The 57,671-nt window shown below is 72.2% G+C and carries 47 protein-coding genes (1 of these 47 running past the window's edge); 25 read left to right on the top strand and 22 right to left on the bottom strand.

Annotation, left to right across the window (positions count from 1 at the left end; genetic code table 11):
* Positions 1-1,920, bottom strand: partial view of a heavy metal translocating P-type ATPase gene (locus tag ACFWE2_RS02925; protein ID WP_377222707.1) — the 5' portion only. The gene continues 27 nt to the left of window position 1, outside the view; only the first 1,920 of its 1,947 coding nucleotides appear in the window; its start codon is at positions 1,918-1,920; its stop codon lies off the left edge, out of view.
* Between ACFWE2_RS02925 and ACFWE2_RS02920 the strand changes: the two genes are divergently transcribed.
* Positions 1,921-2,133, top strand: a complete 213-nt coding sequence (locus ACFWE2_RS02920) for a hypothetical protein (protein ID WP_377222706.1) — start codon at positions 1,921-1,923, stop codon at positions 2,131-2,133.
* A gap of 73 nt (positions 2,134-2,206) precedes the next feature.
* Here ACFWE2_RS02920 and ACFWE2_RS02915 read toward each other — a convergent pair whose 3' ends face one another.
* Positions 2,207-3,490: a hypothetical protein gene (locus ACFWE2_RS02915; protein WP_377222705.1), complete on the bottom strand. Its 1,284-nt coding sequence runs from the start codon at positions 3,488-3,490 to the stop codon at positions 2,207-2,209.
* Between the two features lie 63 nt (positions 3,491-3,553).
* Here ACFWE2_RS02915 and ACFWE2_RS02910 point away from each other — a divergent pair, with 63 nt between their 5' ends.
* Both ACFWE2_RS02910 and ACFWE2_RS02905 read left to right on the top strand, forming a co-directional pair.
* Complete coding sequence (locus tag ACFWE2_RS02910; protein WP_377222704.1) at positions 3,554-3,700, top strand: hypothetical protein; 147 nt, start codon at positions 3,554-3,556, stop codon at positions 3,698-3,700.
* 420 nt (positions 3,701-4,120) lie between these two features.
* On the top strand, positions 4,121-5,209 hold the full coding sequence (locus tag ACFWE2_RS02905; protein WP_377222703.1) for a hypothetical protein: 1,089 nt from the start codon (positions 4,121-4,123) through the stop codon (positions 5,207-5,209).
* Between the two features lie 804 nt (positions 5,210-6,013).
* Here ACFWE2_RS02905 and ACFWE2_RS02900 read toward each other — a convergent pair.
* Positions 6,014-6,568 carry a hypothetical protein gene (locus ACFWE2_RS02900; protein ID WP_377222702.1) on the bottom strand — a complete coding sequence of 185 codons (555 nt, stop codon included), beginning with the start codon at positions 6,566-6,568 and terminating at the stop codon, positions 6,014-6,016.
* Positions 6,565-7,824, bottom strand: a complete 1,260-nt coding sequence (locus ACFWE2_RS02895) for a hypothetical protein (protein WP_377222701.1) — start codon at positions 7,822-7,824, stop codon at positions 6,565-6,567. The genes ACFWE2_RS02900 and ACFWE2_RS02895 overlap by 4 nt, the downstream gene beginning before the upstream one ends.
* Positions 7,825-7,996: 172 nt before the next feature.
* Between ACFWE2_RS02895 and ACFWE2_RS02890 the strand changes: the two genes are divergently transcribed.
* Complete coding sequence (locus ACFWE2_RS02890; RefSeq protein ID WP_377222700.1) at positions 7,997-8,284, top strand: hypothetical protein; 288 nt, start codon at positions 7,997-7,999, stop codon at positions 8,282-8,284.
* Entirely contained in the window at positions 8,281-9,405 is a 1,125-nt protein-coding gene (locus ACFWE2_RS02885) for an HAD family hydrolase (RefSeq protein ID WP_377222699.1), read from the top strand. Before ACFWE2_RS02890 ends, ACFWE2_RS02885 begins: the two co-directional genes overlap by 4 nt.
* Positions 9,406-9,409: 4 nt before the next feature.
* Here the strand turns inward: ACFWE2_RS02885 and ACFWE2_RS02880 are convergent, their stop codons facing one another.
* The 4 genes from ACFWE2_RS02880 to ACFWE2_RS02865 all read right to left on the bottom strand — a co-directional run bounded on the left by ACFWE2_RS02880 (position 9,410) and on the right by ACFWE2_RS02865 (position 13,429).
* The gene (locus ACFWE2_RS02880; RefSeq protein ID WP_377222698.1) at positions 9,410-9,751 is read right to left on the bottom strand and encodes a metal-sensitive transcriptional regulator; all 342 of its coding nucleotides are present in this window, start codon (positions 9,749-9,751) and stop codon (positions 9,410-9,412) included.
* A 111-nt stretch (positions 9,752-9,862) separates the two neighbouring features.
* Entirely contained in the window at positions 9,863-10,081 is a 219-nt protein-coding gene (locus tag ACFWE2_RS02875; RefSeq protein WP_377222697.1) for a YHS domain-containing protein, read from the bottom strand.
* Entirely contained in the window at positions 10,078-12,417 is a 2,340-nt protein-coding gene (locus tag ACFWE2_RS02870) for a heavy metal translocating P-type ATPase (protein WP_377222696.1), read from the bottom strand. Before ACFWE2_RS02870 ends, ACFWE2_RS02875 begins: the two co-directional genes overlap by 4 nt.
* Positions 12,418-12,427: 10 nt before the next feature.
* Entirely contained in the window at positions 12,428-13,429 is a 1,002-nt protein-coding gene (locus tag ACFWE2_RS02865) for a heavy-metal-associated domain-containing protein (RefSeq protein ID WP_377222695.1), read from the bottom strand.
* Positions 13,430-13,627: 198 nt separating this feature from the next.
* Between ACFWE2_RS02865 and ACFWE2_RS02860 the strand changes: the two genes are divergently transcribed.
* The 4 genes from ACFWE2_RS02860 (at position 13,628) to ACFWE2_RS02845 (ending at position 21,788) form a co-directional block, all read left to right on the top strand.
* Positions 13,628-13,954, top strand: a complete 327-nt coding sequence (locus ACFWE2_RS02860) for a hypothetical protein (RefSeq protein ID WP_377222694.1) — start codon at positions 13,628-13,630, stop codon at positions 13,952-13,954.
* Positions 13,955-14,140: 186 nt separating this feature from the next.
* Positions 14,141-20,239 (top strand): Ig-like domain-containing protein, encoded by a 6,099-nt coding sequence (locus tag ACFWE2_RS02855; protein WP_377222693.1) that lies wholly within the window; start codon positions 14,141-14,143, stop codon positions 20,237-20,239.
* A gap of 56 nt (positions 20,240-20,295) precedes the next feature.
* A complete protein-coding gene (locus ACFWE2_RS02850; protein ID WP_377222692.1) occupies positions 20,296-21,186 on the top strand; it encodes a metalloregulator ArsR/SmtB family transcription factor in 891 nt (296 codons plus the stop codon).
* Positions 21,183-21,788, top strand: a complete 606-nt coding sequence (locus ACFWE2_RS02845; RefSeq protein ID WP_377222691.1) for a dihydrofolate reductase family protein — start codon at positions 21,183-21,185, stop codon at positions 21,786-21,788. The genes ACFWE2_RS02850 and ACFWE2_RS02845 overlap by 4 nt, the downstream gene beginning before the upstream one ends.
* 21 nt (positions 21,789-21,809) lie before the next feature.
* Here ACFWE2_RS02845 and ACFWE2_RS02840 read toward each other — a convergent pair whose 3' ends face one another.
* Positions 21,810-25,043: an efflux RND transporter permease subunit gene (locus ACFWE2_RS02840; RefSeq protein WP_377222690.1), complete on the bottom strand. Its 3,234-nt coding sequence runs from the start codon at positions 25,041-25,043 to the stop codon at positions 21,810-21,812.
* Between the two features lie 179 nt (positions 25,044-25,222).
* Here ACFWE2_RS02840 and ACFWE2_RS02835 point away from each other — a divergent pair, with 179 nt between their 5' ends.
* Entirely contained in the window at positions 25,223-25,672 is a 450-nt protein-coding gene (locus ACFWE2_RS02835; RefSeq protein ID WP_377222689.1) for a MarR family winged helix-turn-helix transcriptional regulator, read from the top strand.
* Between the two features lie 30 nt (positions 25,673-25,702).
* Here ACFWE2_RS02835 and ACFWE2_RS02830 read toward each other — a convergent pair whose 3' ends face one another.
* Complete coding sequence (locus ACFWE2_RS02830) at positions 25,703-26,353, bottom strand: LuxR C-terminal-related transcriptional regulator (RefSeq protein ID WP_377222710.1); 651 nt, start codon at positions 26,351-26,353, stop codon at positions 25,703-25,705.
* An 8-nt stretch (positions 26,354-26,361) separates the two neighbouring features.
* Positions 26,362-27,720 (bottom strand): sensor histidine kinase, encoded by a 1,359-nt coding sequence (locus tag ACFWE2_RS02825; RefSeq protein ID WP_377222688.1) that lies wholly within the window; start codon positions 27,718-27,720, stop codon positions 26,362-26,364.
* 115 nt (positions 27,721-27,835) lie between these two features.
* On the opposite strand from ACFWE2_RS02825, the gene ACFWE2_RS02820 reads away from it, so the two are divergent.
* The 4 genes from ACFWE2_RS02820 (at position 27,836) to ACFWE2_RS02805 (ending at position 32,574) form a co-directional block, all read left to right on the top strand.
* Positions 27,836-28,732: an ATP-binding cassette domain-containing protein gene (locus tag ACFWE2_RS02820; RefSeq protein ID WP_377222687.1), complete on the top strand. Its 897-nt coding sequence runs from the start codon at positions 27,836-27,838 to the stop codon at positions 28,730-28,732.
* Positions 28,729-30,342 carry a hypothetical protein gene (locus ACFWE2_RS02815; RefSeq protein ID WP_377222686.1) on the top strand — a complete coding sequence of 538 codons (1,614 nt, stop codon included), beginning with the start codon at positions 28,729-28,731 and terminating at the stop codon, positions 30,340-30,342. Before ACFWE2_RS02820 ends, ACFWE2_RS02815 begins: the two co-directional genes overlap by 4 nt.
* A gap of 67 nt (positions 30,343-30,409) precedes the next feature.
* Entirely contained in the window at positions 30,410-31,576 is a 1,167-nt protein-coding gene (locus tag ACFWE2_RS02810; RefSeq protein ID WP_377222685.1) for an epoxide hydrolase family protein, read from the top strand.
* On the top strand, positions 31,576-32,574 hold the full coding sequence (locus ACFWE2_RS02805; protein ID WP_377222684.1) for an aldo/keto reductase: 999 nt from the start codon (positions 31,576-31,578) through the stop codon (positions 32,572-32,574). The genes ACFWE2_RS02810 and ACFWE2_RS02805 overlap by 1 nt, the downstream gene beginning before the upstream one ends.
* 38 nt (positions 32,575-32,612) lie before the next feature.
* Here ACFWE2_RS02805 and ACFWE2_RS02800 read toward each other — a convergent pair whose 3' ends face one another.
* The 7 genes from ACFWE2_RS02800 to ACFWE2_RS02770 form a co-directional block, all read right to left on the bottom strand.
* The gene (locus tag ACFWE2_RS02800) at positions 32,613-34,106 is read right to left on the bottom strand and encodes an aldehyde dehydrogenase (NADP(+)) (protein ID WP_377222683.1); all 1,494 of its coding nucleotides are present in this window, start codon (positions 34,104-34,106) and stop codon (positions 32,613-32,615) included.
* Between the two features lie 56 nt (positions 34,107-34,162).
* Positions 34,163-35,164 (bottom strand): proline racemase family protein, encoded by a 1,002-nt coding sequence (locus tag ACFWE2_RS02795; RefSeq protein WP_377222682.1) that lies wholly within the window; start codon positions 35,162-35,164, stop codon positions 34,163-34,165.
* A gap of 73 nt (positions 35,165-35,237) precedes the next feature.
* The gene (locus ACFWE2_RS02790) at positions 35,238-36,155 is read right to left on the bottom strand and encodes a dihydrodipicolinate synthase family protein (RefSeq protein WP_377222681.1); all 918 of its coding nucleotides are present in this window, start codon (positions 36,153-36,155) and stop codon (positions 35,238-35,240) included.
* Positions 36,152-37,615 carry an FAD-dependent oxidoreductase gene (locus ACFWE2_RS02785; RefSeq protein WP_377222680.1) on the bottom strand — a complete coding sequence of 488 codons (1,464 nt, stop codon included), beginning with the start codon at positions 37,613-37,615 and terminating at the stop codon, positions 36,152-36,154. The genes ACFWE2_RS02790 and ACFWE2_RS02785 overlap by 4 nt, the downstream gene beginning before the upstream one ends.
* A complete protein-coding gene (locus tag ACFWE2_RS02780; RefSeq protein WP_377222679.1) occupies positions 37,612-37,926 on the bottom strand; it encodes a (2Fe-2S)-binding protein in 315 nt (104 codons plus the stop codon). The genes ACFWE2_RS02785 and ACFWE2_RS02780 overlap by 4 nt, the downstream gene beginning before the upstream one ends.
* Complete coding sequence (locus ACFWE2_RS02775; RefSeq protein WP_377222678.1) at positions 37,923-39,185, bottom strand: NAD(P)/FAD-dependent oxidoreductase; 1,263 nt, start codon at positions 39,183-39,185, stop codon at positions 37,923-37,925. Before ACFWE2_RS02775 ends, ACFWE2_RS02780 begins: the two co-directional genes overlap by 4 nt.
* A gap of 52 nt (positions 39,186-39,237) precedes the next feature.
* Positions 39,238-39,918, bottom strand: coding sequence for a GntR family transcriptional regulator (locus tag ACFWE2_RS02770; protein ID WP_357506185.1), 681 nt, complete (start codon positions 39,916-39,918; stop codon positions 39,238-39,240).
* 217 nt (positions 39,919-40,135) lie between these two features.
* Here ACFWE2_RS02770 and ACFWE2_RS02765 point away from each other — a divergent pair, with 217 nt between their 5' ends.
* The 9 genes from ACFWE2_RS02765 to ACFWE2_RS02725 all read left to right on the top strand — a co-directional run bounded on the left by ACFWE2_RS02765 (position 40,136) and on the right by ACFWE2_RS02725 (position 53,068).
* Positions 40,136-42,058 carry a glycoside hydrolase family 127 protein gene (locus tag ACFWE2_RS02765; RefSeq protein ID WP_377222677.1) on the top strand — a complete coding sequence of 641 codons (1,923 nt, stop codon included), beginning with the start codon at positions 40,136-40,138 and terminating at the stop codon, positions 42,056-42,058.
* A 91-nt stretch (positions 42,059-42,149) separates the two neighbouring features.
* Positions 42,150-43,856 carry an ABC transporter substrate-binding protein gene (locus tag ACFWE2_RS02760; RefSeq protein WP_377222676.1) on the top strand — a complete coding sequence of 569 codons (1,707 nt, stop codon included), beginning with the start codon at positions 42,150-42,152 and terminating at the stop codon, positions 43,854-43,856.
* A gap of 5 nt (positions 43,857-43,861) precedes the next feature.
* Positions 43,862-44,806, top strand: coding sequence for an ABC transporter permease (locus ACFWE2_RS02755; protein WP_377222675.1), 945 nt, complete (start codon positions 43,862-43,864; stop codon positions 44,804-44,806).
* On the top strand, positions 44,806-45,798 hold the full coding sequence (locus tag ACFWE2_RS02750; protein WP_377222674.1) for an ABC transporter permease: 993 nt from the start codon (positions 44,806-44,808) through the stop codon (positions 45,796-45,798). The genes ACFWE2_RS02755 and ACFWE2_RS02750 overlap by 1 nt, the downstream gene beginning before the upstream one ends.
* Positions 45,795-46,685: an ABC transporter ATP-binding protein gene (locus tag ACFWE2_RS02745; RefSeq protein ID WP_377222673.1), complete on the top strand. Its 891-nt coding sequence runs from the start codon at positions 45,795-45,797 to the stop codon at positions 46,683-46,685. Before ACFWE2_RS02750 ends, ACFWE2_RS02745 begins: the two co-directional genes overlap by 4 nt.
* A complete protein-coding gene (locus ACFWE2_RS02740; protein ID WP_377222672.1) occupies positions 46,682-47,533 on the top strand; it encodes an ATP-binding cassette domain-containing protein in 852 nt (283 codons plus the stop codon). The genes ACFWE2_RS02745 and ACFWE2_RS02740 overlap by 4 nt, the downstream gene beginning before the upstream one ends.
* Positions 47,534-47,702: 169 nt before the next feature.
* Positions 47,703-49,163 carry an aminopeptidase P family protein gene (locus ACFWE2_RS02735; RefSeq protein WP_377222671.1) on the top strand — a complete coding sequence of 487 codons (1,461 nt, stop codon included), beginning with the start codon at positions 47,703-47,705 and terminating at the stop codon, positions 49,161-49,163.
* Positions 49,156-51,858 carry a beta-L-arabinofuranosidase domain-containing protein gene (locus tag ACFWE2_RS02730; protein ID WP_377222670.1) on the top strand — a complete coding sequence of 901 codons (2,703 nt, stop codon included), beginning with the start codon at positions 49,156-49,158 and terminating at the stop codon, positions 51,856-51,858. The genes ACFWE2_RS02735 and ACFWE2_RS02730 overlap by 8 nt, the downstream gene beginning before the upstream one ends.
* An 88-nt stretch (positions 51,859-51,946) precedes the next feature.
* A complete protein-coding gene (locus ACFWE2_RS02725) occupies positions 51,947-53,068 on the top strand; it encodes an epoxide hydrolase family protein (protein ID WP_377222669.1) in 1,122 nt (373 codons plus the stop codon).
* Between the two features lie 8 nt (positions 53,069-53,076).
* On the opposite strand, the gene ACFWE2_RS02720 is transcribed toward ACFWE2_RS02725, so the two are convergent.
* Positions 53,077-53,508, bottom strand: a complete 432-nt coding sequence (locus ACFWE2_RS02720; RefSeq protein ID WP_377222668.1) for a nitroreductase/quinone reductase family protein — start codon at positions 53,506-53,508, stop codon at positions 53,077-53,079.
* A gap of 84 nt (positions 53,509-53,592) precedes the next feature.
* Between ACFWE2_RS02720 and ACFWE2_RS02715 the strand changes: the two genes are divergently transcribed.
* The gene (locus tag ACFWE2_RS02715) at positions 53,593-54,201 is read left to right on the top strand and encodes a TetR/AcrR family transcriptional regulator (protein ID WP_377222667.1); all 609 of its coding nucleotides are present in this window, start codon (positions 53,593-53,595) and stop codon (positions 54,199-54,201) included.
* Between the two features lie 55 nt (positions 54,202-54,256).
* Here the strand turns inward: ACFWE2_RS02715 and ACFWE2_RS02710 are convergent, their stop codons facing one another.
* The 3 genes from ACFWE2_RS02710 to ACFWE2_RS02700 are packed head-to-tail and all read right to left on the bottom strand — an operon-like array spanning position 54,257 to position 56,332.
* Positions 54,257-55,189 carry a cation diffusion facilitator family transporter gene (locus ACFWE2_RS02710; RefSeq protein ID WP_377222666.1) on the bottom strand — a complete coding sequence of 311 codons (933 nt, stop codon included), beginning with the start codon at positions 55,187-55,189 and terminating at the stop codon, positions 54,257-54,259.
* Complete coding sequence (locus tag ACFWE2_RS02705; protein ID WP_377222665.1) at positions 55,182-55,931, bottom strand: cation transporter; 750 nt, start codon at positions 55,929-55,931, stop codon at positions 55,182-55,184. The genes ACFWE2_RS02710 and ACFWE2_RS02705 overlap by 8 nt, the downstream gene beginning before the upstream one ends.
* Positions 55,928-56,332, bottom strand: a complete 405-nt coding sequence (locus ACFWE2_RS02700; RefSeq protein ID WP_377222664.1) for an ArsR/SmtB family transcription factor — start codon at positions 56,330-56,332, stop codon at positions 55,928-55,930. The genes ACFWE2_RS02705 and ACFWE2_RS02700 overlap by 4 nt, the downstream gene beginning before the upstream one ends.
* A 128-nt stretch (positions 56,333-56,460) precedes the next feature.
* Here ACFWE2_RS02700 and ACFWE2_RS02695 point away from each other — a divergent pair, with 128 nt between their 5' ends.
* A complete protein-coding gene (locus tag ACFWE2_RS02695) occupies positions 56,461-57,594 on the top strand; it encodes a mandelate racemase/muconate lactonizing enzyme family protein (RefSeq protein ID WP_377222663.1) in 1,134 nt (377 codons plus the stop codon).
* Positions 57,595-57,671: the final 77 nt, after the last annotated feature.

Here is a 57,671-nt window from a genome sequence, read left to right as displayed (position 1 = left end):
GCGCAGGAGCTGGGCGTTGAGCGCGACCACGACCGTCGAGAGCGACATCAGGACCGCCCCCACCGACATCGGCAGCACGAACCCGGCCGGCGCGAGGACCCCGGCGGCGAGCGGCACCGAGATCAGGTTGTACCCGGCCGCCCACCAGAGGTTCTGCTTCATCTTGCGGTAGCTGGCCCGGGAGAGCTCGATCACCGACAGGACCGAGCGGGGGTCGTCGCTCGCGAGGATGACGCCGGCCGACGCGATGGCCACGTCGGTCCCCGCGCCGATGGCGATGCCGACGTCGGCCTGCGCCAGCGCCGGGGCGTCGTTGACGCCGTCGCCCACCATCGCGACCTTGCGGCCCTCGCCCTGGAGCTGCTGCACCTTGGCGGACTTGTCCTCCGGCCGCACACCGGCGAAGTACCGGTCGACGCCGATCTCCTCGGCCACGGACCGCGCGACCGCCTCGGCGTCGCCGGTGATCATGACCACCTGGACCCCCAGGTCGTGCAGCCGCCGGACGGCGTCCGCGGACTCCGAGCGGACCTCGTCCGCGAGCTTGATGCCGCCGACGACCGCGCCGTCGCGCAGGACGTGCAGGATGATCGCGCCGTCACCGCGCCAGGCGTCCGCGACCGGCAGCTCGCCCTGGCCGCTCTCCTCGAGCAGGCGCGGACCGCCCACCCGGATCTCGTGGCCGTCGACCGTCGCGGTCACGCCGACGGCGGGCGAGGACGCGAAGCCGGACGCCCGCGGGACGGTGAGCCCGCGCCCGTGCGCCGCGCGCACCACCGCCTTGGCCAGGGGGTGCTCACTGTCCGACTCGGCGGCGGCGGCGAGCGCCAGCAGGGCGTCCGCGTCGAGGTCGCCGGCGGGCTCGACGCCTGCGACGGTCGGCTCACCCTTGGTGAGGGTGCCCGTCTTGTCGAACAGCACGGTGTCGACGGTGCGCATGCTCTCGAGCGCGAGGCGGTCCTTGACGAGCACGCCGCCACGGGCGGCCCGTTCGGTCGCGATGGACACGACGAGCGGGATGGCGAGGCCGAGCGCGTGGGGGCACGCGATCACGAGGACGGTGACGGTGCGGACGACCGCGTCGTCGGGCATCCCGGCGAGCGACCAGACGACGGCGGTGACCGCGGCGGCGGCCAGCGCGAACCAGAACAGCCAGCCCGCCGCGACGTCGGCCAGGCGCTGCGCGCGCGACGACGAGCTCTGCGCCTCGGTGACGAGCCGCTGGATGCCCGCGAGCGCGGTGTCGTCGCCGGTGGCGGTGACCTCGACGCGCAGGCCGGAGTCCGTGGCGACGGTTCCTGCGGTCACGGGCTCGCCCGGACCGCGCGGGACGGTGCGCGACTCCCCCGTCACCATGGACTCGTCCATCTCGGCGCGCCCGTCGACGACGCGGCCGTCGGCCGGGACGCTGCCACCCGGCCGGACCACCACGACGTCGCCCACCACGAGCTCGGCCGGCGAGACCTTGACGATCTGGTCGCCGTCCACGCGCTCCGCCTCGTCGGGCAGCAGCGCGGCAAGGGAGTCGAGGGCGGACGTCGTCTGCGCGAGCGAGCGCATCTCGATCCAGTGGCCGAGCAGCATGATCACGATGAGGAGCGCGAGCTCCCACCAGAAGTCGAGCTGGTGGTCGAGCAGGCCGAGGCTCGCGCCGAGCGAGGCGACGAACGCGACGGTGATCGCGAGCCCGATCAGCAGCATCATGCCCGGCTTGCGGGAGCGCAGCTCGCCGACGGCGCCCGTGAGGAACGGCGAGCCGCCCCACGCGTACATGACGGTGCCGAGCAGGGGCGAGATCGCGTTCACCAGGGTCGTGTCGGGCAGCATGTAGCCGAGCAGCATCGCGAACATGTCCGAGAACACGACCACCGGCACGGCCAGGACGAGCATGATCCAGAACAGCCGGCGGAACTGGCCCACGTGGTCGCCGTGGCCGGCGTGGCCTGCGTGGCCGCTGTGCCCACCGTGACCGGCGTGACCGGCGTGACCGGCGTGACCGGCGTGCTCGTCATGACCGGCGTGGGCCGCGTGGCCGCCGTGCATCTCGTGACCGCCGTGCATCTCGTGGCCGGCGTGCTCGTGCGGCGCGGCCACGCCCGTCGCACCGTGGTGCTCGGTGGGGTGCTGGTGTGACTCGTTCATGCCACCAGGTATACCCCTAGGGGGTACCGGCGTCAAGGCGTCGGACCGTCCGCCCACTGCGCCCCTACCAGACGGAGACCTCGCTCAGGCCGCTGACATTGCCGTACGCGTCCCGGAGGCAGACCAGGCCGGCCTCCACCGGCCTCTTGATCCGGACCGGATAGACCTCCTCGAACGCGTCTCCGGCGACGGCGCTGGTGCGCACGACACGCCGCTCGGCGTCGAGCAGCTCGACGGTCAGCTCGCTCGGGCTGAACGGCGTCCGCAGCACGACCAGGCTGACCTCCCGTGGTTCCGGGAGGACCACGCAGACCCGTGGGTGCTCCGGCGCGCAGGAGGTGCTCGGCTCGGGGCTCGACGCGTCGTCGGGCGGCCCCACCGAGGCCTCAGCCGCCCCGGGGTCGCAGTCGGTGGGGAGCCGGACACCACTCGTGTCCCACTCGACGTCGCCGTCCGTGATCGGACACGGCGACTCGGCCTGCGCGAGCCGCCCGGAGGCCTTGTCCTCGGCCAGGCACTCCGCACCCCTGGACAGCGGCGTCAGGTCGGCGGGCGGTGGCACGCCGGCGCTGCGATACGTGGCGTCAACACGCTCGCCGTCGATCCGCGTGCTGGTCTGCGCGACGACCATCAGCTCGGAACCCGCGTCGGCGTACACCCGGGCGTCCACCCTGGCGGTCGTGCCGGTCGTCGGCCGGGAGAGCGGGCGCGGCTCGGCGGTGGTGCCCTCGACGGTGCTGGCGGACACCACGGTGTAGGTGATCTTCTTGCCGGCCGGCACGTCCGTCGCCGCCGGCCAGCTCACCCGCAGCAGGCCCGCCTTGCCTGCCTCGTTCCCGGTCACCGTGAGCTCGGGCTCCCAGTACACGAGGTCCGGGACGCGCCGCGGCCCCGCTGTGCCCGACGCGGGGTCCGACGCCGGGAGCGTGAGCGTGGTGCTCGGGCCGAAGACGGCGTCGTCCACATGGAGCGTCGCCGTGGCCTGCAGCCCGGCAGCGGCGTCACCCAGCTCGTCGTCCGGCAGCGACCAGAGCCCGCGCTCGTCGGGCTCCGCGTTGACCGCTCGCGGGCAGAACGGCCCGGGGAGCACGCAGAAGAACCCGAGCGACATGGTCGCCGTCACGGCCTTGATGTCGTTCGCGGTGTCGTACAGGTACACCGAGACGGACGAACGCGGGGCGGAGTCCCCGTCCGAGTGCATGACCCGGCTGTAGAGCGCGCCGGTGGGCTCCGGTTCCGGGGCCGGCTCGCCCCGGACCGGGGCGTCCTGGTCGTAGAACGTGCACGCGGTCACGGTCAGGAGAGCGACCAGCGTCAGGACCAGGGCACCACACCACTGTCGGAGCACCCGCGGAGGCTACCAGCCCGGTTTCACCCTGGACACGGATACGAGGTGACGCGCTGACCGCCATTGCGCGAGGACCGCATTCTCGCTGAGGTCCACGCCACCGGCGGCGACGCGCGCCGCATCAGCGACCTGTTCGGTCTGCAGATCGGCAGCACCGACCGCTACCTCGGCACTCTCGAGCAGCCCGACCTCACCACAGAGGGACGGTGAAGCCCCGACGCGTGATCGTCTTCCGCTCTCCGACTGCATCAGGCGAGGTTGAGACGGAGAGCGAGCGGGTGAAATAGGGGCCTAAGTGTCCTTTTATCATGCTAAACACGTATCGAACGCAGATCCATCGATCCTCCCTGCACGAGAGAACCTCGACCGAAGGGAACATCCATGGCACGTCAAAGACACCGCACGTTCGCAGGCATCGCGTCCTGTGCCCTACTCTCCACGGCCTTCGTCAGCTCGGCAGAAGCCGCCGAGTGGGCAGAACCCACGACCTTGTCGCCCCCAACAAGCAGCACCGCGAGCCTCGACCCGACACCAGTCGAGCCAGACAAGGACTCGTCAATCGAAACACGTGAACTTGTTGACACGATCCCAGGCGGCGCGTCCGTACGCAGCAATGTGCCAGACGCTGTGATGACCCTGGCGACCGAGGTCGAGAGTGCGTTCGCGTCTACGTCGCAGGTTTGGGATGACGAGTCCAACGTCTTGACCATCTGGGTCGATCCAGAGACGGCTCCTGCCGAGCTACGGGCCGATGTCGATGCGGCGGGCTTAGATGACGCCGTGGTCGTCAAGCGGGCGCTCTATTCCAACGATGATCTCGTCGCTGCCACACAACAGGTCGTCCAGGCTGGGACGTTCGCTGGAGCTGACGTGAGCTGGGCGGCGCCTACTCCTGATCATTCAGGAATCGATGTGGGCCTGGTGACCGCGCCGCGGACACGAGCGACCAGCACGCTCGATGGGATCCCTGTCTCGACCCAGATCGAAGGCGCGGCAGAGCCTGCATCCCGGGATCTGGACGTCAGCCCGTTTAAGGCTGGCGCCGAGATGAGCAGGTCAGCGGCCGTCCCTCCGAGCGCCTGGCGGTGCTCGACGTCGTTCGCGGTAGTCAATGCCAGTGGTGTTGAGCGGCTCCTCACGGCACACCACTGCGCGTTACCAGACACCCAACAGCGGACCTGGCGTACTGGCAACTTCACGAACAGTGCCGAGGTCGGGGTGCATCCTCTCGGCCTGACGGCCCCGATCGGAATCGACGACATTGTCAGGCTCAGCGGCGAGGACTATTCAGGCCAGGTGTACGTAGGCTCCAACACGTCCAACACCACCGAACGGGTCACAGGTTCGATTGCGCCGATCGTGGGCCAGTTCGTGTCCTACTCCGGTGGACGCAGCGGCGAGGTCGGCGGCAACAGGATTACCCACACCGACCTGACCGTCGAATACGAGGGCGTTGGGACCTACGGGGACCAGGCAAGAACCGTGCAGCGTTCAGGGAACCCCGCGGCGGGGAACGGCGACTCCGGTGGGCCGGTCATCGCGTTCACCAGCAGCGGGCAGCTACGAGCTGCTGGGGTGATCAGCGGGATGACGGGCGCGGGGAATGTCTGTCCGGGGGATCCGGCGGGCTCCGGCCGGCAGTGCAGCGACACGCTGTTCTACAACCCTCTCACCGCCTACCTCCCTGGTACCGGGTTCCACACCATGACGACGCAGTGAGTTCTCTATGACAGGCTGCGGCACACCGGAGTCTCGGCGTGCCGCAGCCCGCCGCTCTCACAGAGTTCCTCGAGACGCGCAACGAGTGTCTCTCTGTCATCGGCCAGAATCTCGGCGCCGATGTCGACCCAGTGCTCTGCCGTCTCGCAAGCGACCAAGCTGTCGAACTCGGCCTGCTGACGTAGTTGCTGGTCGTCGACCTGTGATCCCTCAAGGGCCGTCTGGCAGGTCGGGGGCGTGCCGATCAGAGTCGGGAGTACAGGCTGATCCGTCGGGTCGCTCGCTGGTGCCTCGCTCCCGCATCCAGCACAAAGTGCAGCGAGTACAAGGGTCAGTACCCCTGCATGAATTGATCGCATCGTTTCCCTATCTGCAGCCGACCGTCACAGTGAACCTCGCGATAGCGCTCAGGAAGTCCGGCGCAGACGAACCGCGACACGCCTCCCACCATTCCTGTGTCCCATCAACGCCGTAGCTTGCACTGGGCCACAGGTCGCTGCCCTCCGGGCCGGCCGGCGCAGGCAACGATGACACAACTCCTGGAGGCGGGCTCACGTCCCTGCCGCGGGTGCGTAAGCCGCTCGGCTCCCAAAGTTGATCAGTGCATGATGATGCTCGCGGAACATTCGCCACCGGGTACTCTCAAGCCCTGTCGGGCGATCTCGATCGCGGTGGTCAGGCCGATCACTCCGGCACCGACAACCGTCACATCCGCACGGGCGTGGTCACGGTCAGCAGGTGTCATCGCAGGGCGCGCTCCAGGCTCGGCGGGAAGTCATGGACGTACTGGTACGAGGGCAGCACTCAGTCGACAGGCGCGGGTTCGCGGGTGGTGCGGAGCATGGCGGTCAGGACAGGCCCGTCGGAAGCTGGCTGCTGTGTGCTGATCTCGTAGTAGCCCCATCGTTCGTACAGCGCTTTCACCTTGCCGTTCCCAGCCAGCGGGTTGACCAGGAGGGAGACCTGCTCCTCGTGGCGGTCGGCGAGGAGTTCGTCGTGGATGCGCCGTGCGGTGCCTGTCCCCCGCCACGGCACTTTGAGCATGATCTCTTTGAGCGCCACGGTCGACCGCTCCGCGCAGCCATCGGGCAAGGGCGTGGTCATTCGCCGCCACCAGCGGTCGTCAGGTTGAAGCGTGTTGACGTAGGCGTATCCCACTGGTTCGTCTCCGTCGAATCCGATGACGGTCTCCCAACCGGGTTCGGCGCCGTGCCGAGCGAGCCGTTCCCCGTACCGCTCCACCGAGTAATGTGGCTGGTGAAGCTGGTCGGCGCGTACTTCGGCGTAGATCTCGATCAGGGTGCTCCAGACGCTGTCGAGGTCTGTGGCGTGGCGCAGCTCGATGCCGTCACTGGTCACTGTGGGTTCCTTCGGCCGTCGTGGATGTACTGGTCCCAGGTGCGCGCGTGCGGGCTGGACCGTGCGGTGAGGCTCAGCGCGTTACCGAAGTCGTGCAGCATGCCGGTCACGCGGGGGTGCTGACCGGTGGGGTCGGCCGAGATGGACATGGCAGTGGCTACGGCCGGTTCCAGGTCGCCTTGGCCGAGCTGGGCGCGGGCGAGGCGGGCGGTCGTGATGGCGCGGGTGCGTCGCATCTCCGGGCGAAGCAGTGCCAGGCTTCGGTGCGCGCGGGCTTCGGCGCCCTCGTAGTCGCCCAGGGCCAGGTGCGCGGCCACGGCGAGATTTTCCAGTTCCGCCTGGTCGTAAAACGCGGTGATCCATACTGGCCGCTGTTCGTCCGGATCCACCTGCAGCAGGGCGTTCTGGGCATGGCCCACGGCCTGGCGGACTGCTCCGGCGTCGCCGGTCAAGCCATGGATGGCCGCATGTCGTGCATGACCAAGAGAAGCGAACAGCGGGTCACGGCGTGCGACGGGTAGGCGGCGCGCGACGTCGTTGGCGGCCAGCGCGTCGACGGGCCGGGCCATGTGCCGGTACAGGCTGCCGGCGTGGGACCAGATGCGGAACTGGATGGTCGAGTCCCCGGAGAGGGCCGCGAGGTTGGCCGCGCGGTCGAAGTGGCGTTGCGCGGTATCGAAGCGGCGGCCGTCGATCGCGGCCCACATCGCGCTGGAGGTGAAGGACGCGGCACAGCCGTACAAGGCGGCTCGCACGCGCTGGCTCGCCGTGCCCCGCGCCTGGAGCGCGAGGGCTTCGCCTGCCAGTGCGGCGGCCTGAACCTCGATGGTGAGTTTTCCGCCGTACCGATGGTCGTCGGCGATCACGAGCGCGAACTTGGCCGAGAGTCGCTGCACGTCGCCGAGGCCGACGCGCTGTCGAGGCCCTAAGGACGGGACAGCGACCGTTGGGAGGATCGTTCTGGCGGTGTCGCTGACCGGGCTATGCACGCCACCCGGCGGTGCTGTCGGGGTGCGGTCTTCTTGGGTCGTAAAGCCCAGTTCCGTCGCGGGGCAGTTGAACAGCACCTCCAGAGCGGCGCGCTGGCGATGGTGAGGCCATCGAGTTTTTCCGGTCAGCCAGTTGCGGACCGTCCGGTCGCTGACGGTTCCTTCGTATCCGGCCGCACGCAGATCGGCGTTCACGGCTTCAGCCAGTTCTGCCTGGGTGAAGCCCGATTCCGCCATGCGCGTCTTGAGGATCTGGTTGCCTCCCACGCGTTCACGGTAGCCACACGACGGCATCGAGAAGAAGCGATCACCCCGGAAATTTCCGGTCGCCGCCGATGAATCGCCGCACGCTTTTTCCTCACGCGTTCACGGTTACGGGTCTTTCACTGGATTCCAGCCCTCCCCGGCTGCCGAGTCCCCTACACACAAGGGCAAGCCCATGACCACGACCCGTTTGGCCGACCAGCTCACGTTCGCCATGGACGTCGCCGCCGAGGCGATCCGCGCCGTGGGACCGGAACACATCGAGATCGTCACGTTCACCCGAGGCCGCATCTGCATGCGGCCCGTAGACCTGAACGAGGGCGAACAGATCGCGCGCACCCCCGGGTGCGACCTTCCGTTGGATCACCGCATGTTCGTACCGGGACACACCCTATGGACGGGAGTGGTGGACAGCCTGGAGGTCCAGGTCCGGTCCGTGCTGTGTCAGGTGGTAGCCCGATGAACCCCACGGCCGCGACGGTTACACGGGCCCTCGTCGCGCTCGATATTGACGGGACGCTCCTGGATCACGAGAACAAGGTCCCCTCCGGAACCGTCGAGGCCCTGGATCTGGCCCGCGCCGCAGGGCACGAGATCGTGCTCGCCACCGGACGATCACTGATCGGGTTGCTGCCGATCGCGGTCCGGCTCGGCCTGACCGACACCTGGGGCGTGTGTTCGAACGGCGCCATGACCGTACGCCTGGACCCCTCGGCGCCCTCTGGTTACGACGTCGTCGACGCCCGGACGTTCGACCCGGGACCTGTGATCCGCAAGGCCCTGGAATCCGTTCCGGGCGCGCGGATCGCGGTCGAAGAGGTCGGCTGGGGCTGGCGTACGAGTCATCCGTTCGAGCCGGGCGAGCTCAACGGCCAGCAGAAGCTCGTCACGGTCGACGACCTGATGACCCAGGCTGCTACCCGGATCGTGATTGTTGCACCGGAGATCCGCCGGTTCACCGATGCGCTGCACGCCACCGGCGTCACCGTCACACCCATGGGTCCCGACTGGCTCGACCTCGCGGCACGGGACGTGAACAAGGCAGTCGCACTCGACGCCGTACGCCAGCACCTGAACATCCCACCTGAGCGCACCGTTGCGGTCGGAGACGGCATCAACGATCTGCCGATGCTCGCGTGGGCCGCACGCTCGGTCGCGATGGGGCACGCACCCGCCGTCGTGCGCAGCACCGCTCACGAGACCACCGGCACCATCGACCAAGCCGGGGCACTGCCTGTGCTGCGTTCCCTCATCCCGGACATCGACGGATCGCTCTCGTCGCTGGCGGCGCAGCTCGCCACCGCCGTCCACACCGCACCCGGCTCCTGCGTCGCACTGCGGGTCTGGCACGGCACCCGGACCGGTCTGGCCCGGTGCGAGGTGTGGACGCTCCACTTCGGCACCTGGGTTCGACATGCATCGGTCCCGGCGGGGACCGGAGCCACCATGCGCGAAGTGGAGAACGCCGCCCGAGAGGCCGGCCTGGTCTACCCGCGCGGGGACGAGGGTCGCCGTCGGGCCCACTGGAGAGCCAGCTTCACCGGCGTCGGCCCCGCCGGGTTCGAGCTGCCGCTCGCGCGGTAGCGCCTCAGGAGCGGACGAGCCGCGCAATCGCGTCCGAGGCTTCTTTGACCTTGGCGTCCGCCTCGGGCCCGCCCGTCCGGGCGGCGTCCACCACGCAGTGCTTGAGGTGGTCGTCGAGCAGGCCGAGCGCGACGCTCTCCAGCGCCTTGGTCACGGCGGACACCTGGGTCAGGATGTCGATGCAGTACTGCTCCTCGTCGACCATCCGGTGGATCCCGCGTGCCTGGCCCTCGATGCGCTTGAGCCGCGCGAGGTACTTGTCCTTGTCGGTGATGTAGCCGTGGGCGGTGGGCTCGTCGCCCTCTCCGACCAGGTTCGGGTCGGCAGGGGATCCTGATTCCGTCATGGTTCCCATGATCTCATCTCCATCTGGTCAAGCGCCCTGGTGGGGCGGACGAAATGACGGTTCCGCGGCGCACCGCACGAGATGCGCCGCGGAACCGTGGCCGCCCGTCGGTCAGGCGGCCGTCACGTACTTGGCGGGGTCGGCGTCGAACGGGGCCTCGCACGCCGCGCAGCAGAACCAGTAGCGCTGGCCCTCGTAGTCGCGGAACAGGCCCTTCGCCTCGGCGTCGGCCTTGACGACGGTGCTACCGCGCATCACCGGGCACTCCGCGAGCTCCTCGGCGGACGGGCCGAGCAGGTTGCCGCCGTGGTGGCTCGTGTGGCTCGTCACTGCCGAGCCTCCGTGGCCTCCGCAGTGGCCGCCTTCGGCCTGGGTGTGGTCGTCGTGCGAGTGGTCGTGTCCCATGTGCTGGGTCCTTTCGTCGGTGATGGGTGGAACGAGCGCAGGCGGAGGCTGTTGCCGACGACGAAGACGCTGGAGAACGCCATCGCCGCGCCGGCGAGCATGGGGTTGAGCAGGCCGAGGGCGGCCAGCGGGATCGCCGCGACGTTGTACCCGAAGGCCCAGAACAGGTTCGCCTTGATCGTGCCGAGGGTCCGTCGGGAGAGCCGGACGGCATCGGCCGCAGAGGTGAGGTCGCCGCGCACCAGCGTGATGTCGGCCGCCTCGATCGCCGCGTCGGTGCCGGTGCCCATCGCGAGGCCCAGGTCGGCCTGCGCGAGGGCCGGGGCGTCGTTCACGCCGTCACCGACCATCGCGACGACCCTGCCCTCGGCCTGCAGCCGGGCCACGACGTCGGCCTTGTCCTGCGGCAGCACCTCGGCGACGACCTCCGTGATGCCAACGGCGGCCGCCACCTGCTCGGCCACGGCACGGTTGTCGCCCGTCAGCAGCACCGGCGTGAGACCCAGCGCGACGAGCTGCGCGACGGCGGCCGCGCTGGTCGGCTTGACCTGGTCGGCAACCACGAGGATGCCGCGAGCCTCGCCGTCCCAGCCGACCGCGACGACGGTCTTGCCCTCACCCTCGGCCTGTGCCTTGGTCTCGGCGAGCTCGGAGGGCAGGTGCAGCGACCAGTCGGCGAGCAGGGCCTCGCGGCCGACGACCACGGCGTGCCCGTCGACGACGCCCTGCACGCCAAGACCCTGGACGCTCTCGAACGACTCCGGGGTGGGCAGGTCGCCGACCTCCTGGGTCGCGCCCTTGGCCACCGCCTGCGCGACAGGGTGCTCCGAGGCGTCCTCCAGGGCGCCGGCCAGGCGGAGCAGCTCGGCGCGGCTGGTGCCGGCGGCCGGGACGACGTCGAGCAGCGTCATCCGGCCGGTCGTCACGGTGCCCGTCTTGTCGAGCACCACGGTGTCGACCTTGCGCGTGGACTCCAGGACCTCCGGACCCTTGATCAGGATGCCGAGCTGCGCCCCGCGCCCCGTGCCGACGAGCAGCGCGGTGGGCGTCGCGAGACCGAGCGCGCACGGGCAGGCGATGATCAGGACCGCGACGGCGGCGGTCAGCGCGGCGGTAGCCGGGAACCCGGCGCCCAGCCAGACCCCGAGGGTGGCGACGGCGATCGCGATGACGACGGGGACGAAGATCCCGGAGACCCGGTCGGCGAGCCGCTGGACGTCCGCCTTGCCGGACTGTGCGTCCTCGACGAGCCGGGCGATGCGCGCGAGCTGCGTACCCGCGCCCACCTGCGTGGCGCGGACCACGAGCCGGCCGCCCTCGTTCACCGTCGCCCCGGCGACCTGGTCACCGATCCCCACCTCGACGGGCACCGACTCGCCGGTCAGCATCGAGGCGTCGACGGCGGAGGATCCGGCGACCACCACGCCGTCGGTGGCGATCTTCTCCCCCGGCCGGACGACGAACTCGTCGCCCACCGCCAGGTCCCCGACCGGGATGCGGGTCTCGGTGCCGCCGCGCAGCACGGCGACCTCCTTCGCGCCGAGCTCCAGCAGAGCGCGCAGCGCGGCGCCGGCCTGCCGCTTGGACCGCTTCTCGAAGTAGCGCCCGGCGAGGACGAACATGGTGACGCCCGCGGCGACCTCGAGGTAGATGTTGGCCGCGCCGTCGGACGGTGCGATGGTCAGCTCGAAGCCGTGCGTCATCCCCGGCTCCCCCGCCGTGCCGAGGAACAGCGCGTACAGGGACCAGAGGAAGGCGGACAGCACACCGAGCGAGACGAGCGTGTCCATGGTCGCCGCGCCGTGCCGCAGGTTGGTCCACGCGGCCTTGTGGAACGGCCACGCCCCCCACAGGATCACCGGTGCCGCGAGCGCCAGCGACGCCCACTGCCAGTAGGTGAACTGCCAGGCCGGGACCATGGCGAGCACGATCACCGGGACGGCGAGCGCAACGGAGGCGACGAGCCGGTTCCGCAGCGACAGCAGCTCCAGGTCCTGCAGGCCGACGGCGTCGGCGCCGGGTTCCGGGCTGTCCTTCGGCGTCGGGAGGACGGCCGTGTAGCCGGTCTTCTCGACCTCGGCGACGATGGCGCCGATGTCGTACCCGGCGGGGGCCGTGACCTTGGCCTTCTCGGTCGCGTAGTTGACGGTGGCGCTCACGCCGTCGAGGCGGTTGAGCTTCTTCTCGATCCGCATGGCGCAGGACGCGCAGGTCATGCCGCCGATGTCGAGGTCGACCGTCGTCTCCTTGGCGTCTGACATGGTGCTCCTTTCAGTGGCCATGGCCGGACCCGCCGTGCCCGGTGGCGGGCTCCTCGGTGGGCTCGTCGGTGGGCTCCTCGGTGGGCTCAGCCGCCGGCGCCGCCCCCGCGTCGAGGACGAACTGGGCGGTGCGCACCTTCCCGTCGACCTTGAAGTCGAGGTACAGCAGGTACCGGCCGGGGGTGGGTGCCTCGGTCATGAACTCGACGTCCGGGCCCGACGTCGAGCCAGGCGCCGGCTCGTCGCCCTCGGGGTGCACGTGCAGGTAGGCGAGGTCGCCGTCGCGCAGCGCGACCAGGTGCCCGTAGGCGCCGAGGTACGGCTCCAGCGTGGTGACCGGCTCGCCGTCCTTCGTGACGGTCGCGGTGAGCGCGGAGCTGCCGCGTGCGCTCAGGTCTCCCGTGAGGGTCGCGGTGTACCCGCCTGTGGTGTCGCTCGCGGCGACCGTCGTGGCGGGTTCGGGCGTCAGGGGCCCTGCGACGTCCACCGTCCGGCTGAGCGTCAGGTTCTCACCCGTCGCCCCGGGCACGAAGTCGGTGAACACGCGGTAGGTGCCCGCCTCGGCCCAGGTCCACGGGATGGACCAGACGCCGTCCGCCGACATCGTGGGGTGGACGTGCCGGAACTGCGATCCGTCCGCGCGCACCACGATGAGGTGCAGCTTCTTGTCGTGCTCGGTCTCGAAGTCGGTGACGGCCACGCCGTCCGCCGAGGTGATCGAGAACGAGAGCGTGCCGGCGGAGTCGACCTCACGGGGTGCGCTCACCGGGCCCAGGAGCAGGCCGTCCTGCTCGAGGGCGAGACCACGGACCGATGTCGTCGCCGCGGCCGTCCCGCTCATGTCCGTCCCGCTCATGTCCATCCCGGGCTCCTCGTGCTTCTCGTCCTGTGCCGCCCCGGACCAGGCCGCGACGGTGCTCTGCGGGACCACGGCACCCGCGACGACGAAGGCGGCGACGAAGAGCGCCGCCAGGCCTGCTCCGAAGGCGCCGAGCCGCTGGGGGGCGTTCATGAGGCACGCTCCGCCTCGTACCCGGCGTCGTGCTCGCTGGTCGTCACTGTCGTTTCCTTCCGCTCGACGTCCCGATCGACTGCTACCCCTAGGGGGTAACCGTATGCGGCAAACCATATACCCCCAGGGTGTATTCCAGTCAAGGAGCCTGCTCCCTTTCGCGACCACTTTCGCGCCGGCTCCGGTTACGGTTCGCTCATGTCCCTCCCCGCGGCCCTCCTGGTCCAGCTCGTCCCCGTCGCCTTCTTCGTCGCCGTCCTCCTGCTCCTGATCACCGCGAGCGCCGGCATCCGCGCGACGGGCCGCGCCGTCGAGCGCGTCGAGCGGAAGCTGGACCTGGTGATGAAGCGCCTCGACCTCGAGGACTCGACCGCCGTGGGAATCTCGCCGGACGCGCTCGCCGAGATCGACAGGTGCCTCTGGTCCGACCGGCGGGCCGAGGCCGTCCGCCTGTACCGCGAGGCGACCGGGCACACCGCGGCCCAGGCGAAGGAATGGGTCGAGCGGCGCGCGGCGTCGTACTGAGCTCGACGGGCCCAGGACCGGGCCCCGAACGGGCCCGGAACCGGCGGAGAACCGGGCCCGCACCAGGCGCGACACCGCGCCGATATTCGGCGACAGCGCCACCGCCGCCTCGATAGACTTCCCCCGCTCCGCCAGCGTCGTGACCAGGCGGGCTTTCCTGGGTGGGATTGACCGAGTGGAGGACGCATGAGCCTGGTCTCGCGCGTGTACGAGAACCGCCGTTCTGCCGTGTCGGTCGGGGCGGTGACCCTCTTCGCGGCGGGGCTGGTCGGCTTCGCGCTCCTCTACGAGGGCGAGGCGACGGCCGACGTCGAGCTGAACGACTCCGGCGTCTGGGTGACCAAGACGGCCGACGGCAAGCTCGGGCGGTTCAACTACGACGCGCGGGCCCTGGACGGGACCCTGCTGACCGACTCCACCGACTTCGACGTCCAGCAGGACGCGCAGCGGGTGCTCCTGGACGCCGTGAGCAACTCCTCGGCGAGCCCCGTCGACCCGGCGCAGCTCGTGCTGCGGGGCACGATGAAGTTCCCCCCGGGCGCCCAGGTCGCCGCCGGCGGGGCCACCACCGCGGTGTACGACGGCGAGACGGGCCGGATCTGGGTCCTGCCGTTCGACGGCGCCGTCACGTTCGACGAGGACGAGCTCAAGCCGCGCAAGGCCGGCCTCGGCGGGGAGCTCACGGTGAGCACCGAGGGCACCGTGTTCCTCGCGGTGCCGTCCGACCGCAAGCTGTACACGATCCCGACCGACGCGCAGGGCGTCGCGCAGAAGCCCGAGGAGTCCGACCTGCCGGTGCAGGCGGACGCCGACATCCAGGTCACCGCGGTCGGCGAGGAGCCGGTGGTCCTGGACGAGTCGACGGGGAACCTGGTGCTGCCCGGCGGCGACATCGTCACGGTGGAGGGCGGCGCGCAGGGCGCGCTGCAGCAGCCTTCCGACGAGGCCGACAGCGTGGTCGTCGCGACAACCAAGGGCCTGGTCTCCCAGCCGCTGAACGGCGCCATCCTGACCACGCAGACCGCCGAGGGCGCGGCGTCCGGCGAGCCCGCCGCGCCGGTGCAGCTCGGCGGGTGCACCTACGGCGCCTGGTCCGGCTCGGGCCAGGTCCTGCGCAACTGCCCCGGCCCGGACCACGACGTGGACGAGGTGCTGGAGGGCCTGGAGAGCTCCGGGACCCTGGCCTACCGCGTGAACCGCGACGTCATCGTGCTGAACGACATCGCGGGCGGCGCGCTGTGGATGGCCGCCGACGACTTCGAGAAGGTCGACGACTGGGACCTGGAGACGCCCGACGACGGTGAGGGCAAGAAGACCGAGTCGGAGGAGGTCACCCCGAAGCAGGTCGACACGGCCGTGACCCCGCGCGACCAGGCGAACCGTCCGCCCAGGCCCAAGGCCGACACGTTCGGCGTGCGGCCGGGTCGCACCACGGTGCTGAACGTGCTGGGCAACGACATGGACCCGGACGGCGACGTCATGACGGCGAAGGTCGCGTCCGAGCCGGACGGCGACATCACCGTCGACCGCGTGCTGAACGGCGCGGCGCTGCAGGCGAACGTGCCCCAGGACGCCAAGGGGACCACGACCTTCGAGTACGAGGTCGACGACGGCCGCGAGAACGGCACCGCCACCGAGTCGGTGACGGTCAAGGTGGTGCCGCCGGAGGAGAACAACCCGCCGACGCAGACCGGCGAGCCCGTGCTGCAGGTCGGCCAGGAGGGCATGGGGCGCATCAAGATCCTGCCCTACTTCAAGGACCCCGACGGCGACGACCTGTTCCTGTCGAACGCGAGCACGGTGAACAAGCTCGACGAGGTCCGGTTCCGTCCCGACGGGACGGTGGAGTTCCGCGACGGCGGCACCACGACGGGCCACAAGATCGTCGAGGTCACCGTGTCCGACTCGGAGGGCATGCCCGTGGAGGGCAAGCTCATCGTCAACGTCGTGGCGACCAACGTGAAGCCCCTCGCGGTGCAGGACCACGTGACCGTCCTCGCGGGCGACCCGGTGACGGTGAGCCCGCTGCGCAACGACCGCGACCCCAACGGCGACACGCTGCGCCTGACGCGGGTGGACGGGCCGAAGGACGCGACGGTCACCCCGAACCAGACGGCGGGTACGTTCAAGTTCGAGAGCGACGAGCCGGGCTCCTACGACGTCACGTACCAGGTGTCCGACGGTCCCAACCCGAACCTCGGCCTCGTCCGCGTGGACGTCACCAGCCCACCCGACGAGGCCCGGCCGCCCGTTGCGGTCTCCGACCAGGTGCTGCTGCCGACCGGCGGCTCGGCCCTGGTGGACGTCCTGGCCAACGACACCGACCCCGCGGGCGGCGTGCTCGTGGTGCGGGACGTGACGGAGCCGTCCGGCTCACCGGTGAGCGTCTCCGTGCTGAACCACCACGTCCTCAAGATCTCCGAGCTCAAGCGGCTCGACGACCCGGTGATCATCGAGTACACGGTCGCCAACGGGTCCGGGACCACCGAGGGTCAGCTGCGCGTGGTGCCCATCCCGGCGTCGGACCAGCTTCGGCCGCCGGAGGCCGGCCCCGACACCGCACGGGTCCACGTCGGGGACGTGGTGACGATCCCGGTGCTGAAGAACGACTCCCACCCGGACGGTCTCACGATGACGGTCACGGACAAGCTGCAGGAGTCGCCGTCGGACGGCGAGGCGTTCGTGTCCGAGGACACCGTGCGGTACCGGGCAGGCCAGGAGGCCGGGACCTTCTTCGCGGTCTACGAGGTGGAGGACGCGAACGGCCAGCAGGACTCCGCGCAGATCACCATCAACGTGGTCGACACGCCGGAGAACGGCGCGCCCCAGCTTCCGGACGTCGAGGCACGGGTGCTGAGCGACGGCATCGTCCGGATCCCGCTGCCGCTGGACGGCACCGACCCCGACGGCGACCACGTGACGCTGAGCTCGATCTCCGAGGCGCCGTCCAAGGGCACCGCGACGATCGTCGACGGCTTCGTCGACTACCACGCCGGCCCGGAGTCGACGGGGCTCGACAGCTTCTCCTACCAGGTCCTGGACACGCGCGGCGCGCCGGCCGAGGGCACCGTCCGGGTCGGGATCGCTGCCCCCTCCCCGAGCAACCAGAACCCGCACGCCGCCGACGACGAGACGACGGTCCGGCCGGGCCGCACGGTGGCGATAGCCGCCCTGGACAACGACTCCGACCCGGACGGCAACCAGATCGGCCTGACGGCCAAGAGCTTCGAGGGCACCGAGGACATGACCCCGAAGGCCGTGGACGACGACGTCGTCGTCACGGCGCCCGGCCAGCAGAACGTCTACTCCTTCTTCTACGGCATCCAGGACAGCTTCAAGGCCCGCGCGACGGGCGCCATCACCGTGAAGGTGGACGAGGACGCCCCGCTGCTGCGCCCCGTCGCGCACGACGACGTGGTGACGGCCGACGACGTCAAGGGCGCCGCCGCCGTCACGGTGCACGTCCTGGAGAACGACGTCGACCCCGACGGCGTGGCGGCCGACCTCGACGTCGCGGTGGACGAGGGCCTGGAGGGCGTCACGGTCACCGGGTCGAAGGCGGTCAAGGTGCAGCTCACGGCCAAGGCGCGCGTCATCACCTACACGGTGACCGACATGGACGGCCAGAGCGCCAAGGCCTTCGTCCGGGTGCCGGGCAACCAGTCGCGGCCGCACGTCAAGCCCGGCCTGGACCCCCTGAAGGCCACGAGCGGAGAGCCCCTCACGATCGACCTCGCCGACTACGTGGTGGTGCGGGAGGACCACGAGCCGCGCATCACCACCCAGCGCACCGTCAAGGCGGTCGAGGGCGACGTCAGCGTGACCGACGAGAACACCGTCGTCTACACGTCCGGCGACGACTACGCGGGCCCGGCGTCGGTCAGCTTCGAGGTCACCGACAGCCCGGAGCTCGACGACCCGGACGGCCTGACCGCGGTGCTGACCCTGCCGATCGACGTGACGCCGGGCAAGAACCTGCCGCCGAAGATCATCGACACCCCGGTGCTCCAGGTGGCGGCCGGCGAGAAGGCCTCGGTCGACCTGTCGCGGTACGTCAAGGACCCGGACAAGGACCCCCTGACGTTCGAGGTGGTGGGCAACGACGGGATCGCGGCCTCGACGTCGGGCGCCACCGTGACCGGCCAGGTCGAGATGTCGGTGCCGAAGGGCACCCGGCGGGAGCTGCCCATGACGGTGTCCGACGGGCAGAACCCCGCCGTCTCGGCCAAGCTGGTCGTCCAGGTCGTCGCCTCGACGCGCCCCCTGGTGCAGACCGCCCAGGACCTGGTGCTGGACGCGCACCAGGGCAAGGCGGCCACGATCCCGGTGCTCGCGAACGACGTCAACCCGTTCCCGGGCGAGCCGCTGCGGCTGGTCGGCGCGCCGACCGTCGACAGCGGTGACGGCGACCCGTCGTACAGCGGCGACCAGCTCGTCGTCACACCCGCCGCGGACTTCACCGGCACCCTGATGGTGCGCTACCGGGTGCAGGACGGCACGAAGGACCCGGACCGCGAGGTGGACGGGATCGCCAAGCTCACCGTGCTCGGCAAGCCGGACGCCCCGCGGGCGCCCCGGATCGAGGAGGTCCGCTCCGAGACCGTGGTGCTGAGCTGGGAGCAGCCGAACAACAACGGCGCCGACATCACGGGCTACACCCTGCGGACGAACACCGGTCAGGAGCACGCGTGCACCACGACCACGTGCACGTTCGACGGGCTGAAGAACAACGTGAAGTACACGTTCACGGTCACGGCGACCAACGAGGTGAACGAGTCGGAGCCCTCGCCGCCGTCGCGCGAGGCGCGACCTGACGAGAAGCCCGACAAGCCCGCGCCGCCGACCCTCGAGTTCGGCGACAGCGAGCTCACCGTGACCTGGAAGAACCGGGCCTACACCGACCGGTCCCCGATCACGTGCGTGAACCTGGAGATCAGCCCGCCACCCAGCAACGGAGTGACCCAGAAGGAGTGCCTCCAGGGCAGCACGACCGTCTGGAAGGGCCTGGAGAACGGCACCGCGTACACGGTGCGGGTGCAGGCGAAGAACGACGCCCCCGACCCGTCCGACTGGTCCGAGCCGTCCGCGGAGGAGATCCCGGCGGCTCCCCCGGAGGCACCGGGCGCGCCGAAGGCGGCCCGGGTGGACGCGTTCGAGGGCGGCCAGATCACCGTGACGTGGGACCCGCCCAAGGACAACGGCGACGCCATCGACAAGTACTGGCTGGGCGTGTACACGAACGGCGAGCTGGTCAAGGCGATCGACACCACGAGGACGACGGAGACGGTGGAGAACCTCTCGACCGGTTCCGCGTACAAGTTCCGCGTCCGGGCGACCAACAAGGCGGGCCCCGGCCTGGCGAGCCCGTACTCGAACGAGGTGATCCCGCACGGCGTACCGGACACCCCGAACAAACCGACGGCGAGAATCGGATCCACGACGAGCGGCCAGGCCGACGTGGCGTGGAACGCCATCGGTGAGTTCCGCGGCTCCGGACCGAGCTACGAGGTGCAGGCCAGCGGCCTGGACGCGCGGGACGTCGGCAACACGACCTCGACCACGTACAAGGGTCTGAGCAACGGGCAGTCGTACACCTTCCGCGTGAAGGCCTGCAACCAGCACGTGTGCTCGGACTGGTCGGCGCCGTCGGACGCGGTGACGCCGTACACCGTGCCAGGCAGCCCGGGGATCACCTACCACCGGTCCGACGCGAGGAGCGGGTACTTCACCGTGACCGGCCCGGGCAGCAACGGCGGCCGGAACGTCGACAGCATCGAGTACCGCCTGACCGGCAGCTCCAGCGACTCCGGCACGCGGTCCTCGTGGCCGTTCAACGTCAGTGCCGGGAACGACTACGACCAGAGCTTCACGCTGCAGGCCCGCGCCCACAACGCGGCGGGCTGGAGCGCCTGGTCCAGCGCGAGCGGACGGACGGACGCGAGGCCGGCGCCGGTGTACCGGGTGTCCTCCTCCGGGGTGTCGGCAGGGTGCAAGAACGAACGCTGCGAGTACTGGATGATCCACTGGGACAACCTCGGGCCCGGTAACCACCAGGTGGCCTGCTGGGCGGGCGACACGTCGCACGTCCAGAACGGCCCGAGCTACCCGCACGACATCAAGTCGCACGCCGACACCTGGAACGGGAGCGCGACCAAGACGACGATCAGCGGCAACAGCGGCTCCCAACGCGTGAGCTGCTTCATGGGCAGGAGCTACAACGGCACCACCGTCGGTGTGAAGACGCCAACGGACCTCTACCTGAACAGCACCTGGAACATCGGCTGACATCTCATCCATTTATTCCTTGACACGAATATTCTCTGTGGGGAATACTAGTGGTCATGGACGCACTCCTCACCGCGCTCGCCGACCCGGCGCGCTGGCGGCTCGTCACCCTGTTGGCCGAGCGGCCGCGCCCGGTCGGCGTGCTCGCCGAGCTCGCCGGCGCGCGCCAGCCGCAGACCACCAAGCACCTGCAGACCCTCGAACGCGCCGGCGTCGTCGCCTCGCAGCGCAGCGGCCAGCGCCGTGTCTACGCCCTGGAGCCCGGCCCGCTGCGCGACCTGGCCGCCACGCTCAGCCGGCTCGCCGACACCGCGGACGGGGCCGGCGGGGCGCGCGAGACCTTTGACCGCTACGGCCGCAGCCTGCGCGCCGAGCGCGGCGCCGCACAGCGGCCAGGGTGGGCCGACGACCGCTCGTTCACGTTCCGCCGGTCGCTCGCCGGCAGCCCCGAGCAGGTCTGGCGCCACCTGACGGAGCCGGCCCTTCTCGCGGCGTGGTGGGCGCCCGACGACCTGCGCGTCTCCGAGCTCGTCTTCGAGGCCCGGCCGGGCGGGCGGGTGGTCCTGGAGTACCGCGACCTCAAGGACGCCGGCGGCTCGGACCCGGTCGTCGGGCGCGCGGAGGGTGTGGTCGACGTCGCGCGGCCCGCCGAGCGGCTCACCTACCGCTCCTCTCCTCTGCTCCCGGACGGCGGCACCGCCTTCACCTCCCACGTCGACCTCACCCTCCGGCCCGCGGGTCCGGGCGACGGCCCCGGCGACGACCCGGGCACGGAGCTCGACGTCCGCTACGGCATCACGGACAGCACCGTGGACTCCGCGGACTTCGTCGCGGGCATCGAGATCGGCTTCGGCCAGAGCCTCGACAAGCTCGCGGCGATCCTCGCCGCTGCACCTGACAAGAGCAGCCCCAAGACCAGCACCGACAACACGAGGAGCACCCGATGAACGAGCAGACCGGCGCCCGCAGGGTCGTCACCAACATGAGCATCTCCCTCGACGGCCGCTACGCCGGGCCCGACCCCCTGGACATGAGCTGGGTGATGCCGTACGCGATCACCGACGTCGCCCGCGACCACCTGGCGAGCCTCTGGGCGCCCGCGACCACCGCCCTGCTGGGGCGGGTGAACGCCGAGGGCTTCCTCGGGTTCTGGCCCAGCGTGATCGACATGGAGGGGGCCGACCCGCGCGACGTGGGCTTCGCACGCTGGCTGGTCGACGTCGACAAGGTGGTGCTCTCCTCCACCCTCGACCCCGACCAGGCGCCGTGGGAGCGCACGGCCGTCGTCGACAAGCCGACCGTCGAGGCGGTGGCGGACCTCAGGGCGACGGACGGCGGCGACATCCTCGTGCTCTCCAGCGCGAGCGTCATCAAGGACCTCCTGGCCGCCGACCAGGTGGACCGGCTGGCCCTCAACGTCTTCCCGATCTTCCTCGGCGACGGGCCGCGGCTCTTCGACGGCGGCCTGTCCACCGCGAAGTGGGAGCTCGTCAGCCAGACGGCGGGCGAGCACGGCACGCTGGCCCTCGTCTACGACCGGGTGCGCTGAGCCCCGGCGGGCACCGCGCGCCTAGCGCGCGGCGCCTGCCGCCAGCTCCTCCGCGACGCGGGCCGCGTGCCTGGCCTTGTCCTGCGCCTTCTCCGCCCGGCGGGCCGCCCTGGCGGCCCGCTTCGGCGCGCGGTCCTCGGTGCGCCGCTCGAACAGCGTGTAGATCACCGGCACCACGTACAGCGTCAGCAGCGTCGAGGACACGAGCCCGCCGATCACCACCAGCGCCAGCGGCTGCGAGATGAACGCCCCGCCGCCCGTCAGGCCGAACGCCATCGGGGTCAGGGCGAGGATCGTCGCGGCGGCGGTCATCACGATGGGCCGAAGCCGCTGCCGCGCGCCCTCCTTGACCGCCTCGTCGAGCGGCCGGCCGTCGGCCCGGTACTGGTTGATCAGGTCGATCAGCACGATGGCGTTCGACACCACGATGCCGACCAGCATCAGCACACCGATCAGGGCGGCGACGTCCAGCGGTGTGCCGGTCAGCAGCAGCGCACCCAGCGCGCCCGTCGCCGCGAACGGCACGGAGATCAGCAGGATCAGCGGCTGCCCGAGGCTCCGGAACGTCGCGACCATCACCAGATAGACGATGAGGATCGCCGCGATCAGCGCCAGGCCCAGGTCCGCGAACGCGTCGGCCTGGTCGGCCGCGAGGCCGCCGACGCTCACCTCGGCGCCGTCCGGCAGGTCGAGGTCGCCGGTCTCCTCGGTCAGCGTCCGGGACAGCGCGCCGAGGTCTTCCCCGGAGGGGGTCACGGCCACGGTGGCGCTGCGCTCGCCGTCGAGCCGGGTGATCGACGCCGGGGCCGACACCTTCTCGACGGTCACGAGGTCGCTCAGCGGGAGCACGCCCGCCGCCGTCGGCACCTCGATGTCCTCGATCTCGTCCGCCGTCGCCGGCTGGTCGCCGGCCACCACGACGTCGAGCGTCGACCCGCGCAGGTCGACCGTCCCGATGCTCGACTCGTTCATCGCACCGGCCAGCAGCCCCGAGACCGTGGCCTCGGTGAGCCCGACCTCCGCCGCGGCGTCCCGGTCGACGGTCACCTGGACGCCGGTCTGATCGGCGGCCAGGTTGTTCGTCACGTCCGCCACGCCGCCCAGGCCTGTCACGGCCTCCTCGACGGTACTGGCGGCCTCGGCCAGCCCGTCGGCGTCGGCGGCGGTGACCACCAGGTCAACGGTGCTGCCGGCGAAGCCGGAGTCGCCGGCGGCCACGCTGACCTCGCCCGTCAGGTCCGCCGCGTCGAGCGCCTCGCTCACGTCGTCCTGCACGGCCTCGCCGTCGGCGTCGTCCTGGAGCGTGAGCGCGAACGACGCGCCGCCGGCGCCGCCGCCCTGGCCGAACGCGGCGGCCATACCGTCCCCTGACCCGACGGTGGTCTGCACGGTCTCGACGTCGTCGACGCCGGCGAGGACGTCCTCGACCTCCTTGGCGGCCTCGTCCTGGGCCGCCAGTGAGGTACCCGGCTCGAACTCCTGGGTGACCGTGAGCGTGTCCTCGCCCGCGTTGCCGATGAAGTTGGTCTCCATGCGCGGCACCAGCGCCACCGTGCCGGCCAGCAGCGCCACGGCGACACCCAGCGTGACGGCCGGGTGACGCAGCGCGGCCGCCAGGGACGGCACGTACGCGCGCTGCCAGAGCCCGCGGCGCTCCTTGCGCTCGGCCGCCTCGCGCATGGCGACGCCGCCGTCGGCCGAGGCCGGCACCCTGATGAACCAGTAGGCCAGCACCGGCACGACCACGAGCGCCACGACCAGCGAGGCGCCCATCGCGATCGCCACGGTGACGGCGAACGGCTGGAACAGCTCGCCGGCCATGCCGCCGACCAGCGCGATCGGGGCGAACACTGCCACGGTGCACACCGTCGAGGCGGTGATGGCTGCGCCCACCTCGCGCACCGCGGTGACGATGGCGTCCACCCGGTCCTCGCCGTAGGACAGGTGCCGCTTGATGTTCTCGATCACGACGATCGAGTCGTCGACGATGCGCCCGATCGAGATGGTCATGGCCGCGAGCGTCAGGATGTTCAAGGTGTAGCCGGTCAGGTGCATGGCCGCGAACGTCACCGCGAGCGACAGCGGGATCGAGATGGCCGAGACCAGCGTGGCCGGGATCGACGCCAGGAACACGAGGATCACGAGCACCGCGAACAGCAGGCCGAGCCCGCCCTCCGTCGTCAGGCCCTCGATCGACTCCTCGATGAACGGCGCCTGGTCGAACGTGACGGCGGTGCTGATGCCGTCGGCGTCGAGCTCGTCGCGCACGTCGGCCAGCACGTCGTGCACCGCGTGCGACACGTCCACCGTGTTGCCGTCCGGCGTCTTCGTCAGGGCGATGGCGAGCGACGGCTCGCCGTCCAGGCGCGAGAAGGAGGTGGGCGGCACGTCCTGCACGCTGACCTCGGCAACGTCACCCAGGTGCACGACGTCGGGGGCCGGCTCGGCCTCCGGCGCGGCGCCCGGGGCCTGGGGTGCACCCGCTGCGGCGCCCGGGGTGCCCGTGGTGGCGCCGGGGGTGCCCGCGGCTCCCGCGGCGGGAACGATCGGCAGCTTCTCGAGCTCCTCGACGGAGCTGACGGACGTGCCTACCTGGACGCTGCTGGTCTCGCCGTCCTCTGTCACCTCGCCCACCGGCATGACCGTGCCGTTCTCCTGCAGCAGCGACGAGAGCTGTGCGGCGCTGAGCCCGGCCGCGGCGAGCTTCTCGTCGTCCGTCTCGATCACCACCTGGCGCTCGGTGGTCCCGGTCACGGTGACGTCGCGGACGTCCGCGATGCCCGACAGCTCGGGCACCAGGGCGGACTCGATCGCGTCGGTGAGCTCCTGCTCGGTGCCGTCGCCGGAGACCGCGAGCTGCACCACGGGCAGGTCGTCGAGCGAACCGGCCATGACCTGGGGCTCGACGCCCTCCGGCAGGTCGCGGAGGCCGTCCACCGCTGAGGTGATCTCCTGCTCGATCGCGTCGGCGTCGGTGCCGTACTCCAGCTCGACCGTCGTCGTCGAGACGCCCGTCGAGACGGTGGAGGTCACGCCCGTGACGCCGTCGATGGTCTCGACCGCCGTCTCGATCGGGCCGGTGACCCGGTCCGCGACGATCTCGGGCGAGGTGCCCGGGTCGGCGGCGGTCACCGCCACCATCGGCACGTTCATCGACGGGATGAGTTCCTGCCGGAGCTGCCCCATGCTGTAGATGCCGACGACGAAGACGGCGATGGTCGCGAGCGCGACGAGCGCGCGGTTCGCGAGCGACATACGGGCAAGACGGAACACACTGCCTCCAGATCTGGGGTTACGCCGGGTCCCGCGACTCCGTCGGCGCAGTATTTTGCCTAACGCAAAGGATCCGGCCCGGGTTCCCGCCGCGCAACTCCGTCTCGGTGCGGCCGAGGCGGGTGTTCGGAGCGGGTGAAGTTGCCGACTACAGTCGCCCCGTGACCGACCAGACCCACGACCGGCTCGTCGCCGAGCTCGCCGACCTGCACCGCCTGCTCGGCGAGGAGTTCTTCGCCGCGCGGCTGCGTCCCCTGCTGGAGACGGACCTGACCGTGCAGCAGCTTCGGGCGTTGGCGCTGGTCCAGGTCGACCGCGAGTCGACGCCGCAGCGGCTGGCCGAGGCGCTCGGCGTCTCGGCCGCGACGGTCTCCGGGATCCTGGACCGGCTGACGGCCGCAGGCATGACCGTGCGCACGCCGGACCCGGTCGACGGCCGGGTCCGCCGGGTGACCAGCACCGAGAAGGGGGCCGAGGCGATCCGGCGCCTCGTCGCGCACGACGAGGACCTGCCGCCGGACCTCCTCGCCCTGCTCTCCGTCGACGACCTGCGCGCGCTCGTCCAGGGGACCCGCGCCCTGCTGGACGCGGCCCGCCGGCTGACGAGCTAGCCGCCCCGCCCTGCTAGCCGTCCTGCCCCGCTAGCCGCCCTGCCCCGCCAGGTGCGCGAGCACTGCGAGCACCCGGCGGTTGGTGTCATCCGTCTGCGGCAGGCGGAGCTTCACGAAGATGTTGCCCACGTGCTTTCCCACGGTTGCCTCGGTGACGAACAGGCGGCGGGCGATCGACGCGTTCGAGTGCCCTTCCGCGAGCAGCCCCAGCACGTCACGCTCGCGTGTCGTGAGCGCGGACAGCGGGTCGTCCCGCCGCCGCACGAGCTGCCCGACCACCTGCGGGTCCACCGCGGTCCCGCCGGCGCAGACGCGGCGCAGCGAGTCGACGAACTCCTCGACGTCGACCACCCGGTCCTTCAGGAGGTAGCCGACCCCGCGGCCGTCGCCCGTGCCGAAGAGGTCGGCGGCGTAGGAGTGCTGCACGTACTGGCTCAGCACGACGACGGCCAGCCCCGGGTGCGCGGCACGGAGCTCGACCGCCGCCCGCAGCCCTTCGTCCGTATGCGTCGGCGGCATCCGGATGTCGGTGATCACCAGGTCGGGATCGTGGTCGACGACGGCAGCGCGCAGCGCGTCGGCGTCCGCCACGGCCGCGCGCACCTCGAACCCGAACCGTTCGAGCAGGCCGACCAGACCGACGCGCAGGAGGACGCCGTCCTCGGCGACGACGACGCTGATCGTGCCGTTCACGGCGCGCCCTCCGGATCGCACGGCAGCTCGGCGCGCACCGTCGTCGGCCCGCCGGGCGGGCTGGACAGGAGCATCCTGCCGCCCATGACCGCTACCCGGTCGGCGAGCCCGGCCAGCCCGGTGCCCCGCGCGGGGTCCGCTCCCCCGGGTCCGTCGTCGGTCACCTCGACCGTCAGGGTGTCCCCTCTGGGCCCGGTGGCGCGGCGGACCGTCACCCGGGCGGTGCCCGCGGCGCCCACGTGCTTGGCGACGTTGGCCAGGGCCTCCGAGACGACGAAGTACGCGGTGTACTCGACCTTGGGCTCGGGGCGGGGGTCGACCGCGGCGTCGACGTGCACCGGCACGGGTGAGCGGTCGGCGAGCTCGCCGAGCGCGGCGGGCAGGCCCAGGTCGGTCAGGGTCTGCGGCTGGATGCCCTGGATCAGCTCGCGCAGCTCGGTCATCAGCTCCTTGGCCTGGTCGTGCGCGCTGGCGAGGGACCGCCCGGCGGGCGAGTCCTGCGGCACGTCCAGCCGGGCCAGGCCGAGCTGCAGCGTCAGGCTGACGAGGCGCTGCTGGGCACCGTCGTGCAGGTCCCGCTCGATCCGGCGGCGTTCGGCGTCGAACGCGTCGGCGAGGCGGGCACGCGAACGCGACACCTCGACCAGCTCGGCCCGGACCTCGCTCTCGGCGCCGACCAGCAGGCGGCGCGCGACGTCGGCCAGCCCACCGGCCACCACCGTCCAGACGTACCCGACCACCGGCAGCAGCCCGATCCCTGTGGCCGCGAACGGGACCGCCTCGGCCACCGTGGAGACCGACCACGGCCCCAGGGCGACCGGTCCGTCGCCCGGGCTCTGCCCCAGCAGCACGAGCGGGCTGACCGCGTAGAGACCGACGAGCAGCCCGAGCAGGAGCGCCGCGGCCGACACGGCGGGTGCGACCGTCGCGAGCACGAGCAGCCAGCCGACCTCCCGCCACGTCGCCGGGTCGGCATAACGGGCAAGGACCGGGTTCCCGGCCGCACCGTCCGGCACGCCGTGGACCGGGAGCCGTCGCTCCGGCATCGGGCGGCCGTCCACCCAGGCCAGCCGACGCCGCTCCGGCGCCGCCAGGAGCCGGGCGAACCAGGGCCCGAAGCCGACCACGAGCAGCAGCTCGAGCACGACGAGCACCACCGCCGTGTCCGGCGCGAGCGTGCCGGCGGCCGCACCCGTGGCGAGCAGCACCGCCGGGACCACCGAGAGCGCACCGGCGACGGCGCCGAGCGGCAGGGTGCTCAGCAGGTACGCCAGGGACCGCCACGGCCACCAGCTCAGCAGCAGCCGGGGCCAGGTGACGGACTCCAGCGCCGTTCGCGGGCCTACCTCTCGCACGCCGTCATGCTAGACGGCCGCCCGGTGGCCGGCGGGGAAGGTAGTGCTAGCCCTACCTCCGGTTCGGTCCCTGGTGGTAGTGACCGCCCACCAACGCGGATGGTCCCATCGGCACATGCAACCCGTACTCGAGCTCGTGGACGTCACGAAGCAGTACCGCGGCGGCCCGCGCGCCGTCGACGCCGTCACCCTGCGCCTCGGCGACGGCCTGATCGGACTGCTCGGTCCGAACGGTGCCGGCAAGTCGTCCCTCATGCGGATCGCCGCCACGGTGACCAGGCCGAGCGGCGGGCAGGTGCTGTTCGACGGCGCCGACGCGGTGCGCCGGCCCGACGCGCTCCGCCGGCGCCTCGGCTACCTCCCGCAGGACTTCGGCGTGTACCCGCACCTGAGCGCGCCCGAGTTCCTGTCCTACCTGGCCGCGGTCAAGGGGGTCGGCGCCCGCGCCGCCCGGGCGCGGATCGGCGAGCTGCTGGAGATCCTCGACCTCGCCGGCGCGGGCAAGCGGCCGCTCGGCGGCTACTCGGGCGGCATGCTCCGCCGGGTCGGCATCGCCCAGGCGCTGCTCACCGATCCCCGGGTGCTCGTCGTCGACGAGCCGTCGGCCGGGCTGGACCCCGAGCAGCGCGTGGTGCTGCGCAACCTGCTGAGCGACCTCGCCACCGACCGGGTGGTCGTGCTCTCCACCCACATCGCGTCCGACATCGAGTCCGTCGCCTCCGACATCGCGATCATGGCGGGCGGCCGGCTCCTCGTGCGCGGCGCCCCGCACGACGTGCTGCGGCTCGCCCAGGGGCAGGTGTGGGAGGTGACCGTCCCCGCGGACGCGCTCCAGGTGCTCCGCGAGCGCCACGTGATCAGCAAGCAGGTGCGCACTCCCGCGGGGATGCGGGTGCGTGTGCTCGCCGCCTCCGCGCCGGTCGCCGACGCGGTCCCGGTCGCCCCGGACCTCGAGGACGCCTACCTCGCCGTGGTGCACGGCTCCCCCGCGAACGCGGACGTCGTCCGATGAGCGCCCTGCTGGGGATCGCCGTCGCCGACTTCCGCGAGCGCACCCGGCGGCCCGCCTACCTGGTCACGCTGGCCGCGGCGATCGGGCTGGGGTGGCTGGCGATCCCGCCCGCCGACTCGGTGTGGGTGATCATGAACGCCGGGGGCTACCGGGGGCTGTACGACGGCGCCTGGGTCGGCACCGTCACGGCGCTCGCGGGCGGGCTGTGGCTCATGCTCGGCGGGTTCTACGTGGTGCGGGGAACGATCACGCGTGACCGGCTCACGAGGGTGGGGCAGGTGCTCGCGGCGACGCCGCTGTCCCGTCCCACCTATCTCCTGGGCAAGCTGCTGAGCAACTTCCTGGTCCTTGCGTCGATGGCGGGGGTGCTCGCCGGGACGGCGCTCGCGCTCCAGGTCGCGCGGGGCGAGTCGTACACGGTGGACCTGGCAGCACTGCTGGCGCCCTTCGCGCTGTTCACGCTGCCCGTGCTGGCGGTGACGTCGGCCGCCGCGGTGCTGTTCGAGACGGTCCGGCCGCTGCGCGCGGGCCTCGGCAACATCGTGTGGTTCTTCGTGTGGACGTTCCTGCTGATCGGCAGCGGCGGCGTGCCGTTCGGTGGTTTCGGGCTGGTGGTCGAGTCGATGCGAGCGTCCGTCGTCGAGCAGGGCCTGCCGCGGGCCGGCGGGTTCAGCCTGGGCCTGACCGGCATCGACGAGCCGTTGCGCGTCTTCGACTGGGACGGGCTCGTGCCGACCGGCGAGCTCGTGGCCGGACGTCTCGTGGTGCTCCTGGTCGCGGTCCTGGTCGCTGTGCTCCCGGCGTTGTGGTTCGACCGGTTCGACGTGGCCCGGGCGGCCGAGGCGCGGCGGGGTGCGGTCGCTGCTGGGACGGGGGTGGGTGCGGCACATGCCACGGAGCTCGGGGCGGACATCGCTGCTGCTGCCGCGGCGCCGGGGGGTGCCGGTTCGCTGTCCGCCGGTTCGCTGACGGCCGGTTCGCTGACGGCCGCTCCGGTCGGACGGCGACCGGCCCTGGCTCGGATGGTCGCCGGGGAGCTGCGCGTCCTGACGTCGGACCTGTCCAGGTGGTGGTGGCTCATCGCCGCCGGGCTGAACGTCGCGGCGGTCGCCTGGAACGGGCCGGGGACGGCGATGCTGGCGGCGGCCTGGATCTGGCCGGTCCTCGTCTGGTCGCGGCTGGGTACGCAGCACCTCGAGCACGGCATGGACACCCTGCTCGGCGCCTACCCGGGCAGCCTGGACCGGACGGCCGCGCAGTGGCTGGCCGGGGTCGCGCTCACGGCGGGGACCGCCGTCGGACCGCTGGCGGGCATGCTGCTCGACGGCGACGCCGTGCGTGCCGCGCACTGGGCCGCCGGTGCGCTGTTCATCCCGTCGCTCGCGCTGCTGCTCGGCACCGTCACGCGCACCCCGCGCGTGTTCCAGGTGCTGTACCTGATCGCCTGGTACCTCGCGGCCAACGACGTCGCGGCATTCGACCACATGGGCATCGTGCTGGACGGCGCCGGCCACCCGGCGGGCGCGAGCGCCGTCGCCGTCGGCGGTGCCGCGTTCGGCCTGACCGCGGCCGCGCTCGCGGTCCGGCGCGTCCAGCACCTGTTGCGCTGACGGTCCGACCGCCCCGGCATCCTCGTCACCGTCGCCTCACAACGGCCGTCCACGTAGGGTGAGGTCCGTGCCGGACACCCCTGCTGCCCCCGAGCCGTTCGTCGCGCGGACTGCCCCCGAGGCGATCGAAGACCTCCGTGCGCGGCTGCGGGCGACCCGCTGGCCCGACGCCCCCGAGGACGCCGGCTGGTCGCTCGGCACCGACCTCGACCACCTCCGTGAGCTGGTCGCGTACTGGGCTGACGGGTTCGACTGGCCGGCGCAGGAGGCCGCGCTCGCGCGACTGCCCCGGTTCCGCGTCGGGGTGGGCGGGCACGGGATCCACTTCGTGCACGCCCGCGCGGCGGCTCCGACCGGTCCGGTGCTTCCCCTGGTCCTCTGCCACGGCTGGCCGGACTCGTTCTGGCGGTACTCCAAGGTCGTCTCGCTCCTGACCGACCCGGGCTCGCACGGCGCCGACCCGGCCGACGCGTTCGACGTCGTCGTCCCCGACATGCCCGGCTTCGGGTACTCGGACCGGCCGACCGGGGCACCGCTGAGCTCGGTCGCCGTCGCCGGGCTGTGGGCCGAGCTCATGCGGACGCTCGGCTACGAGCGGTTCGGGGCCGCGGGCGGGGACCTGGGCAGCCACGTGAGCCGGTACCTCGCGCTCGACCACCCCGACCGCGTCGTCGCGGTGCACCGCACGGACGGGGGCCTGCCCGTCTTCGCCGGCGACCCGGCGACGCTCACCGCCGCGGAGCGGGCGTGGTTCGCCGAGGCCGCGACGTGGAGCGCGACCGAGGGCGCCTACGGCGCGATCCAGCGCACCAAGCCCCAGACCGTCGCGGCGGCGCTCAACGACTCCCCCGCCGGGCTGGCGGCCTGGATCGTCGAGAAGCTGCAGTCGTGGAGCGACGGCGGCGTCGAGCGCGGCTACACCCAGGACGAGATCCTCACCAACATCACGATCTACTGGCTCACGGGCACCATCGGGTCGTCCATGCGGATGTACAACGCGAACGCGGCCATCCCCGCGCAGCAGCTCACCCGCCGGGTCGAGGTGCCGTCCGGGTTCTCCATCTTCCGCAGCGACGTCGTCCGCCCGCCGCGGGCCTGGCTCGAGCGCACGGCCAACACGGTCCGCGTGACGGAACCCGACCGGGGCGGGCACTTCGCGGCCTTCGAGGAGCCCGAGCTCTACGCGCAGGAGCTGCGCGACTTCTTCCGCCCGTACCGACCGAGGAGCCACTGATGCGGACACGAACACTGGGATCCGGGACGAGCAGCCTCGAGGTCTCGGCCATCGGCCTGGGCTGCATGGGCATGAGCGAGGGTTACGGTCCCAACCCTGGAACCCGCGAAGAGATGATCGCGGTCCTGCGCGGTGCGGTCGACCGCGGGATCACCCTCTTCGACACGGCCGAGGTGTACGGCCCGTTCGTCAACGAGGTGCTGGTCGGCGAGGCGCTCGCCCCGGTGCGCGACCAGGTGGTCATCGCCACGAAGTTCGGGTTCAAGCTCGACGAGGAAGGCCGGAGCGTCGGGACGGACAGCCGCCCCGAGCGCATCCGTGACGTGGCCGACGCCGCCCTGCGGCGGCTCGGCACGGACGTGATCGACCTCTTCTACCAGCACCGCGTCGACCCTCAGGTCCCGATCGAGGACGTCGCGGGCGCCGTCGCCGAGCTGATCGAGGCGGGCAAGGTGCGCCGGTTCGGGCTGTCGGAGGCAGGAGCGGACACGATCCGTCGCGCGCACGCGGTCCAGCCGGTCACGGCGTTGCAGAGCGAGTACTCGCTGTGGACCAGGGACCCCGAGCCCGAGATCCTGCCGGTGCTCGAGGAGCTCGGGATCGGGTTCGTCCCGTTCAGCCCGCTCGGCAGAGGGTTCCTCACGGGTGCGCTGACCTCCGCGACGCAGCTCACCCAGGACGACATGCGCACCGGCCTGCCGCGCTTCCAGGCGGACAACCGCGACGCGAACCAGGCGTTCGTCGAGCTGCTCGGCGCCGTCGCGGCCCGCAAGGGCTGCACGACGGCGCAGGTCGCGCTCGCCTGGCTGCTCGCCCAGAAGCCGTGGATCGTCCCGATCCCCGGGACCCGCCGGACGAGCCGTCTCGAGGAGAACATCGGCGCCGCCGACGTCGACCTCACCGCCGCTGACCTGGCCGAGATCGCGGTCGGCGCCGAGCGGATCCAGGTCAGCGGCGAGCGCTACACGGAGGCGATGCTCCGCATGACGGGCCTGTAGGGCCTGCGCGCACCAGCCTGCTGACTGACCGCCAGACGTCACCAGGATGCCGACTCGCCGCGCCGTGCGATCGTCCGCGGCACGCCCCAGGGGTTGTCGTCGCGCAGCGGCGGGGGCAGCAGCTCCTGCGGGGCGTCCTGGAAGGTGACCCCGCGTAGGAACCGGCCGATCGCCGCCGTGCCGACCGATGTCCCGTCGGTCGTCGTCGCGGGCCAGGGCCCGCCGTGCTGCATCGCCGGCGTGACAGCGACGCCCGTCGGCCAGCCGCCGAGCAGGATCCTCCCTGCGTGCCGGGCCAGGCGGGCCACCAACGAACCCGCCTCGTCGTCGGCCTCCCCAGCCCCCAGGTGCAGCGTCAGCGTGAGGTTCCCGGGAAACAGCTCGCCGACGACGGCGCCCAGGTCCGTACCGTCCGGGTACTCCACGATCACGGAGAACGGCCCGAACACCTCGTCGAGCAGCGCCGGCCCGGCGCTCCGGAGCAGGTCGAGCGGGACGGCGACGAAGGTCGGCGTCACCCAGCCCTGCCCGTCGTCGTCCCGGCGGAATCCGCCCCGGTGCACCATCCGGACGCCGTCCACGCCCAGCACCTGCGCGACACGCCGCTCGTACCCGTCGGCGATCGACGGGTTCAGCAGCCGGTACTCCGGCACCTGCGCCGCGGCGGCGGCCACGACGTCGTCGTACTCGGCGCCCTGCGGGACGAGGAGGAAGCCCGGCTTGGTGCAGAGCTGGCCCGCCGAACCGGACACGCTCGCCACGTACCCGGCCAGCAGCTCGGCCGCCCGCTCGCGGAGCGCCGCCGGTGAGACGAGCACCGGGTTGACGCTGCCCAGCTCGCCGAAGAACGGGATCGGGTCGGGCCGTGCGGCGGCCCGGGCCGCGAGGAGCTGACCGACCCGCTGCGACCCGGTGAACGCGGCGGCCCGCACCGCCGGGTGCTCGACGAGCGCGATCCCGGCGTCCTGCGAGGTGACGAGCTGCAGCGTGGCCTCAGGCAGCCCGGCCTCGGTCAGCGCGGCCGAGACCAGGTCCGCCACCCGCTCGGACAGCAGCGGGTGCCCGGGGTGCGCCTTGACGATCACGGGGCAGCCCGCCGCGAGCGCCGCCGCGGTGTCCCCGCCGGCGACGGAGAACGCGAACGGAAAGTTGCTCGCCGCGAAATTCAGCACGGGACCGACGGGCCAGAGGCTGCGGCGCAGGTCGGGTCGGGGGCCGAGGACGAAGTCGGGGTCCGCCTCGTCGAGGCGGACGTCGAGGTAGGCGCCGTCGGTCACCACGTGCGCGAACAGGCGCAGCTGCACCCCCGTGCGCCTCAGCTCGCCGCGCAGGCGGGCCTCGGCGAGTCCGGTCTCCTCCTGGGCGACGGCGACGAGCTCGTCCGCATGGTCGGCCAGCGCGGCCGCCGCGGCGCGCAGCCCCGCGGCGCGGACACCGGGTGTCGTGCGGGAGAGGTCGTCGAAGGCGTCGGCGGCCCGGCGGGCGACGTCGTCGACGGTGCGGTCGAGGTCGGGTGCCGCGGTGGCGGTCATGGGTCGGCTCCTCAGCGGTGGCGGGTCGGGTCGGGCGGCGGGTCGAGCAGGCCGAGTCAGAAGACGAAGCCCGTCGGGAACGGGTCGCTGGGATCGAGCACGTAGCTGGCGGTCCCGGTCACCCAGGCGCGCCCGGTGATGGTCGGTACGACGGCGGCCACCCCGGCGACGTCGGTCTCGGCGACCAGGCGGCCGACGAACCGGCTGCCGATGAACGACTCGTTGACGAAGTCGGTGTGCAGCGCGAGCTCGCCGCGGGCCCAGAGCTCGGCCATGCGGGCCGAGGTCCCGGTGCCGCAGGGCGACCGGTCGAACCAGCCCGGGTAGATCGCCATCGCGTGGCGCGAGTGTCGTGCGTCGGAGCCCGGGGCGATGAGCTCGACGTGGTGGCAGCCCTCCACGCCGTCGAGCGAGGGGTGCATGGGCATGGCGGTCTCGTTGATCGCGTCCATGATCGCGAGCCCGGCGGTGAGCAGGTCCTGCTGGCGCGTCCGGTCGAACGGCAGCCCGAGATCGTCGAGGTCGACGAGCGCGTAGAAGTTGCCGCCGAACGCCATCGAGTACGGGACCGTCCCGTAGCCGGGCACCTCGATGACCTGGTCGAGCGCCGTCACGAAGCTCGGCACGTTCTCGATGGTCACGGCGTCGGCGTGGCCGTCGCTGACGGCCACCTTGGCGACGACGAGCCCGGCGGGCGTGTCGAGCCGGATCTCGGTGACCGGCTCGACGACGTCGACCATGCCCGTCTCGACGAGGACCGTCGCCACGCCGATGGTGCCGTGCCCGCACATGGGCAGGCAGCCGGACACCTCGATGTAGACGACGCCCCAGTCGCAGTCGGGCCGGGTCGGCGGCTGGAGGATGGCGCCGCTCATCGCGGCGTGCCCCCGCGGCTCGTTCATGAGGAACAGCCGGAGGTCGTCCAGGTGCTCCATGAAGTACAGCCGCCGGTCGTTCATGGTGTCCCCGGGTATGACCCCGACACCCCCGGTCACGACCCGTGTGGGCATCCCCTCGGTGTGCGAGTCGACGGCGCTGATGGTCCGACTGGTACGCATGCTGTCTCCTTGGTCCGTTGAGTGCTGGGTATTTGCCCTGTCGAATCCTTTCGAGAGGGCAAATATCCAGCACTCAACGGGAGGCGATGTAGGTGAGGGCCTGCTCCGTGTCCTTGCGGACCTGGGCCTCGTGTTCTGCCGACAAGGGGCCGCGGGGCGGGCGGGTGGGACCACCGTAGCTCTGGCCGGCGAGGTCGATCGAGAGCTTGATCGCCTGCACGAACTCGGTGCGGGAGTCCCAGCGGAACGCCGGCACGAGGTGCCGGTACAGCTCGCGCGCCTCGGCGATCCGCCCCTCGGTGACCAGGGTGTACATCTCGACCGCCTCGCGCGGGAACGCGTTCGGGTAGCCGGCGAACCAGCCGGTGGCGCCCGCCACCAGCGACTCGAAGAGCAGGTCGTCGGCGCCTGCGATCACGTCGAGCTCCGGGGCCAGCTCCTTGATCTCCAGCACGCGCCGCACGTCGCCCGAGAACTCCTTGACGGCGACAACGTTCTCGAGCTGGGCGAGCTCCGCGAGGAGGTCGGGCGTGAGGTCGACCTTCGTGTCGATCGGGTTGTTGTAGATCATGATCGGCAGGCCGACCTCGTCGACGGCGGCATAGTGCGCGATCACCTCGGACCGGTTCGCGCGGTAGAGCGTGGGCGGGAGCAGCAGGACGGCGTCCGCGCCGTCCTCCTTCGCGAGCTCCGCCCAGTGCTTGGCCTGGTGCGAGCCGACGCCGTGCACGCCGGCGACGACGAGACCCCGGTCCCCGACGGTGGCGACGGCGGTCTGCACGACCTTGCGGCGCTCGTCGTCGGTCAGCGACGAGTACTCGCCGAGCGAGCCGTTCGGGCCGACGCCGCGGCAGCCGTTGTCGATCAGGAACTCGCAGTGCGCGGCGAACCGCTCGTAGTCGACGGCGAGCCCGGCGGGGGCGGACGCGTCCGGCTTGAAGGCGAGGGTGGTGGCGACGATCACGCCGCCGAGGTCGAAGCGCTGGTTCATGTCCGGTCTCCTGAGGTTCGTGGGATTGTGGTGGGCGGGTCGGGTAGGGCTGTCAGGTCGCCCAGCCGGACCGGGACGACGAACGGACGGCGGTCCATGGTCGGCGCGGCGCCGGGCGCACCGTCGCCGGCGGCCGCCGGGTCGGCCAGGAGCTCCTGGAGCGTCCGGCCGCACATGCGCGCCTGGCACGGGCCGAGCCCGGCGCGGCTGGTGAGCTTCACGGAGCGCGGCTCGTGCGATCCGGTGAGCTCGACGACCTCGCGCACGCGCCCGTAGGTGGTCTCCTCGCAGCGGCAGACGACGGTGTCGTCGCGCAGCCAGCCGGTCCAGCCGCCGCGGATGCCGTGTGCGGCCTCGATGCGTGCCGCGAAGCCGTGCGCCCGGGTGCGTGCCCGGCCGGCCGCACGGGCCGCTCCGGTGCCGGTGTCGCCGCCCGCCGCCGCGGTCCCGGCCACCGTGCCCTCGGCCAGTGCGGCGTCGGCGCCACCGATACCGGTGACCTCGCCGGCGGCCCACACCCCGGGCACGGACGTGGCCTGGGTCTCGTCGACCACCACGAACCGGCTCGGCGTGAGATCGCACCCGGCGGCGACCGCCAGCTCGAGGCGCGGCGTGAAGCCGTGGCTCACGCACACCGCGTCGGCCTCGACCTGCCGCTCCGTCCCGGTGACCGGTGCCCAGCGTTCGTCGAGCCGCGCCACGGTCACCGCCTCGACCCGCCCGTCGCCGTGCGCGGCCACCACCGCCTCGCCGGGCCGCCACGGCACGCGGTGGCGCACCAGGTCGCGAACGTATCCGGCCAGCTCGCCCGCCTTGCCGGCGGCCCAGGCCAGCGCCAACGGCCGGTCCAGCCAGCCGCGGGCGAGGGAGCCGAGCCGGCCGGCCTCGTGCACGCCGACGACGTCGGCGCCGGTCCGCAGCAGCGACGACGCGACGGGCAGCAGGAACGGGCCCGCCCCGGCGACGACGACGCGCCGTCCGACCGCCACCCGTTCCCCCTTCGCCAGCGCCTGCGCCGCCCCCGCCGAGTAGACGCCGGGCAGCTCCCAGCCGGGGAACGGCAGGGTGCGGTCGTGGGCACCCGTCGCGAGCACCAGAGCGTCGGGTTGGAGCGCCAGGGCCTCTCGCGCCGCGCCGTCGGGCTCCCCGACCAGGACGTTGAGCCGGACACCGGAGTCGAGCCGTTCGAGCGACCAGACCTGGGCCGAGGGCAGCACCGTGACGTCCGGGTGCGCCCGCAGGACGGCGTCGAGCTCGACGAAGGTCGCCCACCTGTGGTGCAGCAGACCCTCGCGGCGGGCCGGGCGTTCGGCCGGCAGGTGGAGCCAGTACTGGCCGCCGAGCCCGTCGGCGGCGTCGAGCAGCGTGACCCTGGCGCCCACGCTCGCGGCGGCCCGCGCGGCCGCGAGCCCCGCCGGGCCCGCGCCGACGACGACCACGTGTCTCGTCGCGTCGCTCATCGAGCCTCCCCCGGTCCGCCCTGCCGGGTCACGACGTCGCCGTCCTGCGCACGCCGCAGGCACGCGCGCACGTCCCGCAGGCCGTTGACCTCGACGAGGCAGTCGAAGCACACGCCGATCCCGCAGAACACGCCGCGCGGCGCCCCGCCCGTCGTGGTGCGCCACTCGCGCCGTCCGGCACCGAGCAGCACCCCGGCGATCGTCTGACCGGCCGTCCCGGTGACGGGTTCGCCGTCGACCAGGACCGTCAGCGGGCGGTCAGGCCCCGGCTCGACCAGGTCCCGCTCCGGGAGCATGCGTCGCGACGTCAAGACAACACCTCCCCGCGAGCGCCCTCCGACATGTCAGACGCAGGGGTCACCCGAGTAACCTGTACGTCTGACACGTCGGCGGGCCGAAGGTCCCGGAGCGTCTGCCGGTCGGCGGCGTACGGGCTGGGATCCACCGCGGGCTCGAACCCGAGCAGCGCCGCGGCGAGCAGGTCGCCGGTCGCGGGAGCCAGTCCGACGCCGGCGCCCTCGTGGCCCGTCGCGAACCACAGCCCGGCGCGGACGGGGTCCTGGCCGATCACCGGCAGGTGGTCGGGCATGTACGGGCGGAAGCCCAGGTAGGACCGCATCACCTGGGTACGCGCCAGGAACGGGAACACCGCTACCGCGCGCCGCGCCAGCTCGGCGGGCACCTCGGCACGGAAGCGCTCGTCGAACCCGACCTGCTCACGGCTCGACCCGATCAGCACCGTCCCGCCGCGTGTGGACTCGATGACGGCGGAGGTCTGCAGCTCGGCGCCCGCCGACTGCGTCGCGGCGAAGTAGTCGCCGTCGTAGACCTTGTGCCGGATCCGCTGGTGCATGGGGGTGGTCACGAGCACCATCCCGCGGCGGGGGCGCACGGGAAGCCAGGAGCCGAGCCGTCGGGTGACCTCCGCCGACCAGGGGCCGGCCGCCACGACGACGGCGCCCGCGGCCACCTCGCCCTGCGACGTCACGACGCCGGCGAGAGCGCCGTCGGCCCCGAGCAGCGGGCCGGTCACCTCGACGCCGGTACGGACCTCCGCGCCGGCGCGACGCGCGGACGCGAGCAGCGCCTCGGCGGCCGCGACGGGCTGCACCTGGGCGTCCTGCGGGTAGTGGACGGCCCCCACGACGCCGGGCGCCAGGTCGGGTTCGAGCTCGCGCGCCTCCTCGGCGGTCACGACCACCGCGTCGACGCCGGACGCGCGCTGCGCCTGGGCGAACCCGCGCAGTCCGGCCAGGCCGTCAGCAGACGTGACCACCACCAGGCCGCCCTTGACCTCGTGCTCGACCGAGGGGAACCGGGGCCCGAGCTCGTCCGCCAGCTCGTCCGCGAGCGCGGCCCACCGGCGCAGCGACACCTTGGCGAGCTCCAGCTCCGGGCCGGGGCCCTTGTCGGAGACCAGCAGGTTGCCCTCACCGTGGGCGCTGGTCGCGGCGGCGGCCGGCCCGCGGTCGAGGACGGTCACCCGGGCGCCCGCCCGGGCGAGGGCGCGCGCGCAGGCCGCGCCGAGTATCCCGGCGCCGACGATCACGACGTCCGCTGCCACATCCATCCCCTCGACGAGTTCCTCTTGCGCGATCCGACAAGCCCGACCGACGTCGGCGTCAGTCCTCCGGCTTGCCCGCCCACGTACCGAGCGAGTGCCCGATGTGCCGCTCCATGAGCGCCTTGGCGCCCGGCCCGTCGCCGGCGGCGAGCAGGTCGAGCAGCTCGTGGTGCTCCTGGGCCGAGCTGGCGAGCGTGCCGCTCGCGACCATCGTCGACAGCCCGAGCAGGCGCGCCCTGTCGCGCAGGTCGGCGACGATCTCGCCGGCCACCGGGTTCCCCAGCAGACCCATGAGCCGCAGGTGGAACGTCTGGTCCGCCTGCAGGTACGCGACCAGGTCGCCGGTGCGCGCACCCTCGACGATCTCGTCGGCCAGCGCGCGGAACTCCGCGAGCTGCCCGACGGGGAAGGACTTGGCCAGCCGCTCCATCCAGACCGGCTCGATCACCAGCCGGACGGCGGCGACGTGCCGCAGGGTCTGGTCGCTCACGCGGGTGACCCGGAACCCCTTGTTGCGGACCGCCTCCAGGAACCCGCGCCGCTCCAGGTCCAGCACCGCCTCGCGCACCGGCGTCGCCGACACGTCGAACCGTGCGGCGAGCGTCGGCACGGACACGAGCTCACCGGGTTCGAGCTCACCGGCGACGATCGCCGCAACGAGGGCGCGGTGGACCTGCTCGCGCAGGCTCGCGACCGGCGGTAGACGACGGACCGACGGGGTGGGTGTTGTGGCGCTCATGCTGCACTCCTGGGTGGTCAGGCCTGGCTAGTAGTATATTACACGGGATGCGAACCCCGTCGCCAACGGCGCCTGAGGGTACCCGAGGCCGGGCGGAACGGCCTGGATGCAGGGGTCGAGATCGGCAATGCGGCGCGGAAACGCGTCGTTTACATTCACCCCATCGACACCGCCACCGTCGATCAGTAGAATATCACGCATCACATATCGCTGATCGATGGACCGAGAGCGGAGGACGATGCGGAACGACGCCAGGACAACGGCTCTGCAGCGCGCGGCCCAGGTGACGCTCACCGACGGCCTGCTGGGCCGGTGGCAGCAGCGCAACACCGCCGCGACCCTCCCCCACGTCGTCGAGCAGGTACGGGCCTCCGGAGCCCTCGACAACATCCGCCGGATCGCCGAGCGGACCGGCGAGCCGTTCCGCGGCGGCTACCCGTTCATGGACACCGACGTCTACAAGACGCTGGAGGCGGCCGCGTACGAGCTGGCCCGTGGCGGAGACCCCGAAGACGCGGCGCACGAGGACGCGACCGTCCGGGCCTTCTACGAGGAGGCGGTGTCCCTCGTCGAACGTGCCCAGGCCGACGACGGGTACCTGTCGACGTTCCACCAGGGCCCAGGCGCGGTCGCGCCGTGGACGGACCTGGCCGGAGGGCACGAGCTGTACAACCTCGGCCACCTGATCCAGGGGGCGCTCGCCGCCACGCGCAGGCTGGGCGACGACCGGCTGCTCGCGGTCGCCCGCCGGTTCGCGGACCTCGTGGTGGGCCGGTTCGGCGAGGACGGCCGTGCGGAGTACTGCGGCCACCCGCAGATCGAGACGGCGCTCGTCGAGCTGTACCGCGAGACGGGTCACGAGCCCTACCTGCGTCAGGCCGAGCTGTTCGTCGAGCGGCGCGGGTCCGGCCTCTTCGCGCACGCGCCGTTCGGGCTCGCGTACTACGTGGACCACGCGGCGCTGCGCGACCTGGACACGGTGACCGGGCACGCCGTGCGCATGGTCTACCTGGCGGCCGGCGCCACCGACGTCGCCGTCGAGCGCGGCGACACGGCCGCGATCGACCACCTGCTGCGCCTGTGGGACGACATGGTGCGCACCAAGTCCTACGTCACGGGCGGGATCGGGTCGCGACACTCGGACGAGGCGTTCGGCGACCGGTACGAGCTGCCTTCCGAACGCGCCTACGCCGAGACGTGCGCCGCCATCGGCACCATGCAGTGGGGCTGGCGGCTGTTCCTGGCCACCGGGAGCGCCACGGTCCTGGACCACGTGGAGCGGGTCCTCTACAACGGGTTCGCCGCGGGCGTCTCGCTGGACGGCACCCGCTTCTTCTACGACAACCCGCTGCAGCGCCGCCCCGACCACGCCGACGGGCGGCCGGTCGATCCGGCGGAGCCGCTGCGCCGCCGGTGGTTCGGCTGCGCCTGCTGCCCGCCGAACGCGGCGCGCTGGATCAGCGCGCTCCAGGACCACGTGGCGCTCGAGACGCCGGACGGCCTGATGATCGCGCTGCTCACCGCGTGCCGCGTGCGTTCAGCGGCCCTCTGCGTCGACGTCGTGACCGACTACCCCTGGGACGGGCGTGTCACGGTCCGCGTGCTCGCCGCCCAGGACGAGCCGTCGACGCTGACGCTGCGCATCCCGGGCTGGGCGACGGCGCCGCGGGTCACCGTCGACGGCGAGCCGGTCGAGAACACAGCCCCGGACGGCTGGCTGCGCCTGACCCGGGTGTGGCGGCCGGGCCACGAGCTGGTGCTCGACCTGCCGATGCCTCCGACGCTCGTCGTCTCGCACCCCGCCGTCGACGCGACCCGCGGGGCCGTCGCCGCCGTGCGCGGGCCGGTGGTGCACTGCCTGGAGCAGACGGACTCCCCCGCGCCGGTCGACGAGCTCGTCGTGCACGACGTCGGCGACGCGCCGCCGCCGTCCGACGACCCGCCCGGCGACCCCGTGCTGCGGCATGCGCTGACCGCTCACGTGAGCCGGCGGGCCGCGCCGTCGGACGACCCGTACCCGACCGCGCACCGAGACAACCCTCCTACCTCGTCGACGACGACGCAGGTCCCGCTGGTGCCCTACCACCTATGGGCGAACCGCGAACCCGGGGCGATGCGGGTCTGGCTCCGGCACACCTGACCGGACCCGGCCCACCCGAAGCCTTCTGCCCGCACGCCCCTTCCCGTACGCCCCCTCGACGCCCCGGCGTCATCAACCGAGAGGCCACATCGTGAAGCTCCATCGGATATCGGCAGCCGTCCTCGCCGCCGCCACGACCCTCGCTCTCACCGCCTGCGGTGGCGGCGCCCCGGACGACTCCTCCGGGGGTGGCGGCTTCACCGCGGAGCCCGCGGTGGGCGGCACCGTCCACGTCCTGCAGAACGCCGACTTCTCGTACCTCGACCCGGCCCGTGGCTGGGACGGCGGGGTGAACAACTTCTACCGGCTGGTCTACCGGCAGCTCACGACCTCGGCGCCCGGCTCGTCCGAGGACCCGACCGAGATCGTCCCTGACCTCGCCGAGAGCCTCGGCGAGGCGTCCGACGACGGTCTGACCTGGACGTACACCCTCAAGGACGGCCTGAAGTTCGACAACGGCGACCCGATCACGTCGGCCGAGGTCAAGTTCGGCATCTCCCGGGCCTGGGACCCCGAGATCGGCATCGGCTCGCCGTACCTCAAGCAGGTCATCGACGCCCCGGAGGGCTACGAGGGGCCGTACCGGAGCGGCGACCTGCCGACCATCGAGACGCCCGACGAGAAGACGATCGTCTTCCACCTCAAGGAGCCGTTCCCCGAGTTCGACGCCGTGCTCTCCCAGGTGAACGCGACGCCGTTCCCCACGGGCAGCGGCGCCGGCGACGAGTTCATCCACGACATCATCGCCTCGGGCCCGTACAAGCTCGCCGAGTACGTACCGGGCAGCACGATCAAGCTGACACGCAACGAGAGCTGGGACCCGGCCACGGACGAGGTGCGCGCCGCGAAGCCGGACGGCTGGGAGTTCACCATCGGCCTCGACCCGGCCACCATCGACGAGCGGCTCATCGCCGGGCAGGGTTCCGACGTCAACGCGATAGCGGGCAACATCCAGCCCGCCACGCTCCCGCGCCTGCAGACGCCGCAGCTCAAGGAACGCGTCCTGGAGTTCCCCGGCATCTGCACCACGTACCTGGGGCTGAACACGACCAAGGAGCACCTGGACGACGTCCGCGTCCGGCAGGCGATCAGCTACGCGATCGACCGCACCACCATCGTGAACGCGAGCGGCGGCACGCAGCTCGGTGACCCGGCCACGACGATCCTGCCGCCGTCGGTCGCGGGCCACAAGGACTTCGACCTCTACCCCTCGGCGGACGGTACCGGCGACGTCGAGGCCGCCAGGAAGCTGCTCTCCGAGGCGGGCCTCTCGGACGGGTTCACGATGACCCTCGACATCCGTGCCCAGGAGTCCATGCAGGCCCAGGCCGAGGCGGTCCAGCAGGCGCTGGAGCGGGTGGGCATCACGGTCGAGCTCAACCTGATCGACACGTCCACCTACTACGAGACCATCGGCACCCCGTCGCAGCAGCACGACGCGGCGATCACCGGCTGGTGCCCGGACTGGGCCTCGTCGGCCGCGACGTTCCTCCCGCCGCTGTTCGACGGCCGCAACATCTACGAGAAGGGCAACGGCAACATCGCCCAGATCGACGACCCGGCCATCAACGAGCGGATCGACGAGATCAAGGCGATGACGGACATCGACGCAGCCAACGAGCAGTGGGGCGACCTCGACGAGCAGATCCTCGAGCTGGCGCCTGTCGTCCCGCTCATGGTCGCCAAGGGCGTCATGCTGCCGGGCGAGAACGTCACCGGCCTGTTCTCCTCGGCGAACGCCGCGACCGGCGGCATCGACTACGTCGGCGTCGGTCTCAAGGACCCCGAGAAGGGCTGACCCGGATGATGCCGTCCCAGACGGACCTCACCACCGGCACGGCCGGCACCGTCGCCCAGAGCGGCGGTGTCGGCGGGACCTGGCAGACCCTGCGGCGCGACGTCGGCGCGATGCTCGGCCTCGGCTACATCGCCCTGGTCACCCTCGTCGCGGTCCTCGCGCCCGTGCTCACCTCGATCAGCGGCTGGACCCCGTACGAGTTCGACCAGAGCGCCATCGACCCCAACCTCGGTGGCATGCCGATCGGCCCGTGGGGCGGCATGGGCGCCGAGCACTGGCTCGGCGTCGAGCCGGGCAGCGGGCGCGACATCTTCGCGCGCATCGTCCACGGCGCGCGGGTCTCGATGAGCATCGCACTGTCGGCGACGGCGCTGACCACCGTGCTCGGCGTGTCGCTCGGGCTCGTGGCGGGCTACTTCGGCGGGCGCGTGGACCTCGTCGTCTCACGGATCATGGACTTCCTCATGGCCTTCCCGGCGCTCATCTTCATGATCGCCGTGCTCTCCGCGCTGCCTGCGGGCAACCGGTCGGCGCTGCTCGTGGTCGTGATCTCGGTCTTCGGCTGGCCCTACCTGGCGCGCATCGTGCGCGGGCAGACCATGTCGCTCGCGCAGCGCGAGTTCGTCGAGGCGGCCCGGGCCGCCGGAGCGAGCGGCACGCGCATCGTGTTCCGCGAGATCCTGCCGAACCTCCGCTCGACCATCATCGTGATGTCGACGCTCGCGGTGCCCGGGTACATCGGTACCGAGGCCGGGCTGTCGTTCCTCGGCGTCGGCGTCGTACCACCCGCCCCGAGCTGGGGGCAGATGATCGCCGCCTCCGTGAAGTGGTACGCCGTCGACCCCGCGTACTTCGTGGTGCCGGGCGTGTGCCTGTTCCTGCTCGTGCTCTCGTTCACCGTGCTCGGTGACCGGCTGCGCGCCGTCGTCGACGCCCAGGAGGGTCGCTGATGCTCCGGTTCCTCGTCACGCGCATCGCGTCGGGGCTCGTGGTCCTGCTGCTGGTGTGCCTGTTCACCTACCTGGTCTTCTTCGCGCTCTCCCCGGACCCGGCGGTGCAGATCTGCGGCAAGAACTGCACGCCCGAGGTGATCGACCAGATCCGCGGCAACCTCGGGCTGGACCAGCCGTTCACCACCCAGTTCCTCCTGTTCGTCGCCGGCATCTTCGCGGGCCGCACGTACGGCGAGGGCGCGAGCGCCGTCGACTGCGCGGCGCCGTGCCTCGGCTACTCGTTCCAGTCCAGCCAGGCCGTCTGGGACATGATCGTGCAGCGGCTGCCAGTCTCCGCGACGATCGCCCTCGGCGCCGCGGTGCTGTGGCTGCTCGCCGGGGTGGTCGGCGGCCTGCTCAGCGCCGTCAAGGAGGGCACGTTCCTGGACCGGTTCACCACCGGCCTGACGCTCACGAGCATGTCGATCCCCAACTACGTGCTGGCGCTCGTGCTGCAGTACGTGCTGGTGGTCCAGCTCCAGTGGCTGCCGTTCCCCCAGGCGGTCGCCTTCGCGGACGACCCGGTGCAGTGGTTCCTCAACTTCGTGATGCCGTGGATCGTGCTCGCGGTCGGGTACGCGGCCGCCTACACGCGACTGACCCGCGCCAACGTGCTGGACGTGCTGCGCGAGAACTACGTGCGGACCGCCTACGCCAAGGGCCTGCCCCGGTCGCTCGTCTGGCGGCGGCACGCCCTGCGGCCGGCCCTGACGCCTGTGGTGACCATCTTCGGCATGGACTTCGCCGGCCTGCTGGGCGGTGCGCTCATCACCGAGACCGTGTTCGGCGTCAACGGCGTCGGCAAGATGGCCGCCGACTCGATCGCCCGCAACGACCAGCCGGTGATCATGGGTGTCACGCTGCTGGCCGGGTTCCTCGTCGTCGTCGGCAACATCGTGGTCGACGTCGTGTACAGCGCCATCGACCCGAGAGTGCGGGTGAACGCATGACCAGCCCCAGGAACGACACCGACGCGCTGCTCGAGGTACGCGACCTCACGGTCACCTTCGCGACGCCGCGCGGCCCGATGGACGCCGTCCGGTCGCTGGACCTCGACCTGGAGCCCGGCGGCGCGCTCGGCATCGTCGGCGAGTCCGGCTCCGGCAAGTCCATGACCAGCCTCGCGATCATGGGCCTGCAGCCACGGGCCGCCCGGCGAACGGGCAGCGTACGGCTGCGCGGGCGGGAGCTGGTCGGCATGTCCGAGGCGGACCTGCGCCGCGTGCGCGGCGACCGCATCGCCATGGTGTTCCAGGACCCGCTGTCCTCGCTGAACCCGTACTACACGGTCGGGCTGCAGATCGAGGAGGCGTACCGCGCCCACCGCCCCGGCGTGACCCGCCGGGAGGCGCGGCGCGTGGCGGTCGAGGCGCTGGAGCGGGTGCACATCCGGGACGCCTCGGTGCGGGCGAACCACTACCCGCACCAGTTCTCGGGCGGCATGCGCCAGCGCGTCATGATCGCGATGGCGCTCAGCACCGAACCCGAGCTGCTGATCGCCGACGAGCCGACCACCGCGCTCGACGTCACGGTGCAGGCCCAGATCCTGGACCTGCTGCGGGAGATCCGCCGCGAGACCGGCACCGGTCTGGTGCTGATCACGCACGACCTGGCCGTGGTCAGCGAGATCACCGACCACATCGTCGTCATGAAGGACGGCGTGTGCGTCGAGCGGGGCGCCGTCGAGCAGATCTTCACGCGGCCCCAGCACCCCTACACCCAGGCGCTGCTCGACGCCGTGCCGCGCATCGACGACGAGATCGGCGAGCTGCGCGCGGTGACGCCGGGCTCCGCCGTCGTCCCTGAGCACGCCCCCACGAACGGAGGTGCCGCATGAGCGAGCCGCTCCTGAGGGCCACGAACCTGGTCAAGGAGTTCCCGGTGCTCGGCACCGGCGGCCTGCTGCGTCCCCCGGAGCGGTTCCGGGCCGTCGACGACGTCAGCTTCGAGCTCCGCGCGGGCGAGACGCTGGCCCTGGTCGGCGAGTCAGGCTCGGGCAAGTCGACGACGGCACGGCTCGCCGCGCGCCTGCTGGACGTCACGTCCGGCACCGTGGAGCTCGACGGCGAGGACGTCACGACGCTCAAACGGTCCGCGCTGAACCGCTTCCGCAGCGAGGTACAGGTCGTCTTCCAGGACCCGTACTCCTCGCTCAACCCGCGGCACACCGTCGAGCGGATCGTCACCGCTCCCCTGGTCTACCAGGGGCGGCCGGTGCCGGGCGGTGCCCGGGCGTTCACCCGAGGGCTGATGGAGCGGGTGGGGCTGGACCCGGACCACTCGCAGCGGTACCCGGCGCAGTTCTCCGGCGGGCAGGCGCAGCGCATCGGGATCGCCCGCGCGCTGGCGGTCGGCCCGCGCGTGGTGGTGTGCGACGAGGCGGTCTCCGCGCTCGACGTCTCCGTCCAGGCGCAGGTCATCAACCTGCTGCGGGACCTGCAGCGCACCGAGGGCCTGACGTACCTGTTCATCGCGCACGACCTCGCGGTGGTGCGGCAGATCGCCACGCGGGTCGCCGTGATGACCCAGGGGCGCATCGTCGAGGAGGGCGACCGGGACGCCGTCTTCGACGCGCCCCGGCACGAGTACACCCGCAAGCTGCTCGACGCCGTCCCCCGCATCCGTCCCGAATGGGAGCGGCAGCGGCGGGCGAACGCCGCCCGGTCCGCGGGAGCCACGGCATGAGCGCCGGCCGGACTGCGCCACTGACTCGGCGTCCGCAGTACGGCGAGTCAGGGGCTTGGTCGGACCGGGGCGCTGACTCGACGGCTCCGGGGCGCCGAGTCAGCTCGCTGGTCCGACAGGGCACGTCAGCACACCGACACCACATCGTCCGCGTCCACAAGGAGATTCCATGAGCACGAGCCTGCCGACCGATCCTGCCGCCGACGCAGGACGTCCGCCGTACGCGGGGACGCGTGCCCCCCGGCTGGTCGAGAGCGAGACGTTCAACGCCCACATGGCCCGCGGCTGGGGCGCCCCCGACGTCGTCGTGCCGATGACGCCCGGCGCGCCCGCCGCCGCTGCCGAGCACCGTCGCCGGCTGTCGGAGCGGATCGGCGCGAGCGACGTCGTGGTGGGCGCGGGACGTGCGAGCCTGCGCAACGGCGACGTGCAGTACGGGTTCCGCGCGGACAGCGACTTCGTCTGGCTCACCGGCGCGCAGGCCGAGGACGGCGTGCTCGTGCTGCGGGCGAGCGGCGGGAGCCACGACGCGACGCTCTACCTGCCGCCGCCGGCCAAGCCGGGCGACAGCGCGTTCTTCGGGAACGCCGCGTACGGCGAGCTCTGGGTCGGACCGTCGCCGGACCTCGGCGACTGGGCTGAGGCGGTCGGCATCGCCGTCGAACCGCTCTCCGCGCTCGACGCGGTGCTGGACACCCTGGACGGGGCGCTCGCATCGCCGTCCGTCGACGACGAGCTGGTGCGCCGGTACGGCCTGAAGCCGTCCGAGGACCTCGCCCGGGCGCTGTCGGACCTACGGATGATCAAGGACGACTGGGAGATCGCGCAGCTGCGCGAGGCGGTCGACCACACGGTCACCGGGTTCGAGGCAGTGGTCGCGGAGCTGCCGCGCGCCATCGGCGGGCTGGGCGAACGCTGGCTGCAGGGCACGTTCGACCGGCACGCGCGCACGTACGGCAACGGGCCCGGCTACTCGACGATCGTCGGCTCCGGCCCGCACGCGCCGACCCTGCACTGGGTGCGCTGCGACGGCCCCGTGCTGCCCGACCTGCCGCTGCTGCTCGACATGGGCGTCGAGGCAAGCTCCCTGTACACGGCCGACGTGACGCGGACCATCCCGCCGTCGGGCACCTTCAGCGCGCTGCAGCGCGACGTGCACGACCTGGTCGAGAAGGCGCACCGCGCGGGCATGGCGCAGATCCGGCCGGGCGTCGAGTACCTCGACTTCCACTTCGCCTCGATGGAGGTCATCGCGCAGGGCCTGCACGACTGGGGGCTGCTGGACGTCTCCGTCGACGAGGCGCTGTCCCCCGGCGGGCAGCAGCACCGCCGCTGGCTGGTGTGCGGTATCGGCCACCACCTGGGGCTGGACGTGCACGACTGCGCCCACTCCGACTACCCCACGTACCAGGCGGCACCCCTGGAGCCGGGCATCGTCATGACCGTCGAGCCAGGGCTGTACTTCCACGCGCACGACGAGACGGTCCCGCCCGAGCTGCGCGGGATCGGCATCCGCCTGGAGGACGACCTGCTGGTCACCGCCGACGGCGCCGAGGTGCTGTCGGGCGCCCTGCCCATCGACGCAGCGGGCATCGAACGCTGGACCAGGGAGCGGATGCCGGATGCCTGAGCCGACCGCCGAACCGTTCCCCCTGGACGCCGTCGCGCTGCACGACGGCATCTTCACGCGCGCCCGGGACCAGATGCTGCACCTGGCGCGCACCTACCCCGTCGACCGGCTGCTCGCCGTCTTCCGCGCGAACGCCGGCCTGGACACCCGGGGCGCGCTGCCGCCGGGCGGCTGGGAGGACTTCGGCCACCCGGACGAGCAGGCCTGGGGACCCGGCGAGTACCCGGGGCGCGAGGCGGCGCCCACGGCGAACCTGCTGCGCGGCCACTACGCGGGGCACTTCCTGTCGATGCTCGCCCTGGCCCATGCCGGTGCACCCGAGGCCGGCCTGAAGGCGACGCTCCAGGGCAAGGTCGACGAGATGGTCGAGGGCCTGCGGGAGGTCCAGGAGGCGCTCGCGGCGTCGGGCCGCTACAGCCATCCGGGATTCCTCGCCGCGTACGGCGAGTGGCAGTTCTCCCGGCTGGAGGGCCTCGCCCCGTACGGCGAGATCTGGGCGCCGTACTACACGTGCCACAAGATCATGGCGGGCCTGCTGGACGCGTACCGGCACGCGGGGTCGCGGACGGCGCTGGAGATCGCCGCCGGGATGGGGCGCTGGGTCCATGGCCGGCTGTCCGTGCTGTCCGCGGACCGGCGCGCGGAGATGTGGTCCCTGTACATAGCGGGCGAGGCCGGCGGCATGAACGAGGTGCTGTGCGACCTCGCGGTGCTGACCGGCGACGAGCAGTTCGTCGAGACGGCCCGGCTCTTCGACCTGGACTGGCTGCTGGAGGCGACGGCGTCGGGCCGGGACGTGCTGGACGGCCTGCACGCCAACCAGCACGTCGCGACGCTGCTCGGCTACCTCGCGCTGCACGACCTGACGGGCGAGGCGCGCTACCTGGACGCCGTGGTCAACATCTGGGACATGCTCGTCCCCGGGCGCACCTACGCGCACGGGGGTTCCGGCGAGAACGAGCTCTGGGGTCCGGCGGGCGCCGTCGCGGGCGACCTCGGCAACCGGAACGCCGAGACCTGCGTGACCTACAACCTGCTCAAGCTCGCCCGGGCCCTGTTCGGGCGCACCGGCGACCCGCGGTACGCCGACTACTACGAGCGGGCGGTCACCAACCAGGTCCTCGGCTCGCGGCACGACGTCGACTCGGACGACTCGCCGGAGGTCACGTACATGTTCCCGGTCCATCCCGGGGCGTTGCGCGAGTACGACAACGTCGGCACGTGCTGCGGCGGCACCGGCCTCGAGAACCACGTCAAGTACCAGGACTCCGTCTACTTCCGGGCGGTGCGGGGCGGCCGGCGGACGATCTGGGTCAACCTCTACGTGGCGTCAGCCGTGCGGTGGGCCGAGCAGGACGTGCGGGTCGTCCAGGAGACCGCCTACCCGCTGGAGGGCGGGAGCCGTCTGCTGGTCGACGCCACCGGCGACCTCGAGCTCCGGCTGCGGGTCCCGGGCTGGGCCGCGGGCGGCTTCGTCGTCACCGTCGACGGTGCGCCCGTCGCCGTGGACGCCGTCCCCGGGCAGTACGTCTCCCTGCGGCGGGACTGGGTACCCGGCACGGTGGTGGAGATCAGCATGCCGCTGACGCTGCGCGAGGTGCCTGCGCCCGACGACGCGTCCCTGGTGACGCTCGAGCTCGGGCCGACCGTGCTGCTGACCCGCAGCGCCGCGACCACCTGGCTCCCGCTCGCTGCGGCGACCTGGCGGCGCCTGGACGGGACGCTCGACGCGCCTCTGACGAGGGCCGACGACGGCGCGTGGCGGCTCGGCGGCCTCGTCCTCGAGCCCGCATGGTCCGGGTCGGACGCCCGGTACCACATGTACCTGCGGCGGGCCGACGCACGGATCGCGTTCGCGGGGCTCGACGCCGGCGCGGAGCCGGCCGACTCGGGTGTGCCCAACGTGGCCCGCCGGGACGGCGACACGTTCCTCGACGTCCTCTGGTCGGACGGCGGTTTCGCCTCCCGGCCCGAGTTCCTCCGGGCCGTGCTGCGCACCGCGCACGAGTTCGTCGGGCTGGGGCTGCTCAGCGCGGCCGAGGCGCGCGACGTCCTGCGGGCTGCCGTGCGCTCCGGCGTCGGGCGGGACGCGGGTTCCACGGTCAGCGGGACCGCGGGGGTGGCCGACGCCGCCGACGAGGAGGCGGCTCTCCTCGCCGAGGCACCCGCGGCCGGCTCGACCGGCTCGGCGCCCCGCGTCGTGGTGGTCCCGGCCGCGGCGCCGAGCGTCACCGGCTGGTACCACCAGCCGGTGACGTTCACCGTCACCGCGCGGGCCGACGCCGGCGAACCCACCGTCGAGGTCCGGGTGGACGACGGGCCGTGGCGGCCCGCGGGAGCCGAACCGCTGCGGCTCGGCGACGGCGTGCACACCGTGACCGTGCGCGCCGTCGACCCCGAGGGGCGGGAACGGCACGTCGTCCGTGAGGTCAGCGTCGACACCGCGCCGCCCGTGACCACCGCGACGGCCCGGCGCCTCGGTTCACGCGGCGTCGAGATCGACCTTGCCGCCACGGACGACGTCTCCGGCGTGGACAGCATCCGCTGGAAGGGACCGGACACGTTCTGGGCGACCTTCCGCGAACCGTTCACGCGCGCCCTGGGCGACGAGCCACAGGTCATTCAGTACAGGGCCACCGACCGGGCGGGCAACGAGGAGCCGGTACGGACCCTGGAGCTCCCGCCGGCGGGCTGACCGGCTTCCGGCGGGTCACCGGCGGCCGGCGGGTCACCGGCGGGTCGGTCGCGGGTCCGTGTCAGTGGCTCGGCCTAGGGTCGTCCATATGAGCAAGCCGACCGAGCCACGACCCTTCACGGTCCACGTTCCAGACCAGGTCCTCACCGACCTGCGTGAGCGACTGGCGCGCAGCCGCATCCCGGACGACTCGCCACGGCGTCCCGCGTCGGGCATGACCGCGGCGTACCTGCGCGAGCTGGTCGACCACTGGATCACCTGGGACTGGCGCGCCCGGGAGGCCTGGCTCAACGAGCATCCGCAGTTCGTCGCGGAGCTGGACGACGTCGACCTGCACTTCGTCCACCTGCGCTCGGACCGGCCGGACGCGCCTGCGCTCCTGGTGCAGCACGGCTGGCCGCACACGTTCGCGCTGCAGCTCGACTTCGCCGACCTCCTGCCGGACTTCCACGTCGTGGTCGCGAGCCTGCCCGGATTCGGGTTCTCCTCGCCGTACGCGGAAGGTCCGATGTCGGAGAAGCGCCTGGCCTCCACGATGCACGCGCTGATGACGGAGGTGCTCGGCTACGGCCGCTACTTCACGTACGGCGAGGACGTCACGGCGAACGTCAGCGACCTCATCGCCGCCCGCTACCCGGAGCAGGTGGCGGGGATCGTGGCCACCCACGCGCACTTCCCCACCAGCGAGGAACGCGCCGCCCTCGACGACCCCGAGGTCACGGAGTTCTTCGACGGCATCGCCGCGAGGCACCAGACCGACGGCGCCTACGGCCACGTGCAGGCCACCCGCCCCGACACCCTCGCGACCGCCCTCGACGACTCCCCCGCCGGCCTGCTGGCATGGCTCGCCGAGAAGCTGGTCGAGTGGAGCGACACGCCACCGGGCGACCCGCGCGCCGTGGAGCGTCGCATCTCGCGGGACCGCATCCTCACGGAGGCCACCATCTACTGGGCGACCCGGACGATCGGGTCGTCGTTCCGCCCCTACTACGAGGGTGCCGACCAGCCGGACCCGATCCCACCCACGGCGGTGCCCGCGGCGGTGTTCGTCCAGCGCCACGAGGCCGCCTACCCCGAGGTGCTCGCGCGCCGCCACTACCTCGACCTGCGCGAGTTCGACCGCCTCGAGGAGGGCGGTCACTTCACGGTGGCCGAGGTGCCCGCCGAGATGGCGGCGCGCGTCCGAGGGTTCGTCCGCTCGGTCCAGTGAGTCCGGGCTCAGGCCTTCGGCTCGAGCCGGATCACCGGGAACTTGCGGTCGGTGTTCTTCTCGTACTCCTTGGCGTCCGGCCAGTACTCGGCCCAGATGCCGTAGAGCCGCTCCCAGTCGGGCTGCCCGGGCCGGACTACGGTGGTGCGCACGCGGATGGTCTTGTCCTCGACCTCGATGGTCGCCTCGCCGGGGCCGTCCTCGACGTTCGCGACCCAGGCGGGGTCCTTGGGCGCGCCGCCGAGCGAGCCGGTGATGACGTAGGCGTCCCCGTCGGTCGCGGCCACGAGCGGCGTCACGTACTCCTTGCCGCTGACGCGCCCGGTGTGGTGCAGCAGCACCAGGCGCTTGCCGGTGAAGTGCCCGCCCATGACGTCGTCGCCCACGACGCCCGCGTTGGCCCGGAACGCCTCGATGACGCCACTGTTCATGTCTGCCATGTTGTCCTCCGCAAGTCTTGGTCGGCCGCTCGGTCGACTAACCGGACTTTACCCCGCTTACGCGGTTCCCGGTAGCATCCACGGATGAGTACACCGCTGACCTGGGGCACACCGCACCCCGAACGGGCCGACGCCGCCCGCAACCGTCAGCTGCTGCTCACGACCGCCCGCGAGCTCATCGCGGTGGACGGCCCCGACTGCCTCACGATGGACCGGCTCGCCGAACGCTCAGGGCTCGGCAAGGGCACCGTGTTCCGGCGGTTCGGCACCCGGGCGGGAATCTTCCAGGCGCTGCTGGACGACAGCGAACGCGCACTGCAGCAGGAGATCCTCTCCGGGGCGCCGCCGCTCGGCCCTGGCGCACCGCCGGTCGACCGCCTCGTCGCCTACGGTTCGGCCCGCATCCGTTTCCTCGCGGAGAACCACGAGATCGCCCGGTCCGCGATCGAGGGCCGGCCGACGAACGGCCGCCGCCCGCCGCTGTCCGAGATCCACATCCGGGTCCTGCTCCGCGAGCTCGACCTGCCCGGCGCCGACGTCGACCTGCTCGCCGGCCAGCTCACGTCCGCGCTGGAGGGTCCGCTCCTGCTCTGGCTCTTCGACGGCGCCGGGCCGGACCGCTCGGAGCTCACCGACCGCTTCGAGGCCGGCTGGCGCTACCTGGTCGAGCGCGTCTGCCTTCCGGCGGACTGACGGCACCCGGTCGCCGACCGCCGGCCCACCCACTGCCGGGCGCCGGGCGCCGTCCTCACGCGTGCGTGGCCGCCTCGTGCCGTGCGTGCTCCGCAGGCTCGAGCTGGAACGTCGAGTGCTCGACGGACACGTCGAACTCGGTGGCGACGCAGCGCTGCAGGGCGTCGAGGACCGGGGGCGCCTGCCCGTCGCGGAAGCAGGCGTCCCGCACCACCACGTGCGCGCTGATGGTGGGCAGGCCGGTGGCGACGAGGGAGGCGTGCAGGTCGTGCACCGACTCGACGTTGTCCACCTCCAGCAGCCGGGCCCGCACCTTGTCGAGATCGATCCCGGCCGGCGTGGCCTCCAGCAGCACGTTCGCCGAGTCGGTCAGGAGCTTCGCCGCGCGCGGCAGGATCAGCACCGCGATGACGAGCCCCGCGACGGCGTCGGCGCGCTGCCACCCGGTGGTCGCGATCACGACGGCCGCCACGATCACGGCGACCGAGCCGAGGGCGTCGTTGGCGACCTCCAGGAAGGCGGCACGCAGGTTGAGCGACGCCGACCGGCCGCCCGCCAGCACCAGCAGCGCCACGACGTTCCCGACCAGGCCGACCACGCCGAACACCAGCAGGCCCGGCCCGGGAGCCTCGGCCGGGCCGACCAGGCGGCTCACGCCCTCGACCAGGGCATAGACGCCGACGGCGAGCAGCACCGCGGCCTGGGCCAGCGCGGCCAGGACCTCGGCGCGCCGGAAGCCCCACGTCCGGCGGGGCGACGGCGGCCGCAGCGCGAGCGACGCGGCGAACAGGGCGATGGCCAGGCCCGCGACGTCGGTCAGCATGTGCGCGGTGTCGACGAACAGCGCGAGGCTGCCCGTGAGCACGGCGCCCACCGTCTGCGCCACGAACACGGCCGCCGTGATCCCGAACGCGACCGCCAGGCGCCGCCGGTTGCTCTCGTCGCCCGCGGTGCCGTGCGCGCCGTGGTGGTGCTGGTGGTCACCCATCGATCGCAGCCTCTCGCTGGTCGGCACCCTGCTCGGCGCCGCGTTCATGGTCGCGCTCATGGTCGCCATGACCGTGGTCGTGCGCCAGTTCGCCCTCCCACGCCTCGCGGCCCTCGTGTACCGCGAACGCCGCGATCACGAACCCGGCGACGGCGTCGACCCAGCCGGCACCGGTCAGCGCGAACACGACCAGACCGATCAGGGTCGACACGGAGAGCAGCACGCAGATCCGCGTCTCGGCGGCGTCGGCCAGGATCAGGGGGTCGGCCAGGGCCACCCCGACGCGGCGCTTGGCCTCGGCCAGGAGCGGCATGACGACGAGCGACGCGACCAGGAGCCCGGTCGCGACCGGCGATCTCTCCGGGCTGTCGCCGACCACGAGGCCGCGCACGCCTTCGACGGTGACGTAGCCCGCGAGCAGGAAGAACGTGATCGCGACGAGGCGGAGCGTGATCAGCTCCTTGCGCTCGTCGGCCTCGCCGTGCCGCAGCCGGGCGGACAGGCGCAGGCCCACCAGCACCGCCGAGATCGACTCGATGCCGGAGTCGATGCCGAACCCGATCACCGAGACGAGCCCCGCCGCGATGCCGGCGGCGATCGCGACGACGCCCTCGACGACGTTGTAGGCGACCGTGAACCTGGCCAGTCGCAGACCCCGCCGCGTCAGCCGCTCCGTCGCCTCCGCGGTCGCCCGAGCCGTCGTCGCCCGAGCCGCCGTCTCCGCGCCGGGCCGCGCGCTCATGACGCCACCGCTTCCGGCTCGGACGCGTGCGCCGCGGAACCGTCGACCCCGTAGACCGGGCACAGCGCGACGGCGTCGCCGGTCAGCGCGAGCAGCCGCTCCGCCGACTCGAGCACCGCGAGCGTCGCCTCCGGATGCGTCAGCGAGAACATGGAGGCCCGGCCCTGCGGCCGGGACTCGACGAGCCCGCAGTCCCGCAGGCACGCCAGGTGCTTGGAGACCGTCGACTGTGCGAGGTCCAGGTGCCGGGTCAGGTCCACCACACGGTGCTCACCGAGGGCGAGGTGCCGCAGGATCGCCAGCCGCGACGGGTCCGAGAACCCGTGGAACAGGCAGGCCGCCACCGCCATCGCGGCGGGCCCGTCCGGCGCGTGATCGCCACTGGTCTCTGTCATCGCCATACGGCGATGTTAGCAGCCGGGTCCGCCCCTTGCGGCGGAGGCGGCGGACGGCGAGGCGCGTCAGGCATATTCGTCATACAGATTTCCTACTTGTATGATTGCCTGAACACTCGCCGCAAAGGAGCGCCATGACGTACCAGCCCGACGCCATCCGGACCGTGCAGCTCTCGACCCTCACGCTGCCGCTGGCCACCGCCATCTCCGACGCCAAGGTCTTCACCGGCCGCCAGCAGCCCATGACCGAGGTCGTGTTCCTGCTCGCGGAGCTCACCACCGAACAGGGTCTCGAGGGTCTCGGCTTCTCCTACTCCAAGCGGGCGGGCGGCCCCGCGCAGTACGCGCACGCGAAGGAAGTGGCACAGGCCGCGATCGGCGAGGACCCCAACGACATCGCCAAGCTGTACACGAAGCTGCTGTGGGCAGGCGCGTCGGTGGGCCGCTCGGGGGTCGCCACCCAGGCGCTCGCCGCCATCGACATCGCGCTGTACGACCTCAAGGCCAAGCGTGCGGGCCTGCCGCTGGCCAAGCTGCTCGGCGCGCATCGCGACTCGGTACGCACCTACAACACCTCCGGCGGCTTCCTCAACGCGAGCATCGAGGAGGTCAAGGAGCGCGCGAGCCGGTCGATCGCCGAGGGCATCGGCGGCATCAAGATCAAGGTCGGCCTGCCCGACGGCGCGACGGACCTGGCGCGCGTGGCCGCCGTCCGCGAGCACATCGGCCCGGACGTGCCGCTCATGGTCGACGCCAACCAGCAGTGGGACCGCACCACCGCCCTGCGCATGGGGCGCCGGCTGGAGCAGTTCGACCTCGACTGGATCGAGGAGCCGCTGGACGCGTACGACGCCGAGGGCCACGCCGCGCTCGCCGCCGCCCTGGACACCCCGATCGCCACGGGCGAGATGCTCGCCTCGGTCGCGGAGCACGAGCTCCTCATCGCGACCCGTGCGTGCGACATCATCCAGCCGGACGCCCCGCGCGTCGGCGGCATCACACAGTTCCTGCGCCTGCTCACGCTCGCGGACCAGGCCGGGCTGGACCTCGCGCCGCACTTCGCCATGGAGATCCACCTCCACCTGGCCGCGACCTACCCGCGCGAGCCGTGGGTGGAGCACTTCGACTGGCTCGACCCGCTGTTCAACGAGCGCCTGGAGACCAAGGACGGCCGCATGCTCGTCCCGGACCGCCCGGGTCTGGGCGTCACCCTCAGCGAGCAGGCCCGCGTGTGGACGACAGACAGCGCGACCTTCACCCGAGCCTGACCCAGCACTCCGCGAGGTAGAGCGCCTGTCCGGACACCCGCTCTACCTCGCGGGAGATGGAAGCATGAGCACATGGC

It is taken from the genome of Promicromonospora sp. NPDC060271 (assembly GCF_042726755.1).
Lineage (GTDB): Bacteria > Actinomycetota > Actinomycetes > Actinomycetales > Cellulomonadaceae > Promicromonospora.
The sequence above is the reverse complement of the archived record's forward strand: the minus strand, read 5'-3'. Positions and strand labels throughout refer to the sequence as shown.

Bases quoted from the DNA above. Each gene is read 5' to 3' on its own strand.
- ACFWE2_RS02770 (WP_357506185.1), bottom strand. From the start codon at position 39,918: ATGAGCGCCACAACACCCACCCCGTCGGTCCGTCGTCTACCGCCGGTC.
- ACFWE2_RS02750 (WP_377222674.1), top strand. From the start codon at position 44,806: ATGCTCCGGTTCCTCGTCACGCGCATCGCGTCGGGGCTCGTGGTCCTG.
- ACFWE2_RS02710 (WP_377222666.1), bottom strand. From the start codon at position 55,189: ATGGGTGACCACCAGCACCACCACGGCGCGCACGGCACCGCGGGCGAC.
- ACFWE2_RS02735 (WP_377222671.1), top strand. From the start codon at position 47,703: ATGAGCACGAGCCTGCCGACCGATCCTGCCGCCGACGCAGGACGTCCG.
- ACFWE2_RS02800 (WP_377222683.1), bottom strand. From the start codon at position 34,106: ATGACCGCCACCGCGGCACCCGACCTCGACCGCACCGTCGACGACGTC.
- ACFWE2_RS02850 (WP_377222692.1), top strand. From the start codon at position 20,296: ATGGACGCACTCCTCACCGCGCTCGCCGACCCGGCGCGCTGGCGGCTC.
- ACFWE2_RS02765 (WP_377222677.1), top strand. From the start codon at position 40,136: ATGGACCGAGAGCGGAGGACGATGCGGAACGACGCCAGGACAACGGCT.
- ACFWE2_RS02805 (WP_377222684.1), top strand. From the start codon at position 31,576: ATGCGGACACGAACACTGGGATCCGGGACGAGCAGCCTCGAGGTCTCG.
- ACFWE2_RS02730 (WP_377222670.1), top strand. From the start codon at position 49,156: ATGCCTGAGCCGACCGCCGAACCGTTCCCCCTGGACGCCGTCGCGCTG.
- ACFWE2_RS02855 (WP_377222693.1), top strand. From the start codon at position 14,141: ATGAGCCTGGTCTCGCGCGTGTACGAGAACCGCCGTTCTGCCGTGTCG.
- ACFWE2_RS02840 (WP_377222690.1), bottom strand. From the start codon at position 25,043: ATGTCGCTCGCGAACCGCGCGCTCGTCGCGCTCGCGACCATCGCCGTC.
- ACFWE2_RS02795 (WP_377222682.1), bottom strand. From the start codon at position 35,164: ATGCGTACCAGTCGGACCATCAGCGCCGTCGACTCGCACACCGAGGGG.
- ACFWE2_RS02885 (WP_377222699.1), top strand. From the start codon at position 8,281: ATGAACCCCACGGCCGCGACGGTTACACGGGCCCTCGTCGCGCTCGAT.
- ACFWE2_RS02815 (WP_377222686.1), top strand. From the start codon at position 28,729: ATGAGCGCCCTGCTGGGGATCGCCGTCGCCGACTTCCGCGAGCGCACC.
- ACFWE2_RS02870 (WP_377222696.1), bottom strand. From the start codon at position 12,417: ATGTCAGACGCCAAGGAGACGACGGTCGACCTCGACATCGGCGGCATG.
- ACFWE2_RS02775 (WP_377222678.1), bottom strand. From the start codon at position 39,185: ATGGATGTGGCAGCGGACGTCGTGATCGTCGGCGCCGGGATACTCGGC.
- ACFWE2_RS02720 (WP_377222668.1), bottom strand. From the start codon at position 53,508: ATGGCAGACATGAACAGTGGCGTCATCGAGGCGTTCCGGGCCAACGCG.
- ACFWE2_RS02820 (WP_377222687.1), top strand. From the start codon at position 27,836: ATGCAACCCGTACTCGAGCTCGTGGACGTCACGAAGCAGTACCGCGGC.
- ACFWE2_RS02880 (WP_377222698.1), bottom strand. From the start codon at position 9,751: ATGACGGAATCAGGATCCCCTGCCGACCCGAACCTGGTCGGAGAGGGC.
- ACFWE2_RS02705 (WP_377222665.1), bottom strand. From the start codon at position 55,931: ATGAGCGCGCGGCCCGGCGCGGAGACGGCGGCTCGGGCGACGACGGCT.
- ACFWE2_RS02755 (WP_377222675.1), top strand. From the start codon at position 43,862: ATGATGCCGTCCCAGACGGACCTCACCACCGGCACGGCCGGCACCGTC.
- ACFWE2_RS02865 (WP_377222695.1), bottom strand. From the start codon at position 13,429: ATGAACGCCCCCCAGCGGCTCGGCGCCTTCGGAGCAGGCCTGGCGGCG.
- ACFWE2_RS02700 (WP_377222664.1), bottom strand. From the start codon at position 56,332: ATGGCGATGACAGAGACCAGTGGCGATCACGCGCCGGACGGGCCCGCC.
- ACFWE2_RS02905 (WP_377222703.1), top strand. From the start codon at position 4,121: ATGACCCTGGCGACCGAGGTCGAGAGTGCGTTCGCGTCTACGTCGCAG.
- ACFWE2_RS02745 (WP_377222673.1), top strand. From the start codon at position 45,795: ATGACCAGCCCCAGGAACGACACCGACGCGCTGCTCGAGGTACGCGAC.
- ACFWE2_RS02740 (WP_377222672.1), top strand. From the start codon at position 46,682: ATGAGCGAGCCGCTCCTGAGGGCCACGAACCTGGTCAAGGAGTTCCCG.
- ACFWE2_RS02790 (WP_377222681.1), bottom strand. From the start codon at position 36,155: ATGAACCAGCGCTTCGACCTCGGCGGCGTGATCGTCGCCACCACCCTC.
- ACFWE2_RS02725 (WP_377222669.1), top strand. From the start codon at position 51,947: ATGAGCAAGCCGACCGAGCCACGACCCTTCACGGTCCACGTTCCAGAC.
- ACFWE2_RS02890 (WP_377222700.1), top strand. From the start codon at position 7,997: ATGACCACGACCCGTTTGGCCGACCAGCTCACGTTCGCCATGGACGTC.
- ACFWE2_RS02845 (WP_377222691.1), top strand. From the start codon at position 21,183: ATGAACGAGCAGACCGGCGCCCGCAGGGTCGTCACCAACATGAGCATC.
- ACFWE2_RS02860 (WP_377222694.1), top strand. From the start codon at position 13,628: ATGTCCCTCCCCGCGGCCCTCCTGGTCCAGCTCGTCCCCGTCGCCTTC.
- ACFWE2_RS02695 (WP_377222663.1), top strand. From the start codon at position 56,461: ATGACGTACCAGCCCGACGCCATCCGGACCGTGCAGCTCTCGACCCTC.
- ACFWE2_RS02785 (WP_377222680.1), bottom strand. From the start codon at position 37,615: ATGAGCGACGCGACGAGACACGTGGTCGTCGTCGGCGCGGGCCCGGCG.
- ACFWE2_RS02715 (WP_377222667.1), top strand. From the start codon at position 53,593: ATGAGTACACCGCTGACCTGGGGCACACCGCACCCCGAACGGGCCGAC.